General features: G+C 67.1%; 49 protein-coding genes and 1 tRNA gene (1 of these 50 running past the window's edge). 37 read left to right on the forward strand and 13 right to left on the reverse strand.

Annotation, left to right across the window (positions count from 1 at the left end):
- Positions 1-756, reverse strand: partial view of a type II CAAX endopeptidase family protein gene (locus tag THSYN_RS15810; RefSeq protein ID WP_100919987.1) — the 5' portion only. Its footprint begins 66 nt before the window's first position; the window shows 756 of its 822 coding nt (coding positions 1-756); the start codon lies at positions 754-756; its stop codon lies beyond the left edge, outside the window.
- 629 nt (positions 757-1,385) lie between these two features.
- Between THSYN_RS15810 and THSYN_RS35355 the strand changes: the two genes are divergently transcribed.
- The 8 genes from THSYN_RS35355 to THSYN_RS15845 all read left to right on the forward strand — a co-directional run bounded on the left by THSYN_RS35355 (position 1,386) and on the right by THSYN_RS15845 (position 10,804).
- Complete coding sequence (locus tag THSYN_RS35355) at positions 1,386-3,638, forward strand: alpha,alpha-trehalose-phosphate synthase (UDP-forming) (RefSeq protein WP_216644543.1); 2,253 nt, start codon at positions 1,386-1,388, stop codon at positions 3,636-3,638.
- Positions 3,635-4,426, forward strand: coding sequence for a trehalose-phosphatase (gene otsB, locus THSYN_RS35360; protein WP_216644544.1), 792 nt, complete (start codon positions 3,635-3,637; stop codon positions 4,424-4,426). The genes THSYN_RS35355 and otsB overlap by 4 nt, the downstream gene beginning before the upstream one ends.
- Entirely contained in the window at positions 4,423-6,243 is a 1,821-nt protein-coding gene (locus tag THSYN_RS15820) for a glycoside hydrolase family 15 protein (protein ID WP_236848578.1), read from the forward strand. The genes otsB and THSYN_RS15820 overlap by 4 nt, the downstream gene beginning before the upstream one ends.
- A 107-nt stretch (positions 6,244-6,350) precedes the next feature.
- Positions 6,351-7,958 carry an alpha/beta hydrolase gene (locus tag THSYN_RS15825; RefSeq protein ID WP_100919988.1) on the forward strand — a complete coding sequence of 536 codons (1,608 nt, stop codon included), beginning with the start codon at positions 6,351-6,353 and terminating at the stop codon, positions 7,956-7,958.
- A 114-nt stretch (positions 7,959-8,072) separates the two neighbouring features.
- Positions 8,073-8,984 (forward strand): hypothetical protein, encoded by a 912-nt coding sequence (locus THSYN_RS15830; protein WP_100919989.1) that lies wholly within the window; start codon positions 8,073-8,075, stop codon positions 8,982-8,984.
- Positions 8,985-9,001: 17 nt separating this feature from the next.
- Positions 9,002-9,160: a hypothetical protein gene (locus tag THSYN_RS15835; protein ID WP_172965205.1), complete on the forward strand. Its 159-nt coding sequence runs from the start codon at positions 9,002-9,004 to the stop codon at positions 9,158-9,160.
- 253 nt (positions 9,161-9,413) lie between these two features.
- Entirely contained in the window at positions 9,414-10,127 is a 714-nt protein-coding gene (locus THSYN_RS15840) for an SDR family oxidoreductase (RefSeq protein WP_100919991.1), read from the forward strand.
- A 350-nt stretch (positions 10,128-10,477) separates the two neighbouring features.
- Positions 10,478-10,804 (forward strand): lysozyme inhibitor LprI family protein, encoded by a 327-nt coding sequence (locus THSYN_RS15845; protein WP_100919992.1) that lies wholly within the window; start codon positions 10,478-10,480, stop codon positions 10,802-10,804.
- Between the two features lie 448 nt (positions 10,805-11,252).
- Here the strand turns inward: THSYN_RS15845 and THSYN_RS15850 are convergent, their stop codons facing one another.
- On the reverse strand, positions 11,253-12,968 hold the full coding sequence (locus THSYN_RS15850; protein ID WP_100919993.1) for a hypothetical protein: 1,716 nt from the start codon (positions 12,966-12,968) through the stop codon (positions 11,253-11,255).
- Between the two features lie 215 nt (positions 12,969-13,183).
- Between THSYN_RS15850 and THSYN_RS15855 the strand changes: the two genes are divergently transcribed.
- Positions 13,184-13,714 carry a GNAT family N-acetyltransferase gene (locus THSYN_RS15855; RefSeq protein WP_100919994.1) on the forward strand — a complete coding sequence of 177 codons (531 nt, stop codon included), beginning with the start codon at positions 13,184-13,186 and terminating at the stop codon, positions 13,712-13,714.
- A 586-nt stretch (positions 13,715-14,300) separates the two neighbouring features.
- On the opposite strand, the gene THSYN_RS15860 is transcribed toward THSYN_RS15855, so the two are convergent.
- Entirely contained in the window at positions 14,301-15,317 is a 1,017-nt protein-coding gene (locus THSYN_RS15860) for an IS110 family RNA-guided transposase (RefSeq protein WP_100919995.1), read from the reverse strand.
- Between the two features lie 126 nt (positions 15,318-15,443).
- Here THSYN_RS15860 and THSYN_RS15865 point away from each other — a divergent pair, with 126 nt between their 5' ends.
- The 6 genes from THSYN_RS15865 to THSYN_RS15895 all read left to right on the forward strand — a co-directional run bounded on the left by THSYN_RS15865 (position 15,444) and on the right by THSYN_RS15895 (position 20,596).
- Positions 15,444-16,400, forward strand: a complete 957-nt coding sequence (locus THSYN_RS15865; RefSeq protein WP_100922453.1) for a transposase — start codon at positions 15,444-15,446, stop codon at positions 16,398-16,400.
- Positions 16,375-16,638 carry a lysozyme inhibitor LprI family protein gene (locus tag THSYN_RS15870; protein WP_100919996.1) on the forward strand — a complete coding sequence of 88 codons (264 nt, stop codon included), beginning with the start codon at positions 16,375-16,377 and terminating at the stop codon, positions 16,636-16,638. The genes THSYN_RS15865 and THSYN_RS15870 overlap by 26 nt, the downstream gene beginning before the upstream one ends.
- 38 nt (positions 16,639-16,676) lie before the next feature.
- Positions 16,677-17,024 (forward strand): HVO_A0114 family putative DNA-binding protein, encoded by a 348-nt coding sequence (locus THSYN_RS15875; RefSeq protein WP_100919997.1) that lies wholly within the window; start codon positions 16,677-16,679, stop codon positions 17,022-17,024.
- Positions 17,025-17,743: 719 nt separating this feature from the next.
- Positions 17,744-18,169 carry a hypothetical protein gene (locus THSYN_RS15885; RefSeq protein ID WP_100919999.1) on the forward strand — a complete coding sequence of 142 codons (426 nt, stop codon included), beginning with the start codon at positions 17,744-17,746 and terminating at the stop codon, positions 18,167-18,169.
- 127 nt (positions 18,170-18,296) lie between these two features.
- The gene (gene nhaD / locus THSYN_RS15890; RefSeq protein ID WP_100920000.1) at positions 18,297-19,703 is read left to right on the forward strand and encodes a sodium:proton antiporter NhaD; all 1,407 of its coding nucleotides are present in this window, start codon (positions 18,297-18,299) and stop codon (positions 19,701-19,703) included.
- A 359-nt stretch (positions 19,704-20,062) separates the two neighbouring features.
- Complete coding sequence (locus tag THSYN_RS15895; protein WP_157817721.1) at positions 20,063-20,596, forward strand: GGDEF domain-containing protein; 534 nt, start codon at positions 20,063-20,065, stop codon at positions 20,594-20,596.
- A 224-nt stretch (positions 20,597-20,820) separates the two neighbouring features.
- On the opposite strand, the gene THSYN_RS15900 is transcribed toward THSYN_RS15895, so the two are convergent.
- Together THSYN_RS15900 and prsT are read right to left on the reverse strand one after the other, a co-directional pair.
- Complete coding sequence (locus THSYN_RS15900) at positions 20,821-21,513, reverse strand: hypothetical protein (RefSeq protein ID WP_100920002.1); 693 nt, start codon at positions 21,511-21,513, stop codon at positions 20,821-20,823.
- Between the two features lie 461 nt (positions 21,514-21,974).
- Entirely contained in the window at positions 21,975-24,794 is a 2,820-nt protein-coding gene (gene prsT, locus THSYN_RS15905) for an XrtA/PEP-CTERM system TPR-repeat protein PrsT (protein ID WP_100920003.1), read from the reverse strand.
- Positions 24,795-25,068: 274 nt separating this feature from the next.
- Here prsT and lgt point away from each other — a divergent pair, with 274 nt between their 5' ends.
- Positions 25,069-25,890, forward strand: coding sequence for a prolipoprotein diacylglyceryl transferase (gene lgt, locus THSYN_RS15910; protein WP_100920004.1), 822 nt, complete (start codon positions 25,069-25,071; stop codon positions 25,888-25,890).
- Between the two features lie 64 nt (positions 25,891-25,954).
- Here lgt and THSYN_RS15915 read toward each other — a convergent pair whose 3' ends face one another.
- Both THSYN_RS15915 and ffh read right to left on the reverse strand, forming a co-directional pair.
- Positions 25,955-26,290, reverse strand: coding sequence for a hypothetical protein (locus THSYN_RS15915; protein ID WP_100920005.1), 336 nt, complete (start codon positions 26,288-26,290; stop codon positions 25,955-25,957).
- Between the two features lie 10 nt (positions 26,291-26,300).
- On the reverse strand, positions 26,301-27,701 hold the full coding sequence (gene ffh, locus THSYN_RS15920; RefSeq protein ID WP_100920006.1) for a signal recognition particle protein: 1,401 nt from the start codon (positions 27,699-27,701) through the stop codon (positions 26,301-26,303).
- A gap of 172 nt (positions 27,702-27,873) precedes the next feature.
- Here ffh and THSYN_RS15925 point away from each other — a divergent pair, with 172 nt between their 5' ends.
- The 4 genes from THSYN_RS15925 to THSYN_RS15940 all read left to right on the forward strand — a co-directional run bounded on the left by THSYN_RS15925 (position 27,874) and on the right by THSYN_RS15940 (position 29,516).
- Complete coding sequence (locus THSYN_RS15925) at positions 27,874-28,692, forward strand: cytochrome C assembly family protein (RefSeq protein WP_100920007.1); 819 nt, start codon at positions 27,874-27,876, stop codon at positions 28,690-28,692.
- A gap of 122 nt (positions 28,693-28,814) precedes the next feature.
- A tRNA-Ala gene (locus THSYN_RS15930) sits at positions 28,815-28,890 on the forward strand.
- A gap of 54 nt (positions 28,891-28,944) precedes the next feature.
- The gene (locus THSYN_RS15935) at positions 28,945-29,328 is read left to right on the forward strand and encodes a hypothetical protein (RefSeq protein ID WP_100920008.1); all 384 of its coding nucleotides are present in this window, start codon (positions 28,945-28,947) and stop codon (positions 29,326-29,328) included.
- Positions 29,328-29,516, forward strand: coding sequence for a hypothetical protein (locus tag THSYN_RS15940; RefSeq protein ID WP_100920009.1), 189 nt, complete (start codon positions 29,328-29,330; stop codon positions 29,514-29,516). The genes THSYN_RS15935 and THSYN_RS15940 overlap by 1 nt, the downstream gene beginning before the upstream one ends.
- Positions 29,517-29,688: 172 nt before the next feature.
- On the opposite strand, the gene THSYN_RS36565 is transcribed toward THSYN_RS15940, so the two are convergent.
- Entirely contained in the window at positions 29,689-30,084 is a 396-nt protein-coding gene (locus THSYN_RS36565; RefSeq protein WP_100917962.1) for a hypothetical protein, read from the reverse strand.
- A 31-nt stretch (positions 30,085-30,115) separates the two neighbouring features.
- Positions 30,116-31,450: an ISAs1 family transposase gene (locus THSYN_RS15950; protein WP_216644545.1), complete on the reverse strand. Its 1,335-nt coding sequence runs from the start codon at positions 31,448-31,450 to the stop codon at positions 30,116-30,118.
- Between the two features lie 276 nt (positions 31,451-31,726).
- Here THSYN_RS15950 and THSYN_RS15955 point away from each other — a divergent pair, with 276 nt between their 5' ends.
- The 5 genes from THSYN_RS15955 to THSYN_RS15975 are packed head-to-tail and all read left to right on the forward strand — an operon-like array spanning position 31,727 to position 40,908.
- The gene (locus tag THSYN_RS15955) at positions 31,727-33,271 is read left to right on the forward strand and encodes an HsdM family class I SAM-dependent methyltransferase (protein ID WP_100920010.1); all 1,545 of its coding nucleotides are present in this window, start codon (positions 31,727-31,729) and stop codon (positions 33,269-33,271) included.
- Positions 33,268-34,809 (forward strand): hypothetical protein, encoded by a 1,542-nt coding sequence (locus THSYN_RS15960; protein ID WP_157817722.1) that lies wholly within the window; start codon positions 33,268-33,270, stop codon positions 34,807-34,809. Before THSYN_RS15955 ends, THSYN_RS15960 begins: the two co-directional genes overlap by 4 nt.
- On the forward strand, positions 34,802-35,884 hold the full coding sequence (locus THSYN_RS15965; protein ID WP_100920012.1) for a hypothetical protein: 1,083 nt from the start codon (positions 34,802-34,804) through the stop codon (positions 35,882-35,884). The genes THSYN_RS15960 and THSYN_RS15965 overlap by 8 nt, the downstream gene beginning before the upstream one ends.
- A gap of 3 nt (positions 35,885-35,887) precedes the next feature.
- Entirely contained in the window at positions 35,888-40,063 is a 4,176-nt protein-coding gene (locus THSYN_RS15970) for a hypothetical protein (protein ID WP_100920013.1), read from the forward strand.
- A complete protein-coding gene (locus tag THSYN_RS15975) occupies positions 40,060-40,908 on the forward strand; it encodes a hypothetical protein (protein WP_100920014.1) in 849 nt (282 codons plus the stop codon). Before THSYN_RS15970 ends, THSYN_RS15975 begins: the two co-directional genes overlap by 4 nt.
- Positions 40,909-41,327: 419 nt before the next feature.
- On the opposite strand, the gene THSYN_RS15980 is transcribed toward THSYN_RS15975, so the two are convergent.
- Positions 41,328-42,824, reverse strand: a complete 1,497-nt coding sequence (locus tag THSYN_RS15980; protein WP_100920015.1) for an IS1182 family transposase — start codon at positions 42,822-42,824, stop codon at positions 41,328-41,330.
- A 159-nt stretch (positions 42,825-42,983) separates the two neighbouring features.
- Here THSYN_RS15980 and THSYN_RS15985 point away from each other — a divergent pair, with 159 nt between their 5' ends.
- The 10 genes from THSYN_RS15985 (at position 42,984) to THSYN_RS16030 (ending at position 52,930) form a co-directional block, all read left to right on the forward strand.
- Positions 42,984-44,150 (forward strand): hypothetical protein, encoded by a 1,167-nt coding sequence (locus THSYN_RS15985; protein ID WP_100920016.1) that lies wholly within the window; start codon positions 42,984-42,986, stop codon positions 44,148-44,150.
- 2 nt (positions 44,151-44,152) lie between these two features.
- Positions 44,153-45,604 (forward strand): restriction endonuclease subunit S domain-containing protein, encoded by a 1,452-nt coding sequence (locus tag THSYN_RS15990; protein ID WP_100920017.1) that lies wholly within the window; start codon positions 44,153-44,155, stop codon positions 45,602-45,604.
- 602 nt (positions 45,605-46,206) lie between these two features.
- Complete coding sequence (locus THSYN_RS15995; RefSeq protein WP_100920018.1) at positions 46,207-46,437, forward strand: hypothetical protein; 231 nt, start codon at positions 46,207-46,209, stop codon at positions 46,435-46,437.
- A gap of 77 nt (positions 46,438-46,514) precedes the next feature.
- Positions 46,515-46,727, forward strand: a complete 213-nt coding sequence (locus THSYN_RS16000; protein ID WP_100920019.1) for an antitoxin Xre/MbcA/ParS toxin-binding domain-containing protein — start codon at positions 46,515-46,517, stop codon at positions 46,725-46,727.
- A gap of 367 nt (positions 46,728-47,094) precedes the next feature.
- Entirely contained in the window at positions 47,095-47,742 is a 648-nt protein-coding gene (locus THSYN_RS16005) for a DUF262 domain-containing protein (RefSeq protein WP_216644546.1), read from the forward strand.
- 183 nt (positions 47,743-47,925) lie between these two features.
- The gene (gene parS, locus THSYN_RS16010; protein ID WP_216644547.1) at positions 47,926-48,492 is read left to right on the forward strand and encodes a type II RES/Xre toxin-antitoxin system antitoxin; all 567 of its coding nucleotides are present in this window, start codon (positions 47,926-47,928) and stop codon (positions 48,490-48,492) included.
- Positions 48,489-48,995 carry an RES family NAD+ phosphorylase gene (locus THSYN_RS16015; protein WP_100920021.1) on the forward strand — a complete coding sequence of 169 codons (507 nt, stop codon included), beginning with the start codon at positions 48,489-48,491 and terminating at the stop codon, positions 48,993-48,995. The genes parS and THSYN_RS16015 overlap by 4 nt, the downstream gene beginning before the upstream one ends.
- Before the next feature lie 34 nt (positions 48,996-49,029).
- Complete coding sequence (locus THSYN_RS16020; RefSeq protein ID WP_100920022.1) at positions 49,030-50,739, forward strand: ATP-binding protein; 1,710 nt, start codon at positions 49,030-49,032, stop codon at positions 50,737-50,739.
- Positions 50,736-51,353, forward strand: a complete 618-nt coding sequence (locus tag THSYN_RS16025) for a hypothetical protein (protein ID WP_157817723.1) — start codon at positions 50,736-50,738, stop codon at positions 51,351-51,353. Before THSYN_RS16020 ends, THSYN_RS16025 begins: the two co-directional genes overlap by 4 nt.
- Entirely contained in the window at positions 51,350-52,930 is a 1,581-nt protein-coding gene (locus THSYN_RS16030; RefSeq protein WP_100920024.1) for a protein kinase domain-containing protein, read from the forward strand. Before THSYN_RS16025 ends, THSYN_RS16030 begins: the two co-directional genes overlap by 4 nt.
- Positions 52,931-52,998: 68 nt before the next feature.
- Here THSYN_RS16030 and THSYN_RS16035 read toward each other — a convergent pair whose 3' ends face one another.
- Positions 52,999-53,508, reverse strand: a complete 510-nt coding sequence (locus THSYN_RS16035) for a hypothetical protein (RefSeq protein ID WP_100920025.1) — start codon at positions 53,506-53,508, stop codon at positions 52,999-53,001.
- A 53-nt stretch (positions 53,509-53,561) separates the two neighbouring features.
- Positions 53,562-54,002 carry a hypothetical protein gene (locus tag THSYN_RS16040; RefSeq protein WP_100920026.1) on the reverse strand — a complete coding sequence of 147 codons (441 nt, stop codon included), beginning with the start codon at positions 54,000-54,002 and terminating at the stop codon, positions 53,562-53,564.
- Positions 54,003-54,371: 369 nt separating this feature from the next.
- Between THSYN_RS16040 and tagF the strand changes: the two genes are divergently transcribed.
- A complete protein-coding gene (gene tagF / locus THSYN_RS16045) occupies positions 54,372-55,115 on the forward strand; it encodes a type VI secretion system-associated protein TagF (RefSeq protein WP_100920027.1) in 744 nt (247 codons plus the stop codon).
- Positions 55,116-55,125: 10 nt separating this feature from the next.
- On the forward strand, positions 55,126-55,860 hold the full coding sequence (locus THSYN_RS16050) for a PP2C family protein-serine/threonine phosphatase (protein WP_100920028.1): 735 nt from the start codon (positions 55,126-55,128) through the stop codon (positions 55,858-55,860).
- 295 nt (positions 55,861-56,155) lie between these two features.
- Here THSYN_RS16050 and THSYN_RS16055 read toward each other — a convergent pair whose 3' ends face one another.
- On the reverse strand, positions 56,156-56,788 hold the full coding sequence (locus tag THSYN_RS16055; protein ID WP_100920029.1) for a putative molybdenum carrier protein: 633 nt from the start codon (positions 56,786-56,788) through the stop codon (positions 56,156-56,158).
- Positions 56,789-57,077: the final 289 nt, after the last annotated feature.

Here is a 57,077-nt window from a genome sequence, read left to right on the forward strand (position 1 = left end):
CGCCAGCAGCACGAGCAGGCCCAACACCAGGGCGAACTGCCGAGAACCGCCAGCCGCCAGCAGCCCGGGCACGACCCAGGCCCACCAGTTCACCGCGGTGTGCAGTACCAGCGCCGGCAGCACACTGCCGCGGCTGCGGTTGTACAGCCATGCGAACACGACCGACAGGGCGACGGTGGACAGCAGGAATGGCAGGAGCGGAATCCGGCCCTGCAGCGTGTCGGCAGTGAAGAACAACGGCAGGTGCCACAGTCCCCACACCGCGCCCAGGATCAGGCTCGCGACGCGCCAGCCGTGCCGCGTTTGCAGCGTGGGCAAGGCGTAGCCCCGCCAGCCGAACTCTTCGCCCAGCGGGCCGCCCAGCAGCAGAATCAGCACCAGGTTCGCCGCCGCGAGCGGCAGGTGTCCGGCGACCGGCGAGGCCCCCAGCGCGCCGCCCAGCGCGGTGTGCATGAGTGCTGCCGACGCCATCAATGCCAGGGGCAGGAAGAAGGCCAGCGCGAACCACTGCCAACCGATGCGCCATTGCAGACAGCGCCCGAGCCATGCGCGCAACGCCGCGCGACCGCCTCCGTATCCGACCATGGCCACCGCCGCGACGCCGGGTCCGAAGCCGCCGAGACCGGACAGCACTCCGGCCGCCAGGGCAGACCGGGCCTTGATGGCGGGCGCCAGAAGCCAGCATGTCCAGGACCACGCGAAGGCCAAGGCGAAGAATGCCGGAAGACGGGACCGGTCCCCGTCATTGGCGTCCATCGGGTGGCTACAGTTCAGTTCCGCTATGACATCTTGCGGGGGTTGCGAATCAGTCTTCACGGTCACTGTTCCGGTGTGTTGAGGGGTGCGACGTTGTTCCTGATACATTTTCCCATTGCGCTGCTGATCAAATTCCGGCTTCGCCCGCTGGGGTGGCACACAACCGGCCTTACACCTGGGCGGTCTGATCGTCGCCTGGATCGGCTGCAACATTGCCGGTATGGCCTTCTACCACCTGGTCGAACATCCAGTGCGCGCCTGGCCGGAGCGCATCGCTCAGCCGCTCTCGCGTTCCCCTGCGCCGAGATGGTGAAAGACGGCCTTGATCATATCTCCAGCCAGGTACTCTTGCCGCAACGGATACGAGCCTCGAGGTGGCCGGGTTGGAACACCGGGACATTTGGCTGCTTCTGCGGTAACCTCAAGGCTTGATCGTGCCGGCGGGCGCACTATCGACGAACAAGCCCGGGATGTTGACGGGTCCCCGTGGGGGGCACGGGGAGTAAGGCCGCCGGGCGCCGCGCTGAATTCGGTGCCCCTACCAACCGGGGACAAGAGACGCACCCACTGCCGTCGCTCGCGGGGTGGGCGGCAGCCCCTTCTCCCCCCACTCCGCGGCAGACACCCTCATGCGTATGGCCCTGAGATTCATCGTCCCCCTGCTCCTCGTCCTGGGGGGCATCGCCTGGGCAGCCACCCCGGTGCTCAGCGAGTTGCTCCAGCGCTGGTTCCGCGCCGACGTGGAGTCGCGCTCCCAACTGGTCTTCGACTCCATCAACGACACCGTCGCACGCCTGGTCAAGGACGCGGCCGGTCCCCGGATCGACTTGCTGTTTCAGCACATTACGCGGGACGAGCGGCTGCTGGCGGTCGGTCTGTGCGCCCCCGACGGCCGCCTGTCCCACCGCTCCACCACCTGGCCCAAGACCCTTGGATGCCCGCGGCGGGCGGGCGGCGCGCCCGCCTTCACCGTGGCACCGCGTAGCGACGGGGCGGTGCTCACCGCGGTTTTTCCACTCAGCCACGATAAGATCGATCTGGGGGACCTGATCATCGTCCATGATCTGAGCTTTATCGAGCGGCGCGGCGCGAAGCTTGAGCGCTACCTGGCCGTCTTTATCGCCGCGCTCGGGCTGGTGATCGCGGCGGTCACGGTCGCGGTTGCCCTCGCGGTGCGCCGGGGTTGGGTGCGGGCCGTACGCAAGGGCCTGGCCCCGATCGTCTCCGGGAGGGCGCCCGAGCCTGAACCCGAACCGGAAATCGCCCGGTTGGTCGCAGAGATGCGCGAGATGCTGCGCGACCTGGACGTGCCGCGCGGGATCTCGGAGGCGATCCGGGTCGACTGGAACCCCGATACGCTGCGCCACCTGCTCAAGTCCGAACTGCCGGGGGCCGAGGTCATCGTGGTCTCCAACCGCGAGCCCTATATCCACAACCGGGAGGGCGACACCATCCGCGTCCAGCGCCCGGCCAGCGGGCTGGTGACGGCACTGGAGCCGATCACCCGCGCCTGCGGCGGGACCTGGATCGCCCATGGCAGCGGCTCGGCAGACGAACAGACCGTGGACCGCCAGGACCACCTCCAGGTCCCCCCGGAGGCCCCCGCCTATACCCTGCGGCGGGTCTGGCTCTCCGAGGAGGAGCAGGAGGGTTATTACTATGGCCTGGCCAACGAGGGGCTCTGGCCACTGTGTCATATCGTCTTCGTGCGGCCGACCTTCCGCGCCTCGGACTGGGCCCAGTATGTCGCGGTGAACCGCAAGTTCGCCGAGGCGGTGGTCGCCGAGGCGCAATCACCCAACCCGCTGGTCCTGGTCCAGGATTATCACTTCGCCCTGTTGCCTCAGATGGTGCGGGAACGCCTGCCCGGCGCCACCATCATCACCTTCTGGCACATCCCCTGGCCCAACCCCGAGGTCTTCGGCATTTGCCCCTGGCGGGAGGAGATCCTGCAAGGGCTGCTGGGCAGCAGCATCCTGGGTTTCCACACCCAGTTCCACTGCCTGAATTTCCTGGATTCGGTCGACCGCTTCCTGGAGTGCCACATCGACCGTGAGCAGAGCACCGCGCGCACCGGCGGCCGGACCACCCTGGTGCGTCCCTACCCGATCTCGATCGAGTGGCCGCCCACCGCGCTGGTCGGCCAGCCGCCGGTGGCCGAGTGCCGCGTCCAGGTGCGCCGGTCCTATGACCTCGATCCCGCGGTGCTGCTGGCCGTGGGCGTCGAGCGCTTCGATTACACCAAGGGAATCGCCGACCGCTTCCGCGCCGTGGAGAACCTGCTCGAGCACCATCCGGAATGGATCGGCCGCTTCACCCTGTTGCAGATCGCGGCCCCGACCCGCAGCAAACTGCCGGCCTATCGCCAGACCCAGGCCGAGGCCGAGGCGGTCGCCACCGGGGTCAATCAGCGTTTCGGCCGGCCCGGCTGGTGGCCCATTGCCCTGGTCGCCCGGCACCACGAGCCCGAGCAGGTCTTCACCCTGTTCCGCGCGGCCGACCTGTGCCTGGTCTCCAGCCTGCACGACGGCATGAACCTGGTGGCCAAGGAGTTCGTCGCCGCCCGCGACGACGACGACGGGGTGCTGGTGTTGAGCAGCTTCGCCGGGGTCTCGCGGGAACTGCTGGAGGCCCTGATCGTCAATCCCTACGACAGCGGCGCCATGGCCGAGGCGATCCATCGCGCCCTCCTGATGCCGCGCGAGCAGCGACGCGAACGGATGCACCTGATGCGCGCCCTGGTCAGCGAGCACAATATCTATTTCTGGGCCGGGCGGATGCTCCTGGAGGCCGCCCGTCTGCGCAAGCGCCAGCGGATCGAGGACCAGATCGTGGAGGTCACCGCCCCCTTCAACTGGCGGCGGCGCGGGGGTCGCCGATGAGCGGCCCGCCCGTGCCGGGACCACCGGGCCATCCCCCCAGTCCGCGGGAGTATCCCGACTGGGCACGCGAGTGGGCGCTCTTTCTGGATATCGACGGGACCCTACTCGAGCTGGCGCCCGAACCCCAGGCGGTGCGGGTGCCGCCCGGGCTGGCGGCCCGGATCGCGACCCTGGCCCAGGGTCTGGGCGGGGCCCTGGCCCTGGTGAGCGGCCGACCCTTGAGCGACATCGACCGGTTCTTTCCCGGCCGCTTCGATGCGGCCGGGACCCACGGCGCGCAGTGGCGCCTGGGCGGGACCGAGACCGCGCCAGCGCCGCCGGTCGATGAGGCCCTGGCCGGGATTGTCGCGCTCCTGCGGGAAGGGACGAACCGCCTGCCCGGTGTCATCCTGGAGCCTAAGCCCCATGCGCTTGCGATGCACTACCGGCTGGCCCCGCAGTGGGAGGCGCAGGTCCGGTCCCTGGCGGGACGCGCGGCCGAGCGACTGGGCCCGGCCTTTCGCCTCCAGGCCGGCAAGCTGGTCGTCGAGCTGCTGCCGGCCGCGGCCGGCAAGGGTGCGGCCATCCGGCGTTTCATGGGGCAGCCCCCCTATGCCGGGCGCACCCCGGTCTTCGTCGGCGACGACCTGACCGACGAGGACGGCTTCGCCGTGGTCAACGCGCTCGGCGGCCTCTCCATCCGCGTCGGGGAACGGGAACCGACCCTGGCGCAGTCGCGGCTGCCATCACCGGCCGCCGTGCGCGACTGGCTTGAAGGCCTGGCGGCGCATTCAATGAGACAGACATGATGAGACAAGAGACCAGCGACCTGGACCTCGGGGTCATCGGCAACGGGACCCTGGCCGCCCTGATCGACCGTTACGCCACCGTGGTCTGGTGCGGCTACCCGCGCCTGGACGGCGACCCGGTGTTTTGCAGCCTGCTCAACGGCCCCCGGTCCTATCGGCCGGAGGAGCCCGACAATGGCGGCTATTTCGCCTGCGAGCTGGTCGGGCCCCTGGCCGAGACCCGGCAGTGGTACCAGATCAATTCGGCGGTCCTGGTCACCCGGCTCGAGGACCAGGCGGGTAACGCCATCGAGGTCACCGATTTCGTCCCCCGTTTCGTGCAGTTCGAGCGGATGTTCCGTCCCCCGACCCTGATCCGGCGGCTGGTGGCCGTGAAGGGCCGACCGCACCTGCGGGTGCGGGTGCGTCCGCGCTTCGCCTACGGCGAGGTATCGCCGCAGATCACGCTCGGCTCCAACCATGTCCGCTACCAGAGTCAGGCCGGTACCCTGCGTCTCACCACCGATGCGCCGCTGTCCTATGTGGTCGAGGAGACGCCCTTCCTGCTCGAGGGCCCGCTCACCTTCATCCTGGGCGGCGACGAATCGCTGACCGCGGGCATCGCCGACACCGCCCGGCGCTTCCTGGAGCGCACCCTCGACCACTGGCATAACTGGGTCCGCGCCCTGTCCATCCCCTTCGAGTGGCAGGAGGCGGTGATCCGCGCGGCCATCACCCTGAAGCTGTGCAATTTCGAGGAAACCGGGGCCATCGTCGCGGCCCTGACCACCTCGATCCCGGAGGCCCCCGGCAGCCAACGCAATTGGGACTACCGTTTCTGCTGGCTGCGCGATGCCTACTTCGTGGTCAGCGCGCTCAACCGCCTGGGCACCACGCGCGCCATGGAGGCCTATCTCGGCTATATCGCCAATATCGTCGCCGAGAGCGAGGACCGGATGCTCAAACCCTGCTATGGGATCACCCGCCGGGTCGACCTCGATGAGCGCATCGCCCCGGCCCTGCCGGGATACCGCGGGATGGGGCCGGTGCGGATCGGCAACCAGGCCCATCTCCAGGTTCAGAACGATGTCTACGGCAGTGTCATCCTGGCCGCGACCCACGCCTTCTTCGACCGCCGCCTGCCGCTCGCCGGTCACCCGGCCCTGTTCGAGCGGCTGGAGCATTTGGGTCAGTTGGCCATTGCCGTCTTCGACCAGCCGGACGCCGGCCCCTGGGAACTGCGCAACCGCCCGGCCGTTCACACCTTCTCCGCCGTGATGTGCTGGGCCGGCTGCGACCGCCTGGCGCGGATTGCGAGCGTGCTAGAGCTGCCCGAGCGCACCGCGCAGTGGCGGCAGGCGGCCGATCGCCTGCACGCCGAGATCGCCGCGCGGGCCTGGAACCCGACGTTGGGCAGCTTTGTTGCCACCTTCGATGGCGACACCCTGGATGCGAGCCTGCTGCTCCTGCACGAACTGGATTTCGTCGCTGCCGAGGACCCCCGCTTCATCGGCACCGTCGAGGCGATCGGGCGGACCCTGAGACGCGGCGATCTACTCTTGCGCTACGGGGTGGAGGACGACTTCGGCCGGCCCGAGACCGCCTTCACCATCTGCACCTTCTGGTACATCGACGCCCTGGCCGCCCTGGGCCGACGCGCGGAGGCGCGCCGGCTGTTCGAGTCCATCCTCGACCGGCGCAATGCACTGGGGCTGCTCTCCGAGGATATCCATCCCGAGACCGGCGAACTCTGGGGCAACTACCCCCAGACCTATTCCATGGTGGGGCTCATACACTGTGCCGCGCGGCTCTCGCGCAGTTGGGAGGAGGCGCTGTGACATCCCCTGCGCCGCGTTCAGTCGGCGGGTGAGAGACCTGAAGTGGGCTATACTGCCGCCGATCCTCGTACCGTCGCGGTTGCTCAGTCGGAGAGAATACGAAGCCTATGTATCCAAATGTTGTCGGCCTACTCGTCGGGACTCTGTTCTTCGCCTTTTCTCTGACCCCCTCGCTGCTGCCAAGGCCGTTTTTAATTCAGGGCATTCTTTCCGGCCTGTCATTTTCGGCCGGCTATGGCCTTGGCGTCGCGACGCTAGCCCTGTGGGACTATCTGCAGTTGCCGGTATGGCGCCGGCGCACCGCGATCGTCATCAAGTCCGGCGCGGCGCTGCTCTGCCTGGTGGTCGCGGTCAGTTTTCTGTGGCAGGCGACCCATTGGCAAAACGCGCTCCGCGAGCTGATGGGCATGGAGGAGTCAACCGGCCTGCAACCGTTGCTGCTCGGCCCGATCGCCGTGTTGGTGTTCGTCGTCGTGCTGGCGCTGGCCCGCGCGTTCCGCTGGGTGTTTCGGGTTCTTTCGGTCCAACTGCGGCGTTTCGTGCCGCCGAGAATTTCACATCTCCTCGGTATCGTTGCCGCGGTCGCGCTGTTCTGGTCCGTGATCGACGGGGTTTTGCTGAGCGGCCTGCTGCATGTCGCCGATCGTTCGTTTCAGCAACTCGATGCGCTGATTCAGCCCGATTTGCCGCAGCCGACCCATTCCGACCAGACCGGCAGCCTGGCGTCCCTGATCAATTGGGAAGACCTCGGCCGCCAGGGCCGCAGTTTCGTGGCGGGCGGACCCGACGCCAAAGCCCTGAGCGATTTTTTTTCGGCCCCGCTGCCGGCGCCGATCCGCGTCTATGTCGGCTTGAATTCAGCCGACAGTCCCGAACGCAGAGCGCGTCTGGCACTGGAAGAATTAAAGCGCGTGGGCGGCTTCAAACGCTCGGTACTGCTGCTGGTGACACCGACCGGCACCGGCTGGATCGATGCAGCGTCGCAGGACCCGGTCGAGTACCTGCATCGTGGCGACATTGCCACGGTGGCGGCCCAGTATTCGTATCTGAACAGCCCGCTCGCACTGCTGACCGAGGGCGCGTATGGCGCCGAAATGGCCCGCGTCCTGTTCTCGGAGGTCTATGGCTACTGGCGCAGCCTGCCCCGCGACGCGCGGCCGAGGCTTTACCTCAACGGATTGAGCCTGGGTTCATTGAACTCCGATCGCTCGTTCGATCTTTATGACATCATCGATGACCCGTTCAACGGCGCACTCTGGAGCGGCCCACCCTTCCGCAACGACACCTGGCGGCGCATGACCGATCAGCGCGATCCCGGATCGCCCGCCTGGCTGCCCCGCTTTCGCGGCGGGTCGGTGGTGCGATTCATGAACCAGGACGGCGGACTGGACCGCGGCGACCAACCCTGGGGGGCCTTTCGGATCGCCTTCCTCCAGTACGCGAGCGACCCGATCACCTTCTTCAGTCCACAGTCGGCGTGGCGAGAGCCGCAATGGCTGCAGGCACCCCGCGGCCCCGACGTGTCGCCCGACCTGCGCTGGTTTCCGCTCGTGACAATGCTGCAACTGGCTGCCGACATGGTGGTCGGCGAGACCCCGAAGGGCTTCGGACACGAATTCGCGTCGGCACACTACATCGACGCATGGCTGGCGCTGACCGAACCGCAAGGCTGGAGCGACGCCGAGGTGGCGCGGCTAAAGGCGATCTTCAAATGATCGGCGAACCACGCACAAGAGCTGCCGCCGCGCGCTCGCCTTGGCCGACCACGCGGCGGGCGAGCGGGAATTGCTGAGTCCTGCCCGGATTCCTTGCGCCCTTCCATCGCCCTGATGTCACGTTTCAGTTGTTTCGGCAGACCCCCAGGGCCCCGCCCCGACGCGGACCCGGGCAGCACGGCCCGGGTCGGCCCGCGGGACGCGGCTGGCCGTCCGGTGACCGCGGGGGCGCCCCTGTCCGTCGTCAACGGCAACAGCACGCCCGCCATCAGCCTCGCCCAGGCGGGGAGCGGGAGCAGCGGCTTCCTGTCCGCCGCCGACTGGGCCAGTTTCAACGCCAAGGGCAACGGAACCGTGACCCAGGTCTCGGGCCTGGGTGCAATCTCGGTCGCCAACGGCACCAGCACCCCGGTGGTCAGCCTGGGCCTGGTCCCGGTCGCGAACGGGGGCACCGGGGCCACGACCCTGTCCGGGTTCCTGGTGGGCAACGGCACCGGCGCCGTGACCGGTCAGGCGTCGATCCCGACCACGGCACTCTCGGGCACACTCAACGCGGCCCGGCTGCCGGCCCTGGGGGGCGACATCAGCTCGACGGCGGGGAGTGCGAGCGCCACCGTGATCCGGCTCCAGGGCCGCGCGGTCGCGGCCACGGCCCCGTCCGAGGGCCAGGTGTTGACCTACAGCACCGCCACCTCGTCTTGGGCACCCGCGACACCGAGCACGGGGGGCGGCGGACGCAATATTCTGATCAGCCGGTTCGTCGTGCTCCCCGGCACCAGCTTGCCGTCCTATACGACCGTATTCGGACCCCAGGCGCTCAGCACCACCGAGTCGTTCGTCCAGCAGGTGATGCCGGTCGCCTGCACCGCCGGCAGTATGATCGGAAGGGTACCGTCGGGGTCCCTGTCCATCACCGCCACCCTGTTCCGGAACGGGGCCGCTACCGGTGTCAGTTGCAATCTCGCGGGCGGGTCCCAATGCACGGGATCGGGAACGGCGGCCATCGCGGGCCGAGCTCGTCGGTGACCTCCTGTCATTGCGAGATGGTCGTCGTCGATCTGCTCGGCGAGAAGCGCAAGCCGACCTGCAAACCGAGTGGGATGGAAGAGGAGACGGCGCCCGAGGCGCCGCCGCCAGAGGACGGGAAGACGGGCGCCGACGGCGCGCGGTCCCGCGAAACGCCCCGGCTTGAACAAGCGTAGCAAGACCCACCAGTTGACGATCCACCAAGAGATTCCGGTTCCCCCAGTATAGCTTCTGCCGGCGGGATCACGCATAAAGGGCTATTCGGCGCTCCGGCGGCACCGGGCCGCGACGACCCGCCGGGCAGGGTCGCCAAGGGCCGGTCGGACCCGGCCGGACCCGGGCGACGCAGGGCCAGGCTTGGAATAGGGGCAGCAGGGGCCCACTCTCTGCCCCACGCACCTTCGTGCCCAACGACAGAGGACCTCAGCCATGCCCCCTCCCCTGACCGCCGTCATCACCGGCGCCTATCGCGGCCTCGGCCTGGAGACCGCCCGCCAGCTCGCAGAGCGCGGCTACCGGGTGATCCTGACTGCCCGGCGCGAGGCCGAGGGCCGGACTGCGGTCGCGGAACTGGCGGCGGACGGACACGACGTGCTTTTTGTGTCACTGGATGTGACGGCGCCGGCCTCCGCGCTGGCCCTGCGCGATGAGCTGGCGGCGCGGTTCGGACGCATCGACGTGCTGGTCAACAACGCCGGCATCTTCCCAGACCCGGGCCCCGGCAGCCCCGCCGCCGGCATCTTCGAGGCCGAGCTCGACACCATCCGCCTGGCCCTGGAGACCAACACCCTGGCTGCGCTTCGCCTATGCCAATTGTTGATCCCGCTGATGCAGGGCCGGGGGCGCGTGGTCAACGTCTCCTCCGGCATGGGCCAGCTCAGCGAGATGAACGGCGGCTGTCCCGCCTACCGGCTCTCCAAGGTGGCGCTCAACGCCGTCACCCGCATCTTCGCCGACGAACTGCGCGACACCGGGGTCAAGGTGAACTCGGTCTGCCCCGGCTGGGTGCGCACCCAGATGGGCGGGCCGGACGCGCCCCTGACCCTGGCCGAGGGCGCCGCGGGCATCATCTGGGCCGCGACCCTGCCGGACGACGGCCCGAGCGGCGGCTTCTTCCGGCACGGGAAGGCGATCGCATGGTAGACGCGGGGGATGTAAGCGGATGGGGTCAAGCGGATGGGGTCAGGTCTTGACTTATGCCTTTCTGAGGAGTGAACGGATGAATGGATGGGGTCAGGTCTTGAGTTCTCCCTGTGGCACAAGTCAAGACCTGATCCTGCCGTTTCTTGACCCTGCGATTTCTGCACCGCCGTCACGGCGAGGCATAAGTCAAGACCTGACCCCATCCTCACTTGACCCCATCCTCACTCATCCTCACTAGACTTGATCCCATCCTCACTCAACCCAACACAACAACCGAGGTACCTGTGCAGTCATCATCCCTAATCTTTACCGCAACACTTTGTGTCCAATTATTTCTCGCACCTCAAGCCATGTCCGAGGACACTCCACCTATTAACTGCAAGTCTCCAAAGGCCACAACAGAGGTCAACTATTGCGCTGAAAAGGCCAATGAAAAAGCCGATCTTGAGCTTAATGCGTTATACAAAAGGCTTCGCGATAAGCTGAACCAAAATGACAAAGACGCGCTCGCCCAAACAGAGCGAAAGTGGGTCGCTTTACGTGACGAGATTTGTGATTTTGAAACTCAGCCCGCGGAAAACGGCACAGGGTGGTCAGGCTTTAATTCAGATTGTCTAACGCGCCTAACAAAGAACCGGCTTATTGATTTGAAAAGCGCCCTTGATTTTAGACAATGATCACGGAAAAGGCACGGAAAGAAAATCGGGGATGGGGTCACGGGGATGGAGGATTACGGTGACAGTTTACTAAATGCACTAAATATGTCAGTCTCTTGGCATGGGAAAAGGCGCCACGCTCAATTATGAATTCAAGAAACGCCTCCGGCGTAGGGACTCCGGTTGCCCGGAGCCCCCGCCAGAGACCCGGACGTGCAGTTTTCCCGCATCCGGTTCCTCGGTTGTACGCGCTCATCAAGCAAGCGCGAGGTTTCACGCAAACACCAGTTCGTGTTGCAGGCAGCGCGACTCGGTGATACGGGGTTTGGCGACAGTCAGCCGTATTCTTGATTCTCTACTGGTCACCAGAGGATCTATGAAATTATTCATCCGCCGAAATCTGGTCAGGCGGCACAAAGTTACTCCCTGTCTAGGGTGTTCAATATTTCACCTATATCGCAAATTAAATTCATGCAGTTTTCGTGTTTGACACAAAATCAATGAGAGCACGCCGACGCCGGGCCAGCATCGACGCACCGAGGTGCGTTGTCGCCCACTGCTCGACATCAATAGTACGCACCGATTCCATCGCCTCCTGAATCAACGGAGTCGCCAGGTCGGCGATGAAGGCAGGAATCGCAAGCACCAGCTTACCGATCTCCTTGAGCGGCCCCCTGGTGGTGAAGCATTTGTATTTCCCGAAGACCGATTCGATGATATCGGAGGAGGCCAGCCAGACACTATCAGTCGGGATCTTGGCGGATTCCAATGCGACCTTCGCGAGAATCTGTTGGGTAAAGGCCGCCGCCCGTGGGGTGAGCGTTGACGGCGGTGGCAGCGTGGCCTGGAGTGATTCTTGGGAGCCCTGCTGAAGACCCGTGGATTTGAGATGCGACTGAATCAGCTTGGATTGCGCCATCATTTGCGCGTAATCCACCAGGTCATCCCGGTAGGACAGTAGCCAGGCAAAGCCGTCAAGGAAGCGACTGTACCCGGCGTCCGCTTGCTGCCAGAACACATCGTCGAGCGTATCACTCTCGAGGTCTGAGTGTGTCTGCAGTGCCTGGCAAAAAGCCGCCCGGTCGGGATAGCGAATGCCGACGATGGCCCGCAATGGGTGCGCCCGGGCGGCGCCGAACCGCGCGCACAGGTGCTCCCATGCCGGCCACTTCAGGACGTATTGCGCGCGGATCGCGCTGAAGTCGCCGCGATCATGGTAGGCGAGGACGCGTTGTGCCCACCGCACATGGACATCCAGATTCATAAAACGCGCCTTGATGCGCTGCCGAGGCGGCAGCAAGAAGGCGAGATCGGTCTGCTGCAAGGACGACCACGCGCGGCGACAGTGCGCCAGCAAGGACTCCCAGCGCGCATCTCGGCCCATCTCGGCCTTGAGCCGCGTCGCAATAAGATGCGATATATCATAAGTATAGACGCAGGCAGTGGCGTGCTCCTGAAACAAGGCGATGCCCTTGTGCAGGTCGCTGCCGTGGTCGGCAACGATCTGGACTGGTGGACCGGTGCGTTGCGCAACGCGCCTGAGCACTTGTGCGACCCACGCTCCCGTGCTGTGTGTTGTGATCTCCACGGCCAGCACCTGCATGGCGCCGTGACACGGGCTGTAACCGCTCTGGGCCAGTGCACTCACCGGAATACCCAGGATGACGAGGCACTTGGACGCCCCCAAGGCGATCGTATGGTCGGCGACGTAGATCCAATCCGTGCGCCATTGCGGTTGGCGATTGAGAATCGCGAGACCGCAGCGATAGACCCAGTTGAGCACGGTGGTGTGGGCTGGCGCCGCCACCGGGAGTGACGCGCCGAACAGATTCAATACCCGCGCCACCCCGCGGCTGCCGAGCCCCGCGTGCAGATACAGCCGCATGGTTAACTGCATGACCATGACCGAATAGTGATGGCCGACCGGCGGGGACAGCGCAAGGTGTGGTGGCTCATCCGCTGGTTCGTCATCCGCCGGCGCCGCGGCCTCTTCGGCTCCCGTTCGCGCACGCTCCGCCTTTAGCGCACGCGCCTTCCACTGCGCGCGGCTGTGCTCCAGATCCCGAATCTTGACCTCCGCGGCCCGCAGGCGCTGCTGCCGCTCCAACGCTTTCGCCTTCCAGGCATCACGTGATCGCTGGAACAGGTTGGCCAGACGGCTCGCTGGGCTCTTGAATGCATTCATCACGTCGTGCGTGCTCCGGCAAGGCGGTCAGATCACCGCGCCAGTAGACTGATCAAGCGTTCGTCGTTTGTCAACGGCTTGGCATGAGAAAGTGGCGCACGCGTCATCGTACTCCCCCAAGCACAGAACCGACCGCCGGGCCTTCCAGGCAACACGCTTCTTGCATCGACTTTTCGGCGCCTTTTTAGGTCAGATTGAACACCCTACTCCCTGTCATGCGGTATCGCGAAGCCAAACCGGAAGAACTTGAGCGGGTGCTCCAGGTGCATGCGCTCGCCTTCAGCCGCCAAGACGAGTCCCTTCTCGTCGCCAAGCTCCTGCAAGACGAGACCGCGCTGCCGGTGCTCTCTTGCGTCGCCGAAGAAGACGGTGCCGTTATAGGTCATGCGCTGTTCACGGCACTGGGCCTGGTCGGCACCAAGGTCCCCGTTGAGTGCGCTATCCTGGCTCCGTTGGCGGTACTGCCAGGGCGCCGGAACGCAGGTGTCGGGCGCAATCTCATCGAGTACGGGTGCCGGGAGCTACGCCGGAGAAGAACCAGGCTCTTGTTCGTGCTCGGCGACCCGGGTTACTACACCCGTTGCGGGTTTCAACCCGCTATCCCGCACGGGCTCCGTGCCCCGTACACGATCACGCCGGAGGAGGCCTGGATGGTTCGGCCCCTGGGTCCGCACATTCTGGGTACCGTCGAAGGCACCGTGGTCTGCGCCCGGTCGCTTCAGCCCGAGCCGTACTGGAGAGAATAGTCGGCGAAAACGGGTAACACAGTGGTAAAGTGGGGTAAAGAACGGATGGGGTCACCATTTAGCTGACCCCGGTGCGGGCACGACCCAACTCCTCGTGCCCGGACACGTTTTTGATCATACCGCGAAGCGCCGCATTGTCACCGCAAACGCGCCGTCAGTTCTCATTGCGCAAGTGACGGATAAACTCCGATCCGCACCAGTCACCCTTCTGGATCAAGGCGATGGGGCTGCTCCTCTGGGGAGTAGACACCCGGCCCCTGGTTCTTACGAACCCCAGAAAATCGTCGGTGCCCTCCCCGGGTCCAAGTGGGCCGCGCAGGCCGGGGTGGGGGCGGGCCGGGTGCGCGGACCCCAAAAAGTCCGGCGCATCCGGCCCGCCCCCACCCCGGCCCAACCGCGGGTTCACAGAACTGTGGCTCGGCACCCGACAGGCGCCGTCCAACCTCTTCGTGGCTCGCGGGCAGGGGCGTTTCGGTCACAGGCAGTCCTCCGTGGCGTTGGCGGGGAGGCGTCGGTGTCCAATCAGATCTGGCGGCTTATGGCCAACCCCGTGTCCTGGATCGCCGACGACTCCCTACGCATAAGTTTAGCCAAAGGCGCGACTGACCGCGAAGTCGGTGCCGTCGCGCAGGATGTAATAGCAGGCTCGCGCCAGCTTGTGCGCGACCGTCTTGATCGCGACGACGCCGTTGGTCTTGGCCCGCTTGCGCTGGTAGTAGCGCTTGACCGTGGCGTTGTAGCGCACCGCGAAGTTGGCCGCTTCCAGATAGGCCCATGCGAGGTACTTGTTGCCGCTCTTGGTATTGCCGTGACCCTTGCGCTTGCCGTTGGACAGGTGTTCGCTGCCGACGCAGCGGCAGTAGGAAGCGTAGTGGCCAACTTGGCTGAAGCGCGCCACCGGCCCGGTTTCCAGCATGATGGTCAACCCCAGCACGGTGCCGATCCCGTTGACAGTGAGCAGGTGCCGGTAGGCTGGACGCAGTTTGACCTGCGCCAGCGCCTCGCGCTCCAGCAGATCGATGGCCACGTCTTGAGCCCGCATCACCAGCAGGTTGCTCTGCACCGCCAGGGCTTGGTTGGGGTCAGGCAGCAAGCCACTCACCGCCTCCGGCGTGAGGCGCCTGACCTCATTGGCGCTCAGTGATTTGCCACGATTGCGCGCAAACAGGTTCTGCACCGCCAGCAGGTTCGCCGTATGCTGTTGCACCAGGCGCATGCGTCGCCGCAGCAGGTCGCGGACCGCGCGATCTTCCTTGGGATAGATGTAGCCCTCGGGCAACAGTCCCAGGCGCAGCAACTTCGCCAGCCAGCGGGCGTCCGAATCGTCGTCGCTGTACTTGAGCCCACTGTACTGCACGATGGCGGCCGTGTTGGCCAGGTGGACCCGGTAGCCGGCTTCCATCAGGGCATCGACAAGCCAGTACCAGTTGTAGGTGGACTCCACCACCAGGCCTACGATGGCCTCACGGTAGGGCGCCAGGGCCGCCAAAACGCCCGCCGCCTCGTTGGCCAGGCGGGCGCGCAGCACCACCCGGTCTTCTTCGTCCAACAGGGCCACGACGTTGTTGTTTGAGTGCAGGTCGATTCCGCCGTAAAGTTTCATGGTCGACTCCTCCTGTCCGGTCTTCAGTTCGGGTTGATCCCTACCTAAACTGTAGGCCAACGGGCGGGGTCGGCTAGATGATCATCAGGTCTTGCAATCAAGCAGTTCTGAGCTATGCCTGGGACCATGTCCAGACCTCTGCGCATCGAGCTTGCCGCTGGACTCTACCACGTCACCTCACGCGGTGACCGGCGGGAGGCAATTTATAGCGACGATCAGGAGCACACCGATTGGCTCGGGGTGCTGGGCGAGGTGTGCAGTCGGTTCAACTGGCGCTGCCACGCCTGGTGCCAAATGACCAACCACTATCACATCGTCGTGGAGACTCCCGAGACGAATCTCTCCAAAGTGATGCGACAACTCAACGGCGTCTACACGCAGGCGAGCAATCACCGCCACGGGCTGGTGGGACACCTTTTTCAGGGGCGCTTCAAGGCCATTCTGGTCGAACGCGACGCCTACCTCGTGGAACTGGCGCGCTATGTGGTGCTCAACCCCGTGCGCGCCGCGATGGTTGCCCAGGCGGGCGACTGGCCGTGGAGCAGCTATCGGGCGATGGTTGGCGCGGAACCCGCGCCGGTGTGGCTGGAGATCGACTGGGTGCTCGGGCAGTTTGGCGAAAAGCGTGTTCAAGCCCAGGCCGGTTACGCTGCTTTCGTTGGCCAGGGAATCGGGCAGCCCGGCGTCTGGGACGGCCTGCGTCATCAGGTCTTTCTTCGCAGCGAGCGGTTTGTGGAACAACACTGTGGTGCTGCGACGCCGGAGCGCCTGCGCGAAGTGCCACGCGCCCAGCGTCGGCCGCTGGCCAAGCCCCTGGCAGACTTCATGCACCGCTACCCCGACCGGGGCGAGGCCATGGCTCGGGCCTTTCAGACCGGCGTCTTCTCTAGTTTCTCCGTCGCGCGCGTGGCGTCGCGCACCAACTCGGGCTCAGTGCCGCGCGCACGCCGGATAAACGCTTTTTCGTTAGAGCGCAACAACCGAGGTACCTGTGCAGTCATCATCCCTGATCTTTACCGCAACACTTTGTGTCCAATTGTTTCTCGCACCTCAAGCCATGTCCGAGGACACTCCGCCTATTAACTGCAAGTCTCAAAAGGCCACAACAGAGGTCAACTATTGCGCTGAAAAGGCCAATGAAAAAGCCGATCTTGAGCTTAATGCCTTATACAAAAAGCTTCGCGATAAGCTGAACCAAAATGACAGAGACGCGCTCGCCCAAATAGAGCGAAAGTGGGTCGCTTTACGTGACGAGATTTGTGATTTTGAAACTCAGCCCGCGGAAAACGGCACAGGGTGGTCAGGCTTTAATTCAGGATGACTTCTGGGCCGACGTTGACCGCTTCTGAGGAGACCGCCATGACCACGCTGACCATTGATGTTGCTGACGTTAACACCGTGAAGGCGAGCATGAAGGCCGCGTTCCGCGGCGTGCCGCAGGGCTGCTCCTTCTCCTTCCCCAACGAAGCACAACTGCTGGCGACTCTGAACGCGAACCGCTGGGCTATCCTCAAGGCCTTGACCGGTGCCGGGCCGCTAGGCGTGCGCGAACTGGCGCGGCGCGTCGGCCGCGACGTGAAGGGCGTGCACACGGACGCCCAGGCGCTGGTCAACTGCGGGCTGATCGACAAGACCAACACGGGCAAGTTGAGCCTGCCGTATGACGAGGTGCGCCTGGAACTGATCGTCCGCGCGGCGGCGGCGTAGGCTGCGGTTCATAGGCATGAAACACTCTTGGCGAAGAATCGCCCGACTGCTCGCCCTCGGCCTGTTCGCCTTGGCAACCGCTGCTTGGGCCTACATGCTCCATGCCTCAAGTTGTGCAGGGGACATTAAAGGGGGGCACTGGGGCGACCCGGTATTGGCCCTGGAGATGGAATCGCAGGCCTTCGCATTTGGAATTGTGGCCTCCTGCATGCTGGGCGCGGTGCTTGCCCTGTCCCCGAAGCCACGCTCGGCTATCAGCCGCTCCCTGAGCTTCCTGGCAGCTACGGTCCTTTGCTTTATCGCCATTGTGGTTTCGGGGTTCTTCATCGATGGTCAAAGCGTTGCGTCATGCTCTCCATCCACATCTCGCAACGGAGACCCGCTGGTTAAAGTGGTGAATTCCGGGGACGGTGAATTCCGGGGACAGTATACTCAACTCCCCAAGATACCAGGAAGCGATGCGGTCTCTTCATCCCCGAGAGCTGCGGTATCCAGGACCCAGGGTCGGTAGTCCAGCAGCGCGGTCGCTTGAGTGGAAGCGGCATTTTCCGGGATGTTTGCTCGCTCCGGCCTGGTCCGCAACGGCTTTTCGCTCTTTTCGCCGCATCGCAACCGATTGTTTCTGCGATGCTTGCGGCTTAAGTCAGTGCTATTCGAGCCTGGCCCCTTGTCTGGACCCCTTATCTGGTCGGCAGACCATCCACCGAGAGGAAACGACGATGAACTGGAAAGAACAACTCGACAAAGCGGTTGCGGCTGTCAAAGAGGCCGCCACCAGCGAAAACGCACGGGAGATCGCCGGCAAGGCGCAAACGGCGGCCCTGGGTCTGATCGAGAAGGTCAAGACCGGAGCGCTCGACGCGGCGGATGCGTTCGTCGAGGCCAATCGCGATGCCTCGTCGCTGTCGGTACGCTTCCTGAACGCGGATCTCACCATCCTTTCGCCGGCGGCGGGCATCTCGGTGACCAGGCCGGATGCGGCGACGCTCGTGGTCGACGACGGGTCGGGCAATGGTCTGGTCATCAACGCCGGGGCCGATCCCGCCTTTGTTGCCGAGACGATCGGCACGGTCGCCAAACTCAGCCACAACACCTTCGATCTGGGTCAGGAAGACGGCGTGAACGTCGTCGTCATCAAACTCTGACCGGTGCGGGTCACGAGGCGCCTCGGCGCCTCGCTATCATGCGCGGCGTCGGGCTTGGTCTGCGACCGCCGTTCGGTTATGGTGCCGCGTCCCTTCCGCCCCGCCATCCGTCCCGGAGTATCCGCATATGCCCAAGGTGCCAAGCGCCTGGCTCGGCGCATTCGCCCTGCTGTCACTGTCACCCGCGACGGCACTGGCCGGCGACGCCGCACCGGCCCTCGATCTCACCGCCCACCCGGTCGGACTGGCGGCACTCCTGATCTTTATCCTGGCCTATGTGGCGGTGATGGCGGAGGAGTTCCTGCACCTGCGCAAGTCCAAGCCGGTGGTGCTCGCCGCCGGTCTGATCTGGGCCATGCTCGCCTATGTCTCAGCCCAACAGGGGGCGCCCCTGGCGGCGGAGCAGGCGGTGCGCCACGCCTTGCTGGACGTCGCCGGCCTGATCCTGTTCCTGCTGGTGGCGATGACCTATATCAACGCCCTGGCTGAGCGGCAGGTCTTCGAGGCCCTGCGCGCCTGGCTGATCCGCTTGGGCGTAGGCTTTCGCGCCCTGTTCTGGATGACCGGGGCCTTGGCCTTCATCATCTCCCCGATCGCCGACAATCTCACGACCGCGCTCCTGATGTGCGCCGTGGTAATGGCGGTGGGCGCCGGGAACCGCGCCTTCGTCATCTTGGCCTGTATCAATATCGTGGTGGCGGCCAATGCCGGCGGCGCCTTCAGCCCCTTCGGCGACATCACCACCCTGATGGTCTGGCAGAAGGGGATCATCGACTTCTTCGGGTTCTTCGTCCTGTTCGTGCCGGCCTTGGTGAACTGGCTCATTCCCGCGGCCCTGATGCACTTTGCGGTGCCCGATCTCAAGCCCGCGGCCGAGTCCGTCGCGGTACCGATGAAGCGCGGCGCCCGCCGCATCCTCGCCCTGTTCCTGCTCACCATCGCCACCGCCGTGGGCTTCCATCAGTTTCTGCACCTGCCGCCCGTCATCGGCATGCTGACCGGCCTGGGTTATCTCCAGTTTTTCGGTTACTACCTGCGTATGACCCATGGCCGTTGGCAACATCGCAATGGCGACCGCGCCACCGTAGTCGGCGACATGACGCCCTTCGATGTCTTCAATCCGGTGGCGCGCGCCGAGTGGGATACCCTGCTGTTCTTCTATGGTGTGGTGATGTGTGTGGCCGGATTGGGCTATGTCGGCTATCTGTCACTGGCCTCGGAGGTCATGTATCTGCAATGGGGGCCAACCGCGGCCAATATCGGGGTCGGGCTGGTCTCGGCCGTGGTGGACAACATCCCGGTGATGTTCGCGGTGCTCTCCATGAACCCGCAGATGGATCAGACCCAGTGGCTGCTGGTGACCCTGACCGCGGGGGTCGGCGGCTCACTCCTGTCCATCGGTTCCGCGGCCGGCGTCGGCCTGATGGGTCAGGCGCGCGGCATCTACACCTTTTTCGGGCACCTGAAGTGGACCCCGGCGATTGCGCTCGGATATTTCGCCAGTATCTGGGTGCATCTGTTGATCAATGGCTAATAACGAGTCAAGAACAAGCTAGACACAAACACAATCGTTGTCGTTGTCGTTGTCGTAATCGGAGAAGCGATGCGATTTGAAGTGCGAGAAAATCCGGGGCGCCACGATAGCCTCGACAACGACAACGACAAGGCAATGACGCTGACGGCATTCTCCAATGGACCTGTTTAACGTAGTCAGTGAGCCGTTCCTTAACGGCCGCGTTTCTATGGAAATGTCGGCAGGCTATGTCACAACGGTCACGGGATGGCAGTCTCCACCATATCTTCACTATTCAACGAACAATGACATTTCACGACCTATTGCACCACGAGTGCGGAACCGGCTGGCAGCGCTGGAGTCTGTGGTGCGTCTGCATCATGGCGCTGACGGTCTTGGGAGTCATCCAGACCGTCACGGAAGCGAATTTCGCCTTGGCCTCAGCCGCGCTGCTGCCGGTGCTCACGATTGCCTGGTTCTGCGAGCGCGAGGCGCAACGGTCGCGGCGCCACCGGCATTCCATGGCCGTCATTTTTCTCGATCTGGACCACTTCAAACAGCTCAACGACACCCAGGGACACGGCACCGGCGACCTCGCCCTGCAGGAAACCGCCAAGGTGTTGCTGAGTCATTTGCGTTCGATCGACTGCGTCGCACGACTTGGCCGTGATGAATTCGCGATCCTGCTGCCCGCCGTCGGCTGGGATGTCGCATTGCAGACTGCATTCCAGGTCGCCGCCGTACTCAGGACGCGGCTCGCCCGGTTTCCACCCGTTACCGCAAGCCTTGGTCAGGCGTGGTTCTCCGAAGCGGATCGCCCTTTTCCCGCCATGCTCAGGGCCGCGGAAGAATTGCTGTATCAAGCGAAGAAAACCGGCAGCGATACGGTACGTTCTCAACGCTTCGATACATGAATAGTCCTTGCGGGAGTGGCCTCCGTCCGCGATGCGGCGCCGCGGTAACCTGCGACCTTGGAGCGCGGCGGTGCTCGGGCTCGCTGACCTCAGGACGGCCGACCCCGGTCAGGGGTGCGCGCCCCAGAGGGCCGGCGCCGAGCGTTGGGCCGACGAGGCCCGGCCGCTCGGCGCGCCGCCCGCTACCCCCGGAGTCGCGACGCCCCCGTCATGACCCCCGGACCTCAGGCCGCGACCGCCGCGCGCCGACGCCGCAACCCCGCCATGGCCAGCAGGCCGGGGATCGCGAGCGCGGCGGTGGCCGGGACCGGGGCGGCGGCCGGCTGGCCGTTCACGTCGGCCAGCAGCCCCGGTACTGGCTCGGGATCGCCCCCGTTGAGGCTGTACTGGGCGGTCACGCTGAAGGGGGTGATGTAGTTGATCTGGAAGTTGCCGGTGGTCCCCGTCATGCTGACCCGCCCGGTCGGGATATTGGCCAGTGAGACGTCCACCGACATGCCATCGACCGTGCCTGAGAAGCTCGCCATCTGCAGAATCATGTCGAAAGTCCCCCCGGCGGACGGGTCGGTACGGTCCGTGAACTGGACAACGAAGTTGTTGGTGCCGGTCAGGTTTGCGGTGCGCACGACAGGTCCGCCGCTAGTGTCGGACAGATAAGACAGGAAAGAGGCGCTGTAGCGGTAGACATCGTCAGTCGGAGTGGGGCCGGTGAAACCGCTGATCTGGAAACTTTGAGTGTAACCGAGGCCGGGCAGTGCCAACCAGGTACCGGGCGGAGTGGCCTGCAGGTCGACGATCTGACCCAGGAACGGGTCGGGGACGGGGCTGGGGAAGGCGTAGGCACCGGTCGAGACGGTGGCGAGTGCGAGCGCGGCGAGCGCGGCGCGGGCCGGGGTGGACAGGTAGGGGGTCAGCATCAATATCTCCGCGTGCGTGTGTGACTGTCGGGGTTAACTTTACGTCTGGAACCTGTGGTCGTTCCCGCCGGGGCGGGTACCGCTGCTGATCCGCTCCGTGCGGGGCGCCGTAACGAGCGGGCGCCGGGGCCACGAGGGGACGCGATGCGGCAGTCCCCGGTGGCGGAACTTTGCAGTCTCGCTCCGTGACGGCAGCGCCACCAAGATAAAAGCAAAGTTCATGCCAAATATATTCAATCAGGAGTTCTACCCTTTTTTCACAGATAGTTAAGTGGTTCCTGACCGGTCGGCCGCGGTCCCCGGGCCGTCCTGCGGAGCACCGAAAACGCGAAAGTGTAAAAATTACTGACAAATGTAGCCATTTATCCGACGGTCGGGCGGGCGCCTCCCTGTGTCGGTGACCCGGTGTCGGTGATTCGGCCGGTCCGGGGGCGCATCGCCGACGCCCCCGGCCGCCGCCCTCAGGGCCTGGTCTGGAGCCGCGTCAGCAGGGCCGCCGCGGCGTCACGCTCGGGGAAGTCCTCCCCGGCCAATGCCTTGAGCAGGCCCTGGGCGCGCTCCCGGGCCCCGGTGGCGGCCAGGGCCGCGGCCAGGTGATAGGCGAGGCCCGGATCGGTGCTGCCGCTGGCCGCCGCCCGCTCCAGTATCGGCAAGGCGCGCGCCGGCTCCTTCAGGGCGAGCAGCACGGCCCCCAGGGTATCGGACACGTCCGCCCGGTCCGGGAACGCGGCATAGGCCGCCTCGGCCAGGGGCAAGGCGGCCTTGGGGTCCGTGGGCAGCAGCAGCATGGCGAGGTTGTTCTGGGCCAGCGGGTTTTTTGGCTGGTCCTTGAGGATGGTCCGGTATTGCTCGATCGCGGCCGCGGTATCGCCCTGGCCGAGCGCGACCTGGGCCAGCACGGCGCGGGTCTCCAGATCACGCGGGTGGGCGGCGATCCATTCGTCGGCCGAGGCGCGCGCCGCCGCCGCCTCGCCGGCACCGTACAGGGCCTGGATCAGGGCGCGCCGATAGACAGGGTCGGCGGGCGCCTGCGCGGCCGCGGCCCGCGCAAACTCCAGCACCGCCTGTCGATCCCCCCGCGCGGCGGCCAGCCGGGCCTGTTCGAGGGCGAGCGCGGGCGCCTGGGGGGCGACCTTGGTAAGGCGTGAGGCGAGCGACGTGCGCGCCGCGTCGTGCGGCTGGCCGGCAAAGGCGGCGCGGATGGCCTGTGCGCTCAGGGGATGCGCCGGGTCGAGGGACAGGGCCTGGGAGAGGGCCTCGGCCATGGCGTCCGGCGCATCGGGTCCGCCCCGCACGCCCCTGGCCAGGACCATCAGATAGAGCGGCTCGGCGGACTTCGGCAACAGTGTCGTCAGTTGTGCGAAGGTCTCCAGGGCCGCTGCGGGCCGCTGGGCGGCCAGTTCCACGAGTCCGCGGGCGCGCAGCAGCGGGGCGCCCGCCGCCTGATCCTCCGGCGCCGCGGCCAGGACGGCCAGGGCCTCGGCGGGGTCCTGGCGCTCGACCAGCAGGCGGATCAGGGCCAGGCGCAGTTGCAGGTCTTGGGGTGCGGCGGCCAGCCCCTGACGCAGCCGCGTGGTGGCGGCCTCGGGTTTGCCGTCCTGGACGTCCAGGGCCGCCAGGAGGACCAGGGCGGTGCTCTCCGTGGCGTTGGCGCGCAGCAGGGTCTCCAGGGGCGCGCGGGCGGCCTTGAGGTCCCCGGCCTGCAGCGCGAGCCGGGCCAGGGTCAGGGCCGCGCCGGCGGCACTTGGGTCATCGGCCAGGGCGCGCTCGGCGGCGGCGCGGGCCCCCGGGAGATCGCCGGTGGCGGCCAGTGCGTTCGCCAGGAGTGTCTGGACCCGGGCGTCGCGCGGCTGGGCCTGCGCCAGGGCCTGGGCCCGGGTCAGGGCCGCCGCGCCCGCGCCCTCCAGCAGATCCAACTGCGCCAGGGTCAGCCCCGCCTCCAGGTTCCCGGGGGCGGCCGCCAGCAGCCGTTCCAGTTGCGCCCGCGCGCCGGCCCGGTCCCCGCCGCCGGCCAGGTCACGGGCCAGGGTCAGCGCGGCGGCGGGCTGCTCCGGCGTCTGCTGCGCCAGTTGCGCCAGCACCTCCCCGGCCTCCGCCTGGCGGCCCTGGGCGACCAGTGCGCGGTAGATGAGCTGGTCCAGCGCGGGCGGGTGCGCCGTCGCGGTGAACGGCAGCAGGGCCTCCTCCGCCTCCCGCGCCCGGCCCTGCGCGAGCAGGATCTCGGCCTGGAGTATGGCGACCTCGGCGGTCGTCTCCTTGGCTTCCAGCAGGGGTCTCAGGTGGCGCAGGGCCTCCGCGTGGCGCCCGGTCTGGGCCAGGGCCAGGCTCGCGAGATAGATCCCCTGCGGATTGCTGGGGGCGGATTTCAGGAATGCCTCCAGGTGGGGAACGGCCGCCTGCGGGTCACCGCGGCGCAGGGCGAGCATCCCCTCCGCCAGGTCCAGCCCCAGGAAATCGGGGACTTGCGCGCGCGCCTCGCGCAGATCGGCGGCGGCTCCCGGGAACGCGTTCAGATCGATGCGCACCATGGCGCGCTTGTAGTACAGGGTCCCGGGGTTGGGCCGGTGCGTGATCGCCTGACCGAACGCCTCTTCGGCGGTCTCGCGCTCCCCGGCGAGAAAGGCGAGATCCCCTTTCAATTCGAGGCCCTTGGGGTCCGTGGGGGTCGCCGCCAGGGCTTGCTCCACCAGGGCCGCGGCCCCCGCCCGGTCCTTGTCCGTCAGGGCGAGCCGCGCGAGGCCATAGAGGGCGCGGGTGTTCTCCGGGTCCAGGGTCCGGGCCTCGGCGAGCCGCACCCGGGCGGCCTTGAGCTCGCCCAGATTCAGGTGCGCCTCGCCCACCAGGGCGCTCAATTCGGCCCGCGGTCGCGTGTCCTTCCCCTTTGCCGCCCCCGGATCGATGGACCCGATCAGGCGCAGGAACTGACCTTGCAGGAGCAGGGCCTGCCCCAGGTCCGCCAGGTCCGCGGGCGCAAGCACCGGTGCGGCCCCCGCGGCGGCACCGGGACCGCGCAGGGGCTCGAGGGCCTGCTCCGCCGCGGGCCCTTGGCCCAGGTCCAGGTAGGTGCGCACCAGCAGGCGCCGCGCCCCCTGGTCCCCGGGTTCTTCCCGGAGTCGCCCCTGGAGCAGGTCCAGGGCCCGGGGGTGTTCCCGCCGCTCCAAGGCCGCACGCGCCGCGGTAACGGCGGGGGCCTCCTCCGGCGGGGGCGCGTCGGCGGCCCCGGCCGGGGTCAGCAGGTTCAATGCCAGGACGAGGGCGGCGTAGGCGGCGGGGCGGCGCATGGAATGGCTCCGGTGGTGGCTGGGCTAAGGTGTCGGGGGAGGACCGGGGGGAGCGCCGTGCGCGACGGTGCCGCGGCCGGCAAAGGGATCTGATGATAGCCGCGCGCGGCGGCGCGGTGGGAGTGGGTCGTTGTCGTTGTCGTTGTCGTAATCGTGGTCGGATTATTCGATTACGACAACGACAACGACGCCCGGTCCGTAGGAACGTCCGGTCGCTGTCGCTGCAGGGTACGCATCGCGGCAGGCGCGGGCGTCCGTGCTACCATTTGCCCCTATGCTGACCTATCCCGACCTCGACCCCATCGCCGTTGCCATCGGACCACTGCGGGTCCACTGGTACGGGCTCATGTATCTCGCCGGTTTCGCCTGCTCCTGGGGACTGGGGCGCTGGCGCGCCGCGCGCCCGGGCTCGGGCTGGACGGCCGACATGGTGGACGACCTGATCTTTTACTGCATCATCGGCGTCATCGCCGGCGGCCGGCTGGGCTACATGCTCTTCTACGGGTTCGACCAGATCCTGGCCAATCCGCTGAACCTGTTCAAGGTCTGGGAGGGGGGCATGTCCTTCCACGGGGGCCTGATCGGGGTCATCGCGGCGATGGCCCTGTTCGCGCGCCGGCAGGGGCTGCACTTCTTCCAGGTGGCCGACTTCATAGTCCCGCTGGTTCCCACGGGGCTGCTGTTCGGGCGCATCGGCAACTTCATCAACGGGGAGCTCTGGGGGCACCGCACGGACCTGCCCTGGGGGGTGCAACTGCCCTGTGCCGTGTTCCCGGGTCAGTGCGCGGACCAGGGCCCGGACGCACTCCTGAGCCCGGCGGTGCACCCGTCCCAGCTCTACGAGGCGGGGCTGGAGGGCTTGGTCCTGTTCCTGATCCTGTGGACCTACTCCAGCCGCCCGCGGCCGATGATGGCGGTATCCGGGCTCTTCCTGCTGTTGTATGGGTGTTTTCGGTTCCTGATCGAGTTTGTCCGCACCCCGGACGCCCAGTTGGGCTATCTCGCCTTTGGGTGGCTCACGATGGGGCAGATCCTCTCCATCCCCATGATCGCGTTCGGCGGCCTGTTTCTGGTTATCGCTTACCGCCGCCGTTAAAGGAGCAGGGGCGTCCCGCCCCGGTAACCAAAGAACTCGGGGCGGGACGCCCCGGCTCCTTTTTTTACCAGGGGCGGTAGACCATCCCCGGGATCAGTTGCGAATCGAACAGCGCGGGCATCTTGGCGACGAAGGCGCGCAGTTGCTCCAGGTTCATGTAGGTCCCGTAGGAGGCCTTGGCCGCCTCCACCGGCAGTTCGACCCAGTAGCGGTCGGCCTCGCGTTCGCACAGGATCTGGAGCGTGTGCTCCGCCGGGTCCATGATCCCGAGGAAGTCGTCCTCCGACTGGAGGCGCGGCAGCAACTGTTCGCAGATCGTGCGCGCGCTCATCTCCACGGCACTGGCCGAGGAGATGGACTCACCGAAGCGGGAGAAGAGGTAGTAGACGCGATAGTGCATGATCGGCGCCCTAGAGTCCGAACCCACCCGGGGGCATACCACCACCCGGGAAGCCGCCGGGGAAGCCCCCGGGCATCCGCGAGCCCAGGGCCCGCATCATCTTCGCCATGCCGCCGCCCTTCATTTTTTTCATGACCTTCTGCATCTGGGTGAATTGTTTGAGCAGCTTGTTCACGTCCTGCACCTGGGTCCCCGAGCCCAAGGCGATGCGCCGTCGGCGCGACCCCTTGATGATGGCGGGGAACTGCCGCTCCTGGCGCGTCATGGAGTCGATGATCGCGGCCAGCTTGCCCATCTCCTTGTCGTTGACCTGACTCTTCATGTGCTCGGGCACCTGGCTCATGCCCGGGAGCTTGTCCATCAGGCTCGCCATGCCGCCCATCTTGGTCATCTGGACCAACTGCTCCCGGAAGTCCGCCAGATCGAAGTCCTTGCCCTTCTTGAGCTTCTTGACCAGGCGCTCGGCCTGCTCGCGGTCGACCTTGGACTGGACCTCCTCCACCAGGGAGAGCACGTCGCCCATCCCCAGGATGCGCGAGGCGACCCGCTCCGGGTGGAAGGGCTCCAGGGCCGTGACCTTCTCACCGGTACCCAAGAATTTGATCGGCTTGCCGGTGATCTGACGGATCGACAGGGCGGCCCCGCCGCGGGCGTCGCCGTCGGTCTTGGTGAGGATGATGCCGGTCAGCGGCAGGGCCTCGTCGAAGGCGCGGGCGGTGTTGGCCGCGTCCTGGCCGGTCATGGCGTCGACCACGAACAGGGTCTCGACCGGGCGGATGGCGGCGTGGATGGCCTTGATCTCATCCATCATGGCCGCGTCCACGTGCAGTCGGCCGGCGGTATCCACGATCAGCACGTCCTTGAACTGCTTGCGCGCGGTGTCGAGCGCGTTGCGGGCGATGTCGACCGGGTTCTGGTCGCTGCTGCTCGGGATGAACCCGGCGCCCACCTCCGCCGCCACGGTGCGCAACTGCTCGATGGCAGCCGGACGGTAGACGTCGCAGCTCACCACCAGCACCGTCTTCTTCTGCTTCTCCTGGAGCCAACGGGCGAGCTTCGCCACGCTGGTGGTCTTGCCCGAGCCCTGGAGCCCCGCCATCAACACCACCGCGGGGGGTTGGGCCGAGAGGTCCAGGCGCTCATTGGCCGCCCCCATCAGGGCCACCAGTTCGTCGTTGACGATCTTGATCAGCACCTGGCCGGGTGTGAGGCTCTTCATCACCTCCTCGCCCAGGGCCTTCTCGCGCACCTGGTCGACGAAGGCCCGCACCACCGGCAGGGCCACGTCCGCCTCCAGCAGCGCCATGCGCACCTCGCGCATCGTGTCCTTGATGTTGTCCTCGGTCAGGCGTCCCTGACCACGCAGGTCTTTGAGGACGCGCCCGAAACGCTCCTGGAGATTCTCAAACATACTTGCCCCCTGATGATCGCCCCGGTGATCGCCGCCCGGCACGCGGGCCGCACCCGCCCTGCGGCGACCGCCACCCGCGGCCCGGCCGGCGGCCCGGCCCGGCACCGAATCCGTGAGTATAACGCCGCCGCGGCGTTTTCCCGATCGGCCGTTTATGAGATTATGCCTGACTATGAAACACACCCTGCTCGCCGTCGCCGCCATCCTCTTCTACCTGTCCGCCACCGGCGCGATCGGGTTGCGCCTGTTCCGCCGGGGGGAGTCCTGGGCGCCGAACCGGGATCTGGGGCTCTCGCTCGGTTTTGCCGGGCTGATCCTGCACACCTGGCTCCTGTGGGACAGCATTTTCAGCCACACCGGCCTGAACCTGGCCTTTTTCAACGCCCTGGCGCTGACCTCCTGGACCGTGATCACCCTGCTGCTAGTCTCCAGCCTGACCAAGCCGGTGGAGAACCTGGGCCTGATCCTGCTCCCGGTGGCCGCCCTCACCGTGGGGCTGGAGGCGCGCTTCGGTGAGATCGCCTTCATGAGCCCGGCGGCCGGCTGGCCGCTCAAGGTCCATGTCCTGCTGTCCATGCTCGCCTACAGCCTGCTCACCCTGGGCGCGGTCCAGGCCGTGCTGCTGGCGATCCAGGACCACCACCTGCGCAGCCGCCAGCCGGGCGGGTTCGTCCGGGGTCTGCCGCCGCTCCAGACCATGGAGAGCCTCCTGTTCGAGATGATCGCGGCCGGCTTCGTGCTGCTGACCCTGGCCCTGGCCTCCGGATTCGCCTTCTTCGAGGACATGTTCGCCCAGCACCTGGTGCACAAGACCGTGCTGTCGGTGCTCGCCTGGTTGGTCTTCGGCGGTCTCCTGCTCGGGCGCTTCCGCTACGGCTGGCGCGGCCGGACCGCCATCATCTGGACCCTGAGCGGTTTTGTGATCCTGATCCTCGCCTACTTCGGCAGCAAGGCGGTGCTGGAACTCATGCTGCACCGCACCGCGGGCTGAAACCCACTGTGGGGCTTGCCTGGAACCCGGTAAATAGTGCAAAATTCGCGTTCCGCTGACGGGGCTCAACACCGCGTCGGCAGGACCCCCGCTCAACCGGGGTCCCATCCGGGCATCGTTCCGGGGCAGTAGCTCAGCTGGGAGAGCGCCGCGTTCGCAATGCGGAGGTCAGGGGTTCGATCCCCCTCTGCTCCACCAATCAATGAACCCCAACCGATTTTGGTTGGGGTTTTTTTGTGCTCGATGTGAGCCATGATCGGCAAACGTGACCAACTCATCCAGCACATTGCGGCGAGCCCGTCGCCGGTGAGAACGACCGACGCCGCTCTTGCAGTTGGTTTGCCCCCCTCCCCCGAGACCTTTGCCGCCTTGGACCTGTTGCTCGCCCTGTCACCGGAAGTGAGCGCATTCTCGGATGGCTGGGTGGCATCTGCGGACACCAGTGACCGGCGCATCCTCGGCGCACTGCGGGCCTATGCTCAAGCCCACCCTGAAAGGCAGATTTTCCGCGTTGCCGCGGCACTCGGGCACCTGTCGGCGCAGGACCAGATGACCGAGCAACAGCTCCGCGAATTGTTGTCCCGGACCAGTGAGTTCCAGCTCCTGGCGAACGCAATGATCAAACGAGGATCCTAGTGGCAAAGAAGCTCAACGGATATGACCGCACCGCGGCCCTGCAAGCGGCCAGGAGTCACCTCTCGACGGCGCTCGGCTATGTCGATATCGGACCGATCCGGATCACCGATCAAGACTGCATCGTCGCGATGGCAAATGATAGACCGGTCATCCTGGTCTCAGGGTCCCGTCAAAGTCCGGGGGCTTGACGTAGCGGCGGGGGCCTCGGGCGATGCGAAGCGCGCGGGTGACGGTCGGGCGGTAGATCTGGCGAAGACGATCGCGGGGTTGGGCGAGGCGCGCGAAGGGGAAGTGCGCGGGCGCAGGCGAGCGCCAGCCTCCGCCGGAGCGGCCGTGCGTCAGCGTCAGCGGCGTCGGGTGTCAGACGCCGATGGCGGCCAGGGCCCGGCGCGGTTGGTGAGCGAAGGCGCGCAGGGCGCTGGCGATATTGGTAAAGCCGTGCAGACGAGCCAAGGCGATGGCGAAGTTGCGCAGGCTGGCCATGATGGCCGGTCCGTGGCCGACGCGCACGCGCGAGCGATCCTCGTCGAAGGTGACGTCGCGGACATAATGGGAGCGGTTCTCGATGCCCCAGTGGCCGCGGTTGAGTTGCAGGAGTCGCGGCGGGTCGGCCAACTGCGGTGGCAGGCTGGTCACGGCGAACACCGTCTCGTCGCGTTGCTTGCCCGACGTGAGTTCGGTGACGGCGCGTTCGATGCGACAGACCTGGGCGACGTGGGGGAAGTTGACGTAGTCGTTGAGGGCCGTGGAGGCCATCAAGCGGCGCTGCTCCAGGCGCCCATGGCCCTTATCGAGGGTCGTGGTGCAGAGGGGGGAAATGCGCCTCGGTCAGGGCGCTGAGGTCGGCATAGAGGGTGGGCTGATTTTCTTTGACCGTGAAAAAATAGTGGGCCTGTTTCTCCTCGACCAGGAAGCGCGCGGTCTCGCGTTGGGTATGCAGCGCATCGGCGGTGACCACCCGTCCCGTGAGGTCCAAGGGTGCGAGCAGCGGTTTGAGCTCCGGGATCTCGTTGGTCTTGGCCGGGATCTCGCGCTGCGCCACGGTCACGCCCTGATCTTGGAGGAACGCGCTGAGCAGATGCACCTGGGTGCCGTCGGGGCGCACCGCCCCGCGCAGGGCCTTACCATCGACGGCCACGGCATCGTCGGCAGCGACGAGGCCGAGCAGCCAGTCACTCAAGGTGGCATCAATGGCGGCAACGTCGCTGGCTTGCAGGACGCGGCGCAAGGTCGGCTCGGAGGGTGGCTCGAAGCGCTCGGTGCGGGGATTGTAGCGGGCGTGTAGACGCTTGAGTTGGGCCTGGGTCAGGCGCGCTGCCCACTCGGCGAGCGCGGTATAGCCGCGGTTGCCGGCGAGTACGGCGGCGAGGCCGATGCTCAACACCGTGGCCTGGGGATGGCGTTTACCGCGCGGACGGCGCCGATCGGGCAGCGCGCGCAGACGCTGCTGCAGGTCCTGCATCTGGGCCGTGGTCAGGGTGACGGATTGCATTGGCGTGCTCCAAGGGGCGGGTAGCACGGGGGCGCACAACAGCGCCCGGGCGCGTGGGTGCAACGGATAGACGAGTGCCTGCTTGGGTTCGCCATGGGGGGTATAGCGGCCGTTGCAGCGCGCAAAGCCGCGCGTGGTGCCGACCACCTGCCAGTTGGCGGCGCGGTAACAGGCACCGGTAAAACGCGTTGGATCGACGAAGGTCTCGGCCAGCAACAGGCGGTGACCATGGACGCGCAGCCAATCGTCGGACAGGCGCCGCAGGTTCAGCGCCAGGATGCGCGAGGCCAGATTAGGGACGCGCCCGGTGGCGGGGAGGATCAAGAACCGGGCGTTGTTGGCCAGCAGATGCAGGCGTTGATAGTGCAGCACCCGCGGCCAACCGATCCAGGCATCGCGGGCCGCGCACTTGAGCGCCGCCGCCTGCCAGCCGAGCAGCGCCAGCCAGCACCCATCAAGCGTGGCAACGTAGCGTAAGGTCTTGCCGAATAACGAGCGTAGGCCCAGGTAATGATGCGCCTCGACCAGCGCATCCCACGCGTCCCGCTCCCCGGGCAGGATCAGGCGGACCTCCAGACGCCGGAGTAACTCCGACGCGGGGCGGCAGGACTGGCAAGGAATTTCGGCCATGCCGACTGTTGTAAGACATTTCGGGCCGAAAATCCAGTTCTGCGAACATCGGTCACAAGCTCAAGGGGCTACGGGTGAACTCGACGGAGCCCTGTCCTGGTCTGGGCACCAGAGGACGAGGGACCGATCAACCCGGCTGACCAGGCGTATGCACAAGAACTCGCGGCCTCGATCGATGTTGGGCCCGCCGACTACATCTGGGCGACCAGCACCGGCATCCCTGGTGACGGGTATATTTTCTCGTGGCTGCCGGACAAGGAGTGCCAGGTCAGCGAGTTGCCCACGGCCGAGGCCGCCCCGGCGGGCGAGAAGGGCCGGCGGACACGTGCCGATGCGGCCGGTTTCAAGCATCTCCAGTCGGAGTTCGACCAACTCCATGAGCAGATCTACGCCGCCCGTGAGCCGATCGACAGCTCGAACGATCTGACGGCCCAGCTCTGCAAGTGCATCTTCCTCAAGATGCACATGGAGCGGCATCCGGACTTTCGGGCAGAGGCGGATGCGCCGCCGCTGATCGACATCTTCCAGCCGCACTACGTCACGGCCCATGGAGAGAAGGCCGTCGACGAGATCAAGAAGGCCTTCGCCCAAGCGCGCAGCCTGCCCGAATACAACGTCGTCGATGACCGAGGCAACACGTTCGAGATCTTCGACCGGGACGATTACATCAAATTTCGCCGCCCCGAGACCTACGCCGCCATCGCCGGCTTCCTGAATCGCCACGAACTGACCCGGCCCGATGCCTCTGGGATCGAGGACGACATGGTGGGGCGCGCCTTCGACGTGATGTTGCGCGGGCGATTCGAGGGGAAAGGCGGGATGGGGGTGTACCTGACCCCTCAGCAGGTTCGCGACGCCATGGTCCACATGGTCTTCCACGACCTGCTCACCGAGGACCCCGGCCTGCTGACGCGCGTCGACCCCAAGACCGGGCGTCCGGAATTGCGGATTTGCGACCCCTGCTGCGGGTCCGCCGGCTTTCTGATTACGAGCATGCGCGAGGTGCGCAAACACGTCGACAAGCTCGTCGGCATGTCACTGGAACAACGGGCAAAGCTGCTGCAAGGTATCTTCCACCATGGGTTCGAGGGTGCCGACAACGCCCCCAACATGGTCCTCCTGGCGCGCATCAACATGGCACTCCACGGTGACGCGCGCCCGCGGGTCTTTCGCGTATCGAGCTCGCTCACCTCCGACATCTTCGAGGCGGAGAGCTTCGACCTCATTCTCACCAACCCCCCGTTCAAGAAGGGTGGCATTACGGACGAGGCGCAGCCGGAGGTGCTGAAGGCCTACCAGTCCGCCATCGACCAACGTGGCCTGGTGATTGCGGACGGAAGCCTACTGGCGCTCGGTGCCAAGCCCGACGCCAAAGGGCGCTGGAAGCCGGTCAACAGTGTCGATCCCGCGGTACTCTTCATCGACCGCTGTCTCCAACTCCTTAAGCCCGGCGGCCGGCTCCTCATCGTCCTCCCCGATGGTATCCTCTGCAACAGCGGCGACCGCTATGTGCGTGAGTACCTCATGGGCACGAAGGACGAGGCCACCGGCCAGTTCATTGGCGGCAAGGCGGTGGTCAAGGCGGTCGTGAGCCTGCCCCCCGTCACCTTCCGGCTGTCTGGCGCCGGCGCCAAGACCAGCTTCCTCTATCTCCAGAAGAAGCGCCCCGGCGATGAACAAGGGCCAGTGTTCATGGCGGTGGCGGACGGCGTAGGCTTCGACGTGAAGCAGAACAAGGAGGTCGTCACCGGCGAAAACGACCTCGTGCGCATCGTCGAGGCCTACAAGGCCGGACCCCAAGCAGACCAGGCGGTCGGATGATGGGCCCCACCACCGGCCTGGTTCCCCCGGTGGACCTGAACGCGCTCCAGGCCGAGCTGGTCGAACTCGCCCTCGGCGGCGTCGTTGAGCCGCGACCCGGTACGCAAAGCTGGCTCGCGGCCACCGGCATCACGCGAACGACCGCTGATGGTCGCCTGGTCGCTGACGATGATTGGCTGATCTGCTCACTGCCCGCCCCATCGGACAAGGAACTGCTGGTCCGCTCCCTGCTGCGCGATCCGCTCTATCGGCTGCATCTGGATCTGCGCTTGGCGCAGATCGTCACGGCGGTCGGGGTGTCCGGCCGCTGGTCACGGCTGGAGGACCTTCTGTTCGGCGAACTGTCCCCCCTGGCCCCACGCCTGGCCGCCCTGGTCGAGCTCGCCAGACCCGCAGACGGCGTGTGGGAACATGCAGATTGGGACGGCCTCGATGCACTCCAGCCTGACACCGCGGCGCAACTTGACGAGCGGTGCTGGGGGATCAGCGCGAGCGCGGAGGCGATGTTCCCGGTGCTGCGCGCGCGTTATCCCGCGTTTGCCTTGGTACCCGTGTTCCACGCCGCCGCCGATGACTTCGTTGCGTCCGTCGTTGCGGCTGCCGCGCTCGGAGAGTCCGTACAGGTCCCAGCCGAGCACCGGGCCGACCTAACTGCACTGGCCCGACGGGGGCTCCCTCTGTGGTACCGGGCGCTCGGGGACCAGACACTGGAGGTTACCCTGAGCGCGCCCTGTCGCGTGCGAGGTAAGCAGCCAGACCTTGCAAGCCGCCCCTCTACCCGAGGTGTCCCAGCCCATGCGCGGGCCGGGTCTGCGCTGCTTCCTCCCCCACCTCGCGGCCTGCGCGCGTCCTTCTGGGAGATCGCCGAGACCGCGACCTCTGGGTTGGCCTTCGTCGGCACCGCGCACCGGGAACTGTGGCCCGCCGACCAGGACGCCATACGGCGCGGCCTGCCCCGCGGCGAGGACCTTGCAGGTCTCGCCCGTCCACGTCGCTGCGGGCATGGCGCCCAAGACCCCGCAGATGCGGCGCTGCGGTTGCTTTGCGATCATCCGCTGTTCGGTTTCTGGCTTCAGATCCTGCTCGTCGAGGCACTCGACCGCGAGCTCGGCGCGGAGACCCTGCTGTTGGCGCCGCCGACACCGCCGCTCGTCGATGACATTGAGGCCGCGACCCATCTGTATTACCGGCCGCGTGTCGAGTCGCAGCAGCAGGCCCCGCCCTTGCGGGATCTGGGGGCGCTGGACGACGCCATGACGCCGGTTGCCGTCGCGCTCGGGGTAAGTCCCGTCGGTGTGCTGGGACCCGCGGCCGGCCCCTGGTCGCTGAGCCTGGCACTGCTCGCGCACATCGGCGTCGCGCAGCATCGCCACGATCGTTGGACCCTCTCGGCTCACGCGCTCGATCGGCTCCACGGCGGCGGACTCATGACCGGGGTCATTCGCCGCGGCCGGGGGGTTCGCGAACACCTTCACGATCTGCTCGAGGCCCTCTGGCGCAAGCGTGCCGACGCCGATCAGGGGGCATCCGGTGTCTGAGCCCCGATCCATCGCCCTGACCCGACTCGCCCTGTGGTGCGACCCCACCCGCATCCAGACGTGGCCGAAGTTTCTCGCCTCGCTCCCAGAAGACGCGCTCGCCCCGACGCCCACCGACCTGGGGCGAGCCTTCGTGACGACGCGCATGACCTCCACTGGACATGCGGCCGCATTCGACCTGGTTCGCAATCTGGCCGGCCTGGAGTGCAAGGCCGGGCGGCTGCAACTGCGCGGCCTGGGCCTGCTCCGGCGCTCACCCGCGGGCTACGCGGTGAGCGCCGACGGCCGGGCACTCGCCGCCGCCTACCGCGCAAACCCCGCGGGCCCCGAATGGCCGCGTCTGTTCGCCGATGCGCTCCTGGGCCTTGAGCCGCGCACGCGGGCGCTCATCAAGCGCCTGTCCGAAGAAGGTGCGGTCCTCAAGTTCGAGCGCGACGCCTGGTTCGCCGGGAGCTACCGCCGGGCCCGCCTGGTGCGTACCGGCGAACCGGACATGTTTCCCCTCGACGCGGCCAGGGAGCGGCGGACGCTGCGTGAATCGCTCAACGACGACGCCTGGTGGTGCCTGGGAGAATGGCGTTCGGACCCATGCCTCGAAGGTGCGACGCATTGCCGTTTCCGCGGCACGCGCAGTGAGGCTTTCTCGCTGCACGGCATCGGCCCGGCGCTGCGCGCCGCCTGTGAGGTGCTGCTCGTCGGCGGGCTGCTGCACCGCAACGGCGGCGAGCTGCGCCTGGACAGGGCCGCGGCCATCCGTCTGCTGCCCGGGCGTGCCGCCGATTTCGGCTGGCTCGCCGGTGAGAGCGAATCAGGCAACCTGATGATCACGCTGGCGCAAGTCCTGCCGGGGCTCTGCTCTGCGACGGGTCACGTGGTGGCCTCGGAGCTACGCAACCTACTGCGCGCCCGGGGTGTCGCCGATCCGGACCGCGCCATCGCCGCGGCGCAAAGCGAGGGGCGCCTGCTCGTCTACGCGGAGGACTATGGCCAGTCCCGCCACGGCGAGGGCCTGTTCGGAGACCCAAGAAAGCAGCTTGTGAAGCTGCATCTCGTCGGCATCGGCCCAGGGGCTTAAGGTATGACCCACAGCAACCAGAACCCCTGGCAACGTGAAGGTGTCTCGATCCTTCCCGCCCGCCTGTCAGAGATTGCACCCATCGTGGGTCAGAAGCGGCTCTTCGAGAAGCTCTCCACCTTCAAGACCGAGATCGAGCGTCCCACTGGTCAGGACCTGAGCGGTTTCTTCATGATCATCGGCGGCTGGGGCCTCGGCAAGAGCCGGGTCGGTCACGAGATCTGCCTGGAAGCCGTGTCGGACGAGGTGGAGTGGATCCTCGACGGCGCACCCCGGCGTGTCTTCGACCCCGGCTTCCCGCGGGGAACCTTGCCGCTCTTCCTTCGCTACATCCAGGTGACCGCGGGACCGCTCGGCGCCAACCTGGAGGCCGACAACTGGATCCCCAGTGTCACCTGTGAGGCACTGGCCCAGCTCGCCGGCCTGCGGACCCATGACACGGCCAACAAGCTGGCGCGCAACCAGGACCAAATCCTCGAGCGCGTCCGCACGGCGCTGAAGCCCCGCGGCTGGGAACGGATCCTGCCGGACCTCGCGGCCGCGCTCGCCGCGTCCGATCCGCACACCACGGCGCGCGCGGCGCTGGGCGTCCTGCGCACGATCGGCATCGAGCGGCTCTTGCTCGTCATGGACGAGATCGAGGACATCACCGATGTGCAGCGCGACGGGCTGCCGTCGCACGAGCGCCAGGGCATCGACCAGGGCCTGCTGACCGTCATCCCCCGTGTCATCAAGGCCGAAGAGACACGGCAGGAATTCCCCGAGGTCAATTTTCTGCTGCTGTGTTCGCTCGCGGTCGGCGACCTGCTGCGCCAGATCCCGGCCAATGAGCGGCGCACCGGCTGGCACGAACTCACCAGCAACAGCTTCGGCGACGTCAGCGCCTTCTTCGACTATCTGCGAGGGCACCGCCCGGGCGTTGCCGCGGCCATCGCCACCTACCCCCAGGGCCTCAAGGAGGCCGCCTTCTTCGCCGCGAACCGCAACTTCGGCTGGTTCAACGTCCTGATGCACCATGCGCACGAGAACCACCGGGGCGGCACCATCTCCACCCCCGACCTGCTGTGCAAGTTCGCGCAGAGCGCCACCCGGGGCGGCCAGGACTCGGTCTTCGACACGGCCGCGCTGGGCCCGACGCGCCTCGAGCGCGATGGCGATTACGACGCCATCGTGCGCGCCCTCTACTCACTGCTGCCGCTGGAGATCGGCACCCGGGACGGTCTCGACCAGGCCACCGCGGAGCGCTTCCTTGCGAAGGTGGATCACGGGCACAGTGGCCGCCCGCTCTTCACGCGGGTCCTGGAGATCACCCCGCCCGCGCAGCACCGCGTGATGGCCCACATGGTCGCCTCGGGCTTCCGCAATGCGCGCGGCGCCGAGCTCGTGCTCGTGGGCGAGGTGCAATTCGACCTCGCACTCGTACTCGCGGGCCTGGAAGCCTACTCTATCGGGCTGCCCGCGGAGCGCCGCGGCCACTGGCTGATCTGCACGGATGAAACCGAGTTCACCCACCAGTTGGCGGGCCTGTCCCCCTACCCGGAGCAGGCCCAGCAGTTCGCCCCCTACCTGCACGGCCTGCTCCTCGACCCGGCCTACCGGGTCAAGGACGCACAGGGCGCGGACCTGATGCTCGTCGCCCCGGCCTTTTCGTTTCTGCGCGATTTCAACCGGCTCAACAAGACCCGGCTCGATGACCAGGGTTACCTGCGCGACGCGGCCAGGAACACCCGGCTCGAGGAGTCCTTCCGCGCGGCCGACCAGGACCCCGCCCGGCGTTCCCGGTGTCTGCTGCAAGGGCTCGCCAATTGCTGGGAGGGCGACTCCGCGGCGCCGCCCCTGACCTGGCTCACCAGCGACCTGGGCCTGCCCGCGGCCCGTTGGTCGCCCGCGGCCGGGCCCTTGGACCTGGCGGCCTCGGGTCAGGCCACAGTGCTCTACGCGACCGGTGCGACGGACGCGACGCTGGAGAGCGCACTCGCGCACCTGGCCAGCCGGCGCAACCAGGCGGGGGCCGAGCCGATCGTACTCGTCCTCCAGGAACAGCCGGAGCGTGCGGGCGCACTTGCAGCGCACCTCCCCCGCTTGGTCCCCAGCCTGGCGCCGCTGGTCGTCGTGCACAACCTGGTGCGCCGAAGCGCCGAGGATCTGGTGCGGCTCGGCCTGCTGGGCGAGGCCTTCGAGCCCACCGACCTGCGTACCAGCCACTTCCACGCGGTCATCGGTCGGGCCCGGGAGCACTTCAAGCAGGTCCTCGACCAGTGGGTCATCGAGGGCCCGGAGCACCAGGGCCTGCTCCTGCGTCCGCTCTTTTACGGCACCAAGGCGAGCGACGCCGACCTCCGGCTGTTCGCCCGCGGCTACACGGCCCTGCGCGCCGGCCGCAGCTTCCACGAAATCACCCAGCCCGGCTGCGATGTGTTCGCCACCGACGCGGAGCGCGACCGCTTCAAGAAGGTGCTGGGCAAACACGCCGAGCCTGGACCCAGGTTCGCCGGCGCGCCGCACGAACCGCTGGTGCAGGCGGTCGGCGGCGACTACCAGGTGCGCGTCGCCCGGCCCTTCATCAGCTTCATGCAGCGTTGCGGCGACGTGCCCAAGACCCAGGCCGACCTGGAGCGGTGGTTCCTCTTCGACCGGCGCGGCGAGAAACGTGAGGAACTCGAACAGCCCCGCGAGGTGGTACGCACCTGGGTCCTGTTCCTGGAGGCGATCGGCCTGCTGCAGGGAGAGACCAACAGCTTCGCCCGGGTATCGCGGCACGAGCTCGACAGCCGGCTGCGCGGCGCCGACGCCTGGCTCGGCGGCCCCTTCAAGACGGCCGCCGAGCGCATCGGGCGCATCGACCAGGACGCGGGCGCCCAACTCACCGGCGTCGCGGCCAAGAGCGCCCAGCACAAGCTCAAGGACGCCGGCAAGAAGCTCGCCGCGCTCGACCTGGACTACCTGCGCCTGCCTTGGGACGAGCTGAACCGCGCGACCGGCGAGGCCCCCCCGGTCTGGGAGCAGAGGCTGTGCACCACGCTCGCTACCGTGCGGGGCGTGCGCGATGACATCCACTGGGTCTACGATCCCGCGCAGTTGGTGACCTTCCGCTATAACGCCGACGCCCTGCACCACTTCGAGGCCCACCAGGGCGCACCGGACTTCCCGCTCTGGCGCCGCCTGGAGGTGTTGCGCGGCTTCTACGACCAGCTCGACGAGGAGCGCCGGACCCTCCTGCACCGGATCAGCACGGTGCGCGCCGAGGTCGAGGCCCGCGTGCCCCTGGTCACCGAGGGACCGGACGCGGGCGAGCAGTCGTTTCCGACCCAGCCCCTGACACTCGCGCTCGCCCTCTTCGAGCAGGAGCTGGACTTCGCCCCGGACCACCCGAACAAGACCGTCGTGGCGCTCGGCACCACGCTCGGGATCAGCACCATCGGCTATCAGTTGGTGAGCGGCAAGCTGATCGAGGTGCTCGACCGCCTCGTCGCCATCCGCGGCGATCTGCACGACGGCGGTAAGCTGGTGGACAGCTTCAACCAGGCGCTGAATCGCTTCCTCGCGCTGCGTACCGACGCGCAGGAGGCCGCCCGCCGGCTCGGCGAGCTGACCGACTTCCTCGCCGACGCCCCGACCGACATCACCGAAGCGCTCGGGCTCGCGGGCCTGCGGGCCGCCGTCGCGGCCATCCTTGGGGTCTTCTTCCAGGGCGACATCCGCCAGAAGACCGACGAGCGCGAGGCCGCCCGGCACCGGGTCCCGACCCTGCTCCCCAAGCTGATCGAGGACCTGGAGGGGGAGGCCGACCGGCCGCGCCAGGTCAGGGAGTCCATCGACAGCGCTTGGCAGAGTCTGCTGCCCTCGCTGGTCGCCCGCTACCAGGGGCTCTATGGGGGGCGGCTCAACGCCCTCTACCGGATCCGCCGGGCCCAGGGCGGACCCGTGCCCAACTGGCCCGACCGACTGGCGGCGACCTGGGGCCAGACCGTCGCGGACCTCGAGGCGGTCGTGCAGGCCATCACCGCCGAGGGCGAGGCCTGCTTCGCCGGCGAGGCAGACACCACCTTCGAGGTCTTCGTCGGCCTGTGCGAGCTGGACCTGGCGCGGCAGCCCATCGACTGGCAGGCGCCCGAGTACGAGCGCCACGCCCGGGTCCTGATGAAGAAGCGCCTGCTGCGCCTGGAACTCCTGTCATGAGGCCCCCCTGTGTCGGGCTCGCGGAGCAACGGACCTGGCGCGACCTGCGCCGGCTCGGTCAGGACCCCAGCCGGACCCTGCGCTGGCTGGACGCCGGGGAGGTGGCCACCGCCCCCGAACCGCTCGTCGCCTGCGGGCTCTGGGCCGCGCGCACGCCCGAGGCCGCTTTGGTGCTGCGCCGCCGTGCCGAGGCGGGCCTGGTGACGCTTCTGGTGGCGCGCTTCGAGCCGGTGGATCTCGGTCCCGTCATCGGTGCGCCGGTCAGCGTCCGCCTCTGCCCCGGCGAGTCGGACGGGCTCGTCTGGGACGACGGCCGCCGCTATGCCGTGCCCGGCGTCACCGTGATCGAGACCGCACTCCCGCAGGGGCACTGGGCACGCTCGGCGGCCGGGACCAGCGTCCTGGCCTACCGTCCCCACACCCAGGCCGGACTCATCTGTCTGTGCACCGCCACCGTCGCGGGCCCCGCACTCGGCGCCGACCCGGCCGAGCAACAGGCGCTGTTCGACCGTCTGCTGGACGAACTGGCCCGGCGGGCGCCCGAGCGGCCCCCGGCCGACCCGATCGCGCCCTCACCGGCACTCTGCGCGAGCGTCTGCGAGTATCTTGAGCGCCACGGCGCCGAGGGTGCGCTGGTCCTGCTCGCCGCGCTGAACGCGCCGGACGGCCGGGCGGATGCCGCGGGCCTCGAGTCCATCGGCGCCACGCTGGCCGCGGACCGGCTCGCCGAACTGGTCGCCGCCCAGCCGGCCGCGACGGCGCAGGCGATCGAACAGGCCCTGAATGCCGCCGGCTGGGGCGCGCACCTGCGCGCCCTGGTGCGCCGCCGAATGGGGGGGCCGTAAGTGCTCAGTCCACCCACCCCTGCGCGGGACGGGGTATTCACCCCGTCCCGAACGTTTGACCAGCGCGCCTGGCCGGCACCAACCGGCCGACACTGGAAAACGTTCCGGACGGGGCGAATGCCCCGTCCGGCCTTGCGCGGGACGGGGTATTCACCCCGTCCCGAACGTTTGACCAGCGCGCCTGGCCGGCACCAACCGGCCGACACTGGAAAACATTCCGGACGGGGCGAATGAGATTGTGAAAGTATTCATGGTGTGTCCGCCAGGGGGCGTGCCACCGCGTACCTGGCGGCGCCTGGCGCCGCCCGGTTTCGTCGCGGGCGAGCGGCGCGGACGCGAGCGACTGGCCGTCAAAATCCGTCTCCGAGGCTGCTATTTGATAGAAAACATAAGCCTATCGATGCGCTCGCCATTGCTGCCTAGGCGGGCAGCAGGCGCCTGGACAAACGCTGGGCGCAGTAATCCCGAAACGCCTGCACACCGAGAATGTGGATCACCCGCGTGAGATTGTAGCCGAGCACCATCAGGCTCATCTCACCCCAGACTTTCTCAAAGCCGCGCACCAGGAAGTGGTCCCAGCCGAACCAGCGCTTGAGCGTACCAAAGGGGTGTTCGACCAAACCGGCGCGTTGACGCATGCGCGCGGGTCCCTGGTCGGCCATGCGCTGGCGCAGGGCCTCCACGACCGGCGCATGCTCGGAGCGCTCGATCTGGCGCCGGCCGCTCGCGGGCAGGCAGGAGGCCTTGAGCGGACAGTCTTGGCACGCGCCGGGCGGGCGGCTGTAACGGGTGTAGAGGGTGCCGGTGCCGGCGCGACGGTGCGGCTCGCCGTACCGGTGCAGTTCTTGGTTGCCGGGGCAGCGATAGACATCGGTGTCCGGCAGGTACTGGAAACTCGCCCCGCTCAAGCGCCCTTCCGCGGTCAGGCGCTTCTCGTAATCGGGAACCGGGACGTAGACGGTGATGTTGGCCTGCGCACACGCGGCCAACTGCGCCTCGTTGAAATAGCCGGCATCCGCCGCGGCGGTCAGTTTCGGGACCGCCAACACCGCTTTGGCCGCGAGGGCTTGCGGGGCCAACTGCTGGGTGTCGTTGCCGGCGTTGGTCACCTCGTAATGGACGATCAGCCGGTGCTTGCCATCGACGGAGTTCTGGACGTTGTAGCCGACCAGCTGCTGGCCGCCCTTGCGCAAGGCGCGGGCATCGGGGTCGGTACGCGAGATCTGGGTGTCCCCGCTGTCCGCCAACTGCTTGAGCAGGGCAGCGTGCTGCGCTTGGCGCGCCTGGAGCGTCACGATCTTGGCGGCCAACTCCGGGGTCTTGCTCAGGTCCTCAGGCAACCCCCGTTCTTGGGCATCCTGGGTCTCCAGGTCTTGATGGTAGGCCGCGATGTCGCACTCGATCTGCTTGAGTCGCTTCTCCAGTGTGGTCTTGGTGATGACGCTGGCGTCGCTGGCACTGGCGTTGAAGAAGGCGCCGTCGATGCCGATCTCCTCCCCGCCGAGCAGGTCCAGGTCCTTGCACAGGAGGATGAAGTCCTTGCACACCGCCCGCAGCGCCGGGCCGTTGAACTGGCGGAAGGCGGCGATCGTGCGGTAGCCCGGGGTGAGGCCCTCCAGCAACCACATGAACTCCAGATTGCGGCGGCACTCGCGCGCCAGGCGCCGCGAACTGTGCACCCGATCCAGGTAGCCGGCGATGTAGAGCTTGAGCAAGGCCGCCGGGGCGAACGCCGGTTGCCCGCAGCGCCGCGCCCCGCCCGCGTTCACGAACCCGAGCACCGCCAGGTCCAAGGTGTCCACGAAGGCGTCGATCGCGCGCACCGGATTGTCCGTGCCCACAAAGTCTTCGATGCGCCGCGGCAACCGTGCCTCGTACCCGCGTGCCGTGCCCTGCTTGTAGCGTCTGCCGATCATCCCCCTGACCCCTTGGTTCCGACTTGGCTGACAGTCTACGCCAGGCACCGGGCACGATCCGAATACTTGCCCAATCTCGAATGCCCCGTCCGGCTGCCGAGACAACCTCGATTACGACAACGACAACGACAACGACAACGACAACGGTGCTTTGAGGTCATGAACCACCACAACCCCCTGGCCCAGGAGATCACCGCCCAGATCCAACTCGGCCTGCCCGGCACGGTCGGCAAGCTGGCGCGGCAACTGCGCTCCATCGACCGCATCGCCCCGCGGCTCAAGGCCGGCGGCCTGGTGCGGCGCCTCACGGTCGACCGCGAGCGGCCCCGCCGGGCGGTCGGCGTCGCCGTCGCCCACCGCAAGATCGGTGCCTTCGGCGGTCTGCTCTACGGCGCCGCGGCCCTGGGTCATGAACTCACCGCCGCCGGCGGCGACATCGCCCACAGCCGCCAGTTGAGCCGCATGGACGTGGGCGACATGAGCCTGCTGGAGTCAGACCGGCGCCTGAAATGGAAATGCTACGCCCTGGTCTATGACCTGCTGGACGAACTCTTCGCTGCCGACACCCTGCCGGAACTGGTCATCCTCGACGTACCGCTGGTGATGGGCAAGGCCGTCTACGCCCAGGTGCTCGAAGACCCCGCGACCGACGCCCGGCTCAAGCGCGACATCGGCGCGCTCAAGGAGCGCCTCGACGGCTTCTGGGACCGCTGGATCGAACGCTGCTACCCCTTCGACGCCGCCGGTCCCAAGGTCGTGAGCCTGCACCGCGGGCGCTTCGGCAGCCTGCTCAAGCTGGTGGAGCGGCGCGGCACCGAGGTCTCGCCGGACCCCATCGACCCGGAGGTGGAGGACCTGGTCCGCACCCAGTGGGTCGAGGTCCTCTCGGTCGGCATCGACCGCGTACTGCGCGGCATCCTGGTCCCCGAGCACCGCACCGCCGCCTTCGAGCAGGACCAGGACCGGCTCGACAAGGACGCCTTCCCCCGCGCCATCGTCGACCGGGGGCGGCTCGGCTTCCACTACCTGACCGGGCTGCGCGGCCAGCCGGTCTATTGCGAGACCCTGGGCTCCGCCGCCGCCTGGGTCGACCGCAGCGGGTCCGCGGCCCTGGACGCACTGGCCGGGGACCTGCTGGCACTCACCTACTTCGACGCCCGTCAGGCGGTGCCGCTGCCGCTGTGGTATGCCCAGTCGGGGGTCGAGATCGTCAAGCGCAAGGAGAAGGGGCGCGGGATACTGGAGTTCTACAAGGCGGAGGCGCTGCGGGCGATGCGGGAGGAGCAGGTGGATTTGGCTTGGTTAGCGGGGTGGGAGGAGGAGTAACCATGGAGACCGCTTGGATCAAGGCTCGGGCGCTGGAGCAACGCATCGACGCCACTTTCTACGGCACTCAGTTCGTCGAGAATCAGCGACGGATCGAAGCAGCAGCACCATGTGTGCGCTTGGACGACCTTCGGCAAGCGGAACGGCCTATTACGAACGGCATCCGCGGACCGGAGTTTGCTGATACCGACTATCGAATGCTGCGTCTCCAGGATATAGACCAGTTGTGGTTTGACTCGCATACAGCGTTGCGTGTTTCAGCCGCTCAGTTTCACAATAATCGACGTGCCCATTGTCGTCCAGGCGACATCCTGCTGGCTATCGGCGGCTATATTGGCGTTGTTGGCAAGATTGTAGATTCGGCGCCGCAGACGATGGGCCAACATTCAGCGCTGCTTGCCTTTGATGCTACGAAGCTGGACGGCGACTACGCGCTCGCATTCTTCTCTTCCAAGTCAGGGACCATGCTTTGCCAGCGGCACGTTTCTGGAGGAGTGCAAGCGGGGATCAACCTGGAGGATGTGCGAGAAATCAGGATACCCGTCCCTTGTTCAACTATCCAAAGTGCAATCGGCAACAAGGTCCGCAAGGCGGAGCGGCTGCGGGCCTTGGCAGCAAGCTCACTTGCGACCGCCAAAACGTTAGTCGGGACCTTCATCGCAAGTCTCAGCCTGACGACCACCAACCATGCTACGAGCCTAACCTCGTGGGTTCGGCCGAAGTGGCTGGAACACAGAATTGATCCCTCATACTACGACGGCGAAGTCATGAACCTAACGCAAGCCATTGAGAACGCACCGAGACATGCGACGCTTGGGAAGTTGGCTCCCGACATGTGCAACGGTCCGCACGGCGGCATCGAGTATGTAACGGCAGCCGAGGGCATTCGGTATCTGCGCGCCAAGAACCTGGAAGATTTGTCGGTCAACGACAACGATCCGGTCTACATCCCCCGCTCGACCCACGAACTGAACCTTCGGGCAGAGGTTGTCCCGGGCGACCTGGTAATCACGATTACCGGCGCGAACATCGGCGCAGTGGGCGTCATTCCGCAGAGCATCCCCAGGGCCAATATTATCCAGTCACTGGGCAAGCTGCGCATTGTGACGGATGACGACCCGGCCTACATCGCGGCCTTCCTCGGCAGTTCCTACGGAGCAATGCTGATCTCCCGAGAGGCCGTCAACACGGCACGCGAGGGGATCAACTTCGAATACCTGGCCCGCGTTCCGATTCCCCTGCCGTCGAAAGACCTGCAGACCACGGTCGGCAATGCGGTAAGGGGCAGCACCGCCTCAAGAGCCGAGGCGCGTTTGTTGCTTTCTGAAGCCCGCGCCGCCGTCGAATCCCTCATCAATGGCACCCTGGACGAACCGGCCCTACTCGCCGAGGGCGAGGCCATCGAGCAGTGGCTCGCCGCCAACCCGAGCCCCCAGGACGCGGAGCCGGTCTGACGATGGGCGTCGGCACCGACCTTGATGATCCCGGAAAGATGAGTTCTCACACAGAGACACAAAGATCACAAAGATATTCAGCGCCGGCTGTAGGTCGACGACTCGCACGGCGATCGGCCCAACGCCTTCAATAGTTGGTTTTTCTTTGTGTTCTTTGTGTCTTTGTGTGAGGAATTCCCGGATCTAGGATTATCGAGTTGCCAACCCCAGGCGAGCGGTCCGCACAGCGGACCCTACGGGTTGGCACCGCGCCCGTAGGGTCCGCTGTGCGGACCAGCGGCCTCGCGGTTGGCAAGGTGGCCGGATGCTGATCGAGGCCCCGACAGCGACTCCGACCCAAGCTTTCCAAGATCGCAGGCGAGAGAGTACCCTTGGGACAAGCGGACCGGCCTCCATACGGGAATCGCCTTCACGCGCGACCCGCAGGACCGGCTAACGGCCATGGCGGCAAGACCAGCCACCCCGGGCGATGAAAGCCCCCCGTGGGAGCGGCTTTAGCCGCGACGAGCCCCCGACGACTTAGGAGGTCGCGTCGCGGCTAAAGCCGCTCCCACCGGGTCACGGCCGGACTTTCACGGTAACAGCCTGAGAGGATCGAAGAGATGGCTCAATCGACTCACGACATTACCAATCAGCTTCACGCCGAGATCGAGCGTACCTCGGCGCGCTACCGGCCGCTCCTGCTGCGCCTGGTGCATTCCTTCCGTCAGGGCATCGAGGAGGACGAGCCTTGGCCGAGTGCGGCCGAGTCATTCCGCGATGGCTGGCGCGACATCAGGGCTGGGCGGGTGCAGCCGGTCGCTACCCTGTGGGATGGGATCGACAGGGAATAGTCCGATGCCGGTCAGCTACTCCGACGCCTTCAAACGACAGATCAGACGCTTGAGCCAGCGGTTATCGAGGACGAGGCATGACCACCGAGATAGACTTCACCAGGCGGCTGGCCTCGGTCACCGCGCAGGCGATCGACACCCTGGGTTCGCGGGAAGACGCCGAGCGTTGGCTGGCGTCCGCGGCCATCGGCCTGGATCGGTACCGACCGATCGATTTGCTGCAAACCTCGGAGGGCACTGAGCTGGTCAAGACGCTCCTCACGCGGATGGACTATGGGGTCTACGCCTGACGCGGTTGCCGGCGCCGCCGGCCAGCCCCCATCCATCGTGACCTTCACGTCATGCTAGACTTCCCTACAGTTTTGTAGAAAGCAAGTCGAGCACGCTTGAAATGACCCGGATTTCCGCGAACATTTCTCCCGAAACCCGTGATCGTCTCGAACGTTATGCCCGGGCGCACGGCTTGAAGCATGCCGCGTGTCGGCGCAGACATAGAGGTTCCAGGACGTTCTTATGAGTACCATCTCGCCAACGGCAGAAGCAGTAATACCCGATTCGATCCCAGAGGCCGTCGAAGGTCTCGATACCCCGCAATCCGAGGGTTGGGGCGGGGACTATCCGTTGGACGCGGTTTTCGTGCGGACCGAGACCCGCACCGTGCAGGAGGTGGTCCGCCGGATCGAAGCAAGCCGTTATCAGCTCGACCCGGATTTTCAGCGTGATTTCGTGTGGCCGCTCGACAAGCAGTCCCGTCTGATCGAGTCCTGTATCATGCGAATACCGCTGCCGGTATTTTATGTCGCCGAGGCCAAGGACGGGCGCATTATCGTGGTCGATGGTTTGCAGCGCCTGACGACATTCTATCGTTTCCTGGCCGACGACTTCGGGCTGGTACTGAAATCAGGGGAAGATCAACCCATACACCCGCTCGATGGCAAGACCTATTCGGAGCTTCCGTTGCAACTGAAAGAGCGGATCGAGGACACCCAACTGACGCTCTATATCCTCGATGCCAAGGCGCCCGAGCGGGCCAAGCTCGATATCTTCGAGCGTGTCAACAGCGGCGTGACACTGACGCGGCAACAGATGCGCAATTGTCTTTTCAACGGCCCCGCAACCCAATGGCTGAAGAAGGCCAGCCGGAGCCCGGAGTTTCTTGCCGCGAGCGGACGCTCACTCGACAGCAAGTCGATGCGCGACCGCGAGGCGATCAACCGCTTCTGTGCCTACTCAACCAACAGCACACGTCAGGTGCGCAAACGGTTTGAAATGGCACGCGCGGTCCTGGCCGAGGTCCTGTCGTGAGGGACTATCTCTACCTTCAGAATTTCAAATGCTTCAAGGCGCGTCCCGGATTTTCAAGCCAACGCTATGATGATGACCCCCGCCAGCGGCGCGCGTGAGCCTGAAGTCAGCACCAGCCGCTCGCGCCGGGGCGGCAAGTGTCCTATGATATAGCGACACGTGTCGCCAACGAGGCATGTAGACATGACCACCAAGACCATCCCCGCCAAGCCCGACGCCAAACTCACAGGCCGAAAGGTCGAGCGCGCCGCGGGCCAAGTCGATGCCGTGACCCTGACGGAGGGCGGCAGGCCCGCCCGCAAGCCGGCCAGGTATCTGCGCCTGCCGGGCGGCCAGACGACCGGGAAGTCGATGTTTCAGTTCGCCAAGGGTCTGAGCCCGCTGCAGGCGCACGATCTGATCACCGAGGGCCTGCCGGTTGACAGTGCGCGCGAGCTGATGGCGTCCTTCCTGATCATCGACCGCGATGCGGTCCTCAAGGCGATGGGCATCAGCGAGCGCACCTTGCAGCGGGCCAAGACCGCGGACCGACCGCTCGACAGCAACGCCAGCGATCGGACGCTGCGGCTGGCCGCGGTCGCCGAGCAGGCGATCGAGGTCCTGGGCTCGCAGGAGGCCGCCGAACGCTGGCTGGCGGCCCCGGCCATGGGACTGGATCAGCGCCGGCCGATCGACCTGCTGCAAAGCTCGGAGGGCACAGAGCTGGTCAAGACGCTGCTGACCCGCATGGATTACGGGGTCTACGCGTGACACCCTTGCCCGCGGCGCTGGGCGGCAGCACGCTGGTGGTCTGGCGGCTGGAGCGTGACAAGCATCTGCCGACCTGGGACGCGGCCGAGGGCGCCTTCCTCGTGGGCGGCCGCTGGTCATCGGCGGGACGGCGCGTGCTCTATACGTCCCTGGACCCGGCTACGACGATCCTCGAGGTGGCGGTCCACACTGGCTTCAACGTGCTCGATACGGTGCCGCATACGCTGCTGGGGCTGCGCGTCGACCCGGCCGACGTCCACCTCGTGACCCCAGCCGACATACCGAATCCGCATTGGCTGCGCCCCGGCACCGTGAGTCCCAACCAGCAGAAGTTCGGCGACGCCTTGCTCGACCAGCATCCTCTGGTCGTATTGCCCAGCGTGGTCAGCACGCACTCCTGGAACCTGATGATCGATGTATCCAAGGCGGCCGGGCTGTTCGCCCTTCAGGACCAGGAGTCGTTTGCACTCGACCCGCGGTTGACCCCGGGCATCCATCCCTGAAGCCGCCCCTGTCGGCAATTCCGGAGTCACCCCCATGCCCACCGCCCCCGACTATCTCGGCAAACTCATCGGCAACACCGGCAGCCCGACCAACCTGCGGGTGGCCTTGCGCGGCTCCTTCTCCGCCCGCCGCGGCGAGTTCGTGCGCGTCCCGCATAGCGAGCGCGAGCGCCAGCCGGCAACCGACTGCCTGGGGCGCATCGTCGGCATCTCCCGCAGCAACATCCTCTACTCGGACGCCCTGGGCGAGGGCATCGCCGAGGTCAATGTGCTGCCCGGGTCACTCGCGAGCGGCGAGACGCTCTATGCGACGGTCGAACTCATCGGCTTCAAGGACCCGGCAACCGGCGAGATCCGGCTGCCGCGCCGACCGCTCGACCCCGGGGCCAAGGTCTACGGGGTGGACTACGCCTTCCTGCGCGACTTCTACCAGTTCAGCGAGGCGACCTCGATCCACCTCGGCAATCTGGTGGGCTACGAGACCGGCGCCCAGGCTGTACCGATCTTCCTCGATGTCAACACGCTGGCCACCGAGCACCTGGCCGTGCTGGCCATGACCGGCTCCGGCAAGTCCTACACGGTCGGTAGGATCATCGAGCGGCTGGTCGCCCAGATGAATGGCACCGTGGTCGTCTTCGACCCCCACGGCGAGTACGGCCGCGCCTTCGAGGGCGGGCAGTTGCGCACCAACCCCGGGATGGCAGAGGTGGATGACCCGCGTGACCAGGAGGCCCTGCCCAAGATCGTCGAGCGCCTGCAACGGCTCGCGGCCCTGGGCGGCGGTATCCAGGTCTACACGCCCCAGGACGAGGGTTTCGACCTCAAGTACGCCGGCACCAACCGGCGGCTGGCCCTGCAGTTCGACAACTTCGACCTCGACTCCATCGGCGGCATCCTGCCCGGCCTGACCGAGCCCCAGATGCGGGTGCTCGACGCGGCGATCCGCAAGTGGAAGCGAGACCAGCCGAGCCAGCCGCGCGACGTGCAGGTGCTCATCGATCTCCTGTCACGGCGCCTCGACGAGGTCCGCGACGACGCCGGGCTCAACCTTACCGACGAGGAGAAGAAGGCGCTCGGCGCCCGCAGTGCCGCCATCGCCGGGATGCGCCTGCGCCAACTCCTGCAGGAGGCCCGGGCCTTCTACGATGCCCGCAGCCGGTCGGTGACCGATATCAAGGAGTTGATCGGCCGCTCGTCGCTCTGCGGTGAACGGGTGGCCGGCCGGCTGGTCATCGTGGACCTGCAGGGGCTGTCCGACGACGCCCGGCAGATCATCGTCGCGCTGCTCTCCTCCGAGATCCTGGCGGCCGCAGCCGGCAAGACCGAGCGGACCCGGCCCTGCTTCCTGGTCTATGAGGAGGGCCACAACTTCGCCCCGGCCAAGGGCCCGTCGCTGTCACGCGACATCATCAAGAAGATCGCCGCCGAGGGCCGCAAGTTCGGCGTGGGCTTCGCGATCATCTCCCAGCGCCCGTCCAAGCTGGACCCGGACGTGACCAGCCAGTGCAACACGCTGATCACCATGCGGATCAAGAATCCGGACGACCAGCGCTTCATCATGAAGTCCACCGAGCAGCTCTCACAGGCGGATGTGGACGAACTGCCGGCACTCTCGACCGGCGAGGCGCTGGTGTCCGGGCGCTCCATCCCGGCGCCCCTGCTGGTGAAGGTCGGCTACAAGGCGCTCAAGCACGGCGGCGAGTCGCCGCGCATCCTCGACGAGTGGGGGCCGGGGCGCTTGTGAGCGATCAGGTCCAGGACGGCGCGCACCCACACTACCTGGATGCGGTCCGGCGGGCGGAGCAGGCGCTGCGCTCGGAGTTCCGCTCGCTCGCGGTCGCGCACGCGGCCTTTCCGATGCTCACCGCCTGGGGTGTGGAGGACTTCAGCCACACCATCCATTCTCTGGGCTGCAACTATCTCGCCGCGGTGGGGCGCGAGGCCGGTTTCTGGGCCATGTCCGAGTACCCGGTGCGGGTGCCCTCGCGCAGCGCTGCGCACTCGGTGCGGCCCGATGTCGCCTGGTGGGAGCGGGTCAGCGGGGAGGCGGTCGTGCTGGGCGAGTTCGAGCGCGCCGAGGCCCGCAAGCCGGTCAAGCTGGCCGACAAGGCCAGGAACCTCTTGCAGGCCCACCAAGCCCTCGGGGAACGGCCGCGGTTGTTGCTGTTGGTGGGCTGGGCGCTGGCGGGGACGGACCTGGGTGATCGCGACGCGGTGCGCGGCGTGATGGCGAGCGGCTTCCGCGCGGCGGACGGTACGCCGGTGCGCGGCCTCGGACGGAGTTCCGCGTTCCTGCTCGCGACCGCGGTCTTCGGGGATGTAGGCGGCGGCCGCAAGCTGCTAGCGGTGCTGACATGAAGGTGGCGGACCTGGCCACGGGGGTCGCGCTCGGGGGGCGTTTTCGCCTGGTGCGCCTGCTCGGGCGCGGCAGCTACGGCGACGTCTGGCTCGCGGACAGCCTGGCCGATCCGGGCTTGCCGCCCAAGGTCGCCGTCAAGGTCTATTTGCAGAACCAGCAGAACCGCGCGCTGCGGGTGCTGCTGGAGGAAGCGGCCATCGCGAAGGGCTTCGACCACGACCGTCTGGTGCGCGTCTTCGGCGCCGAGCGCATCGACGGACTCGTGGTCATGTGGATGGAATACGTCGAGGGGCCGACCCTGCTTGAGCGCCTCGGCAACGAGGACCAGCCGCGGCTCGTGACGCTGGAAGACTCCTTGGCGTGGCTCCGGGACATCGCCGAAGGTCTGGCCTACCTCCACGTTCTGGAACCGCCAGTGGCCCATGGCGACCTCAAGCTCGACAACGTGCTGCTCCCGCCCGGCGGCGGTGCCCGCCTGCTCGACTTCGGCCAGACCCGTCCCATCGAGGACCGCTTCGTGGAGACCGACGGCACGGGCGCCCTGCCCTACATGGCGCCGGAGATCCTGGGCACCGCGGTCGACGGCCAGGGGCGGCGCTATGTCGCCAGCGACATCTATGCCTGCGGTGTCATTGCCTATCGGTTCCTGACGGGGCGTTTCCCGCGCCGGACCTTGGCGGAGGTGATGAACCTCACGCCCTTCCCGCGTCCGATGGAAATCAACCCGTCCGTCCCCGCGCCGCTGGACGCCTTGGTGATGCGCTGCCTGGAGAAGCGCCCCGACCGGCGTTACGCCACCGGTGCCGAGCTACTGGCCGCGGTGGAAGGTCTGCAGGCGCGGCTCATGGAGCAGACCCTGCCGGTCACGGCCCCGGCTCGGCCGCCCGCGGCCACCGTGTCGCTCGCCACTGACCTGGAGCGCCTCGCCAAGGACCTCATCGCCCAGGGTCGGGGTGAGGAGGCGGTCGACCGGCTGGAGGAGGCCCTGCGGCGCATGTCGACCACGCCTAATCTGCTATTCATCTACGCCGCCGCGGCGCGCGCCGTGAACAAGCTGGACGTCGCGCACCTGGTCTACCAGCGGATCATCCAGTGGCTTCGCGCACAAGGAGCCGAACCCGTGGCGTTGCAGGGTGCCATGGAAGGCCGCAGCGAGTTGGACGTCCGACTCAAGCACTACGAGGAGGCGGCCGACGGCTACGCCTGGCTGGCCGAACAGTGGCCCGAGAAGCGGTGGTACCGCTTCCGCGCGGGCGTCACGTTGGGGCTGGCAGGCCGCTATCCTGAGGCCGCGACGGTGTTGCAGGCGTTGCACGAGTCCGCGCCCCCTTCAGCGGTCGTCTGCGCCAAGCTCGGCTTCGTCCATCGTCAACTGGGAATGTTCGACCTGGCGATCCAGTTCTTCAACGAAGCCCTCATGCTCGAGGCGCACGAACCCGTGGCCCTCTCCCAGATGGCCGAGATCCGCGCCATCCAAGGCCGCATGGACAAGGCCGAAGAGTATCTGGGGCGCTTGGAGCAGGTGGATGGGGCGGAAGAAGAAGTGCGCCGGCTGCGCCGGAAACTGGGGCGCTAGTCCATCGTGGGCACACCGACGCATGAATCGAACGGAAAGCCAATTGTCGTGAGGAAGGCGAATGACCTTTATTGGCGATTTCCGGCCCGCGCCGCCCGGTCCTTGGCCGCGTTCGCCCGGTCCTGGGCGGCGTGCGCCCGACTGATGGCCGCCCCGGCCTCGGCCTCCGCCTGGTCGCGCGCAATCATGTTGGCCTGGGTGCGATTGGCATGGAATTTGTCGTCCGCGGCGGTGGCCTCGTCCATCTTGATGCGTTTGTACTCCTGGGCGGTAGCGGCATCATCCTCGGCCACTTGGACGTCGGTCGCCGGCCCGGTGACCGGGGCAGCGTCGGCGTCGACTGCGGCGCCGGGCTGCGCCTCGGCCTCATCCGCCACGGCGGCCTCGCCTTCAGTGCCCGGGGGTGCCGGGTCCTCGGCGACCGGGGCGGGGGCGGCGCCTTCGACGACCGGGGCGGCCTGGTTAGCGTAGGTTCCAGCCTCGACGACCGGGGCGGGCTGGGCGCCGGCGCAAAGCGCGCCGGACAGGCAGATCGACATGGCGGCGCCGGCGGCGACGATGACATGCTTCAGTGACACTTGCTGTTGCTCCAGGATTGCGGGTTGGTATTGGGCACCACGATTGCTTAGGTCTATTGACCCCGTAGCACCTTGCCGGCCCGCTCGATGAATTCACGTCCCTGCTTCTGCATCGCCCGCTTCACCAGTTGGGCCAGTTCCGGATTAGTGATGGTGCGGCCGTCGAGGATCATCTGCGACGGCGAGGTGGAATAGGCCTCGATCGGATTGACCAGCATCAGCGCCGTATCTTCGACCGCGTCGTACCGATAGTCACAGCGCGCCTGCCCCTCGCCGTCCGCGCTCGCAAAGCGCACCGTCACCGTCGCGCCCTGATGGCCCCGGGTCCGGACCTCGCTGCCCTGCCAGGACGGCACCGAGCCGAGTTCCAGCGTGATCATGTCCTTGCACAGGGTCAGCCGCACGTCCTCTCGTGGGTTGTCGGAGCAGCCCAGGACGGCGACCGCGGCCATCAGGATGGCGCAGACTGGCGTCCAACGGGGGGGCTTGGGCATGGCAATCTCCTCATCTGGTCGCTGCAACGGGCACCCGCTCGCGTCGGCGCATCCGCGGATCGGCCCTCGCCGCAGGCATCCGCCCGCGGGGTTGCGGGCGCACGTCCACCGCGACTATAGCTGAATTTTTCGTTCCTGACCCGCCGGCCAGGCGCCGCAAGGATGATCGCCCTGGTCGGCAACGGCAATCCGTCGCAACGCCGATCGAGGCCCCAGGGTGCCGGCCGGCGGGACCATGGCCGGCGGCAACCCCACCGTCCGGCCGCGTCGGAGAGCGACTCATTACCGACATCCGGCGCGTCGGTATCTGTAGAATAGCGTGGACGGCGCGAGCGCCATCCTCAACCCTTCAGCCCTGACGGGGGTCCGATGACGACAGGCGGCACCGGTTTTTACGGCAAGGTCCCGAGCCTGGGCGACTTCGTCAGTCGTCGCCTGCCGACCGAACTGATCGCGCCCTGGGACCAATGGCTGCAGGAGTGTCTGGCCGCCAGCCGCGAGCAACTGGGCGACGGCTGGCTGGAGCGCTATCTCACGAGTCCGCTGTGGCGCTTCGTCCTGAGCCCCGGGGTGGCCGGCCGGGGCGTCTGGGCCGGGGTCCTGATGCCAAGCGTGGATCGCGTCGGCCGCTATTTCCCCCTCACGCTGGCCTGTGCTCTGCCGGCCGGCACCAACCCGATCGCGGTCCTGGACGCCGCGCACTGGTTCGAGCAGGCCGAAGAGCTGGCCCTGGCGGCGCTCGCGGAGCCCTTCTCACTGGAGCGTTTCGACGGCCAGGTCCTGGCCCTGGGTGCCCCCGACGCCGCCGTGCCGAGACCAAGCCCACCGCGACCGGCGGCCTTGGGCCGGCCCAATGCCTGGCACCTGAGTGCCGCCACCCCGGCGGACCTGCCGGGTGCCTGCAACCGGCTCCTGGCGCAGGCGCTGGAGGTCATCTTCCTCGGGTACAGTCTGTGGTGGACCCAGGGCTCCGAGCGCGTGGCCCCGTCGCTTCTGGCGTGCCAGGGATTGCCGCCGGCCGCCGGGTTCAGTGCCCTGTTGAGCGGCGACTGGGCGGGCCGCGACTGGCGCCTGCTCGACACCCCACCCGCGGACCCCGCGCAGAGCGCCTGAGATGGATAGCATGACCACCGATTTCCGCTGGACCTCGGGCGGCGCCACCGATCAGGGCCGCCGCCGCACCATCAATCAAGACGCCTATCTCGACCGCCCCGACCTGGGTCTCTGGGCCGTCGCCGACGGCATGGGCGGCCACCGCGACGGGGAGCGGGCGAGCCGGATGCTGATGGAGGCGCTGGCGCTCCTGCCGCGCCCGCGCCTCCTGGGCGCCGCGGCCGACGCGGTGCGCGGTGCACTCACCGAGGTCAACCGCGAGCTCGCCGCCGAGTCCGCCGCCCAGGGCAGCGACGTGATCGGCAGCACCATCGTGACCCTGATCGCGCTGGGCGATCACTGCGGCATCCTGTGGGTCGGCGACAGCCGCGCCTATCGGCTGCGCGCGGGCACCATCGCCCGCCTCACCCGTGACCACACCCAAGTCCAGACCCTGGTCGAGGCGGGGCTCCTGACCCCCGAGCAGGCCGATCACCACCCCTATTCCAACGTCCTGGCACGGGCGATCGGCGCCGAGGCCCGGGTGGAGATCGACCTGCGCGTCGAACCCCTGCGCGCCGGTGACCGTTACCTACTGTGCAGCGACGGCCTGGACAAGGAACTGAGCGACCCGCAGATCGCCGCCCTGCTCGGCGGCGCGGACCCCGCGCAGGTCGCGCGCGCGCTGGTCGAGCATGCCTGCACCGCCGGCGGGCGCGACAACGTCACCGCGGTCGTTGTCCGCTTCGATGCACCCGCTGACTGATACCGGCAGGCGCGAGGGCGCGGACCATCAGGCGTCCGGGGCGCTGGGCGCACCTTGAACCCAGAAAGAGCAGTTCTCTCACAGAGACACAAAGATCACAAAGATTCGCAAAACGATATGTCGCGACGGGGTCACCTGCGTGGTGATCGGCTCAACGCCTTCAATGATCTGTTTTTCTTTGTGTTCTTTGTGTCTTCGTGTCTTTGTGAGAGCAATTTTCGGATTTAGGCCGAGCGGCTGCGCGCGGGCACTGTGGTCAGGGTCGCGGGCGGCGCCATGGTGCGCACGGCGCACCCTACGGCTGCGGTGCGGCCACTGATCCGGGCACTGCCGTTACGCGATCCCGGCCCTGGTCTTGCCAGGCGCCGAAGGCCGCGGCCAATACGGCCTGCGCCTGGGCCTGAATGCCAGGGCGCTCGGACTCACGCGGACCGGCGCAGTTGAGTACCCGTACCTGATTGATGCGCAGCCAGGCCGCCAGCTCGGCCACCGCGACCGGGTGGTCCAGGTCGCGCAGCAGCAGCGGGCGGCCCAGGCGGCGGGCGATCTGGGCGGTGAGCCGGGTGCCGCCGGCCAGTTCGCCCTGGTGCAGGATCAGGGTGGCATCGCTGTCGCGGACGTTCCACTCGGTGCGCGACTCATCGTCCGCGCCCGGGGTCGGCGTCAGTGGGTACGCGTCCGGGATGGGTCCGTCCTCCGCCCGACGGCCGGCGGGGCACCAGCCGCCGACCGGCAGACCCAGCGCCAGGGCCGCGTCCAGGGCCGCCCGGTCGACCCCGGTCTGACCGCCCGCGATCACCCGCCGGACGGCGCTGTCCGCGCCGTCGCGGTGGTGCAGCGCGGCCAGCAGGGCGCGGTCCTGGCGGGCGAAATACTGATCCTCCTCGGCCCGCTCTTTGAGTTTGAGTTTATCCACGAAGCCGCTCATGGGTGCCTCCGCTGACAGGTGGACCGAAACGCCGCGCCCGCCCGGTCCCGGCAAGGGCAGATCCCGGGGGCGCTCCCTCAGTGTAGATGCCCGGTTGACGGTGCGCACGCGAGGGTCGCGATGCGGCGGCCGTCGACTTCGCCTATCTTGCGCGAGCGCATGTTGTTCAACCGCCTGGCCGAGGGCTCCATCGACCTGCCGCCCTTCGCAGTGCAGGCGCGCATCAGCAAGGCCCTGGCGGAGTTGCGCCGCCTGCGCGCCCAGGCCCTCGCGCGGGCGAGGGAGGTTG

The sequence above is a fragment of the Candidatus Thiodictyon syntrophicum genome (assembly GCF_002813775.1).
GTDB lineage: Bacteria > Pseudomonadota > Gammaproteobacteria > Chromatiales > Chromatiaceae > Thiodictyon > Thiodictyon syntrophicum.

Excerpts from the sequence above, each read along its gene's own strand:
- THSYN_RS16030 (WP_100920024.1), top strand. The coding sequence starts at position 51,350 with ATGAAGGTGGCGGACCTGGCCACGGGGGTCGCGCTCGGGGGGCGTTTT.
- THSYN_RS16050 (WP_100920028.1), top strand. The coding sequence starts at position 55,126 with ATGACCACCGATTTCCGCTGGACCTCGGGCGGCGCCACCGATCAGGGC.
- lgt (WP_100920004.1), top strand. The coding sequence starts at position 25,069 with ATGCTGACCTATCCCGACCTCGACCCCATCGCCGTTGCCATCGGACCA.
- THSYN_RS16000 (WP_100920019.1), top strand. The coding sequence starts at position 46,515 with ATGACCACCGAGATAGACTTCACCAGGCGGCTGGCCTCGGTCACCGCG.
- THSYN_RS36565 (WP_100917962.1), bottom strand. The coding sequence starts at position 30,084 with ATGGCCTCCACGGCCCTCAACGACTACGTCAACTTCCCCCACGTCGCC.
- THSYN_RS15820 (WP_236848578.1), top strand. The coding sequence starts at position 4,423 with ATGATGAGACAAGAGACCAGCGACCTGGACCTCGGGGTCATCGGCAAC.
- THSYN_RS15900 (WP_100920002.1), bottom strand. The coding sequence starts at position 21,513 with ATGCTGACCCCCTACCTGTCCACCCCGGCCCGCGCCGCGCTCGCCGCG.
- THSYN_RS15835 (WP_172965205.1), top strand. The coding sequence starts at position 9,002 with ATGGTCGTCGTCGATCTGCTCGGCGAGAAGCGCAAGCCGACCTGCAAA.
- THSYN_RS15885 (WP_100919999.1), top strand. The coding sequence starts at position 17,744 with ATGAACTGGAAAGAACAACTCGACAAAGCGGTTGCGGCTGTCAAAGAG.
- THSYN_RS15970 (WP_100920013.1), top strand. The coding sequence starts at position 35,888 with ATGACCCACAGCAACCAGAACCCCTGGCAACGTGAAGGTGTCTCGATC.
- THSYN_RS15860 (WP_100919995.1), bottom strand. The coding sequence starts at position 15,317 with ATGAAACTTTACGGCGGAATCGACCTGCACTCAAACAACAACGTCGTG.
- THSYN_RS16020 (WP_100920022.1), top strand. The coding sequence starts at position 49,030 with ATGCCCACCGCCCCCGACTATCTCGGCAAACTCATCGGCAACACCGGC.
- tagF (WP_100920027.1), top strand. The coding sequence starts at position 54,372 with ATGACGACAGGCGGCACCGGTTTTTACGGCAAGGTCCCGAGCCTGGGC.
- THSYN_RS15830 (WP_100919989.1), top strand. The coding sequence starts at position 8,073 with ATGTCACGTTTCAGTTGTTTCGGCAGACCCCCAGGGCCCCGCCCCGAC.
- nhaD (WP_100920000.1), top strand. The coding sequence starts at position 18,297 with ATGCCCAAGGTGCCAAGCGCCTGGCTCGGCGCATTCGCCCTGCTGTCA.
- THSYN_RS15995 (WP_100920018.1), top strand. The coding sequence starts at position 46,207 with ATGGCTCAATCGACTCACGACATTACCAATCAGCTTCACGCCGAGATC.
- THSYN_RS15875 (WP_100919997.1), top strand. The coding sequence starts at position 16,677 with ATGACCACGCTGACCATTGATGTTGCTGACGTTAACACCGTGAAGGCG.
- THSYN_RS15865 (WP_100922453.1), top strand. The coding sequence starts at position 15,444 with ATGTCCAGACCTCTGCGCATCGAGCTTGCCGCTGGACTCTACCACGTC.
- THSYN_RS16055 (WP_100920029.1), bottom strand. The coding sequence starts at position 56,788 with ATGAGCGGCTTCGTGGATAAACTCAAACTCAAAGAGCGGGCCGAGGAG.
- THSYN_RS15960 (WP_157817722.1), top strand. The coding sequence starts at position 33,268 with ATGATGGGCCCCACCACCGGCCTGGTTCCCCCGGTGGACCTGAACGCG.
- otsB (WP_216644544.1), top strand. The coding sequence starts at position 3,635 with ATGAGCGGCCCGCCCGTGCCGGGACCACCGGGCCATCCCCCCAGTCCG.
- THSYN_RS15895 (WP_157817721.1), top strand. The coding sequence starts at position 20,063 with ATGGCGCTGACGGTCTTGGGAGTCATCCAGACCGTCACGGAAGCGAAT.
- prsT (WP_100920003.1), bottom strand. The coding sequence starts at position 24,794 with ATGCGCCGCCCCGCCGCCTACGCCGCCCTCGTCCTGGCATTGAACCTG.
- THSYN_RS15985 (WP_100920016.1), top strand. The coding sequence starts at position 42,984 with ATGAACCACCACAACCCCCTGGCCCAGGAGATCACCGCCCAGATCCAA.
- THSYN_RS15980 (WP_100920015.1), bottom strand. The coding sequence starts at position 42,824 with ATGATCGGCAGACGCTACAAGCAGGGCACGGCACGCGGGTACGAGGCA.
- parS (WP_216644547.1), top strand. The coding sequence starts at position 47,926 with ATGACCACCAAGACCATCCCCGCCAAGCCCGACGCCAAACTCACAGGC.
- THSYN_RS15855 (WP_100919994.1), top strand. The coding sequence starts at position 13,184 with ATGCGGTATCGCGAAGCCAAACCGGAAGAACTTGAGCGGGTGCTCCAG.
- THSYN_RS15935 (WP_100920008.1), top strand. The coding sequence starts at position 28,945 with ATGATCGGCAAACGTGACCAACTCATCCAGCACATTGCGGCGAGCCCG.
- THSYN_RS15990 (WP_100920017.1), top strand. The coding sequence starts at position 44,153 with ATGGAGACCGCTTGGATCAAGGCTCGGGCGCTGGAGCAACGCATCGAC.
- THSYN_RS15950 (WP_216644545.1), bottom strand. The coding sequence starts at position 31,450 with ATGGCCGAAATTCCTTGCCAGTCCTGCCGCCCCGCGTCGGAGTTACTC.
- ffh (WP_100920006.1), bottom strand. The coding sequence starts at position 27,701 with ATGTTTGAGAATCTCCAGGAGCGTTTCGGGCGCGTCCTCAAAGACCTG.
- THSYN_RS15850 (WP_100919993.1), bottom strand. The coding sequence starts at position 12,968 with ATGAATGCATTCAAGAGCCCAGCGAGCCGTCTGGCCAACCTGTTCCAG.
- THSYN_RS15845 (WP_100919992.1), top strand. The coding sequence starts at position 10,478 with ATGTCCGAGGACACTCCACCTATTAACTGCAAGTCTCCAAAGGCCACA.
- THSYN_RS15825 (WP_100919988.1), top strand. The coding sequence starts at position 6,351 with ATGTATCCAAATGTTGTCGGCCTACTCGTCGGGACTCTGTTCTTCGCC.
- THSYN_RS15975 (WP_100920014.1), top strand. The coding sequence starts at position 40,060 with ATGAGGCCCCCCTGTGTCGGGCTCGCGGAGCAACGGACCTGGCGCGAC.
- THSYN_RS35355 (WP_216644543.1), top strand. The coding sequence starts at position 1,386 with ATGCGTATGGCCCTGAGATTCATCGTCCCCCTGCTCCTCGTCCTGGGG.
- THSYN_RS15925 (WP_100920007.1), top strand. The coding sequence starts at position 27,874 with ATGAAACACACCCTGCTCGCCGTCGCCGCCATCCTCTTCTACCTGTCC.
- THSYN_RS16040 (WP_100920026.1), bottom strand. The coding sequence starts at position 54,002 with ATGCCCAAGCCCCCCCGTTGGACGCCAGTCTGCGCCATCCTGATGGCC.
- THSYN_RS15915 (WP_100920005.1), bottom strand. The coding sequence starts at position 26,290 with ATGCACTATCGCGTCTACTACCTCTTCTCCCGCTTCGGTGAGTCCATC.
- THSYN_RS15870 (WP_100919996.1), top strand. The coding sequence starts at position 16,375 with ATGTCCGAGGACACTCCGCCTATTAACTGCAAGTCTCAAAAGGCCACA.
- THSYN_RS15840 (WP_100919991.1), top strand. The coding sequence starts at position 9,414 with ATGCCCCCTCCCCTGACCGCCGTCATCACCGGCGCCTATCGCGGCCTC.